The organism is Citrobacter sp. Igbk 14 (assembly GCF_028069825.1).
Lineage (GTDB): Bacteria > Pseudomonadota > Gammaproteobacteria > Enterobacterales > Enterobacteriaceae > Citrobacter.
The window spans coordinates 1-46,765 of record NZ_JANEWM010000035.1; the positions used below are offsets into that span (position 1 = coordinate 1).

A 46,765-nucleotide genomic window follows, 5' to 3' on the forward strand; every position below is an offset into this window, starting at 1 on the left:
GTTATTTATATATCATGCGACTGAAGCCGGTTTTCTGAATGACGATCGCGCAGCGTTGAATAAATAAAGGTGATGACAAACAGCAGGGAAAATAAAACGACAATCGTCGGCGCGGGGGCACTGTCGATGAAAAATGACAGGTATACACCCAGAAATGACGTTGCAACCGATATGGCGGTAGCCAGTAATAATGCCTGGGCGAACCTGCGTGTCATTAAAATCGCAATCGCACCGGGGGCAATTAACAAGGAGATCGACAAAATAATACCTACCGACTTTAGCGTCGCGACGATAGTCAGGGCGATCATACACAGCAGACCATAATGCAGCAGTGTGGTGTTAAGACCGCTGGCCTTTGCCTGGTGCGGATCGAATGCATGCAGTAGCAGATCTTTCCATTTGAGCCCGATGATAAGCGCTATCCCCAAAGCGATAACCGCAGTCTGCGCAATATCGCCCAGCGAAACGCCCAGCATGTCACCGAACAAAATATGGTCCAGATGAATTTCAGACTGGATTGACACATACAGCACCAGCCCGGCGCCAAACATACCGGAAAAGACGATCCCCATCAGGGTATCGCGCTTGATACGGCTGTTATCGTCAAGATACCCGGTGGCGACCGCGCAGAACAATCCGGCGACAAAAGCGCCAATCGCCAGCGGAATACCTGCAATCCAGGCCAGTACAATCCCCGGAAAGACCGCATGGCTCATGGCATCCCCCATCAGCGCCCAACCTTTCAATACCAAAAAGACCGACAGCAGTGCGCAGGGTACGGCGACGATAACTGAGATGGTCAGCGCATTGACCATAAAGCTGAACTGAAAGGGTTCCAGTAATGTGGTTAAGAACATGAGGACTCCTTGTTCACCCGTCGGGCGCGGCGGCGGTTTGCCAGCAGGCCGTGTTTGGGTGCAAACACGAACGCCAGCAGGAATAACAGCGTTTGCAGAACCACAATAATTCCTCCGGTTGCACCGTCCAGCCAGTAGCTTAGCCAGGCACCAAAAAAGCTGGTCAGGCTACCGATAGCGACTGCGATAGTGAGCAGGCGTGGAAAACGATCCGTCAGCAACCAGGCGGTCGCGCCAGGCGTGACCACCAGGCAAATGACCAGAAATGCGCCGACGGTTTGCAGTGCGGCAACGGTGGAAACGGAGAGCAGCGTAAAAAATAGCAGCTTCAGCCGACCTGGATTCAGACCGATAGAGCGTGCATGGTTTTCATCGAAAAAGACCACCATCAGGTCTTTCCACTTCAGCAGCAGGATGGTCAGTGAGATAACGCCGATGATCGCCAGTTGCAAAATATCTTCCGGCGCAATCGCCAGCACGTTGCCGAGAATAATGGTCTGGATGTTCACCGACATCGGATTGAGTGACACCATAAACAGCCCGATACCGAAGAAAGAGGAAAATATCAGCCCGATGATGGCATCTTCTTTCAGACGTGATCGCTGATTGAGAAACAGCATACTGCCCGCAGCCAGTCCCCCGGAAAGAAATGCCCCCAGCGCGAAGGGAAGCCCTAACATATAGGCCCCGGCAACACCGGGCACGATGGAATGCGATAGTGCATCGCCAATAAGCGACCAGCCTTTGAGCATCAGGTAGCACGAGAGGAACGCGCACAGGCCGCCGACCATCGCCGAAACCCACATGGCGTTGAGCATGTACTGGTAACCAAAAGGTTCTGTCAGCCAGTTCATGATTATTCCCCCTCGCGTGCCGCGCGACGCGAAATAAACGGGCGCTCATCATCGGTAATCACATGCTGCTCACCCCCGCTCAATGCGACATGACGCAGAACGCCGCTAAATGCCTGTTCAAGGTTCTCAGTGGTAAAGGTGGTATCAGTTGGGCCGCTTGCCAGCACGGTGCCTTTAATCATTACCGTGTAATCACAAAACTCGGTGACCGAGCCCAGGTTATGGGTGGAGACCAGCATGGTTCGGCCCTCATCGCGCAATTCGCGCAGCAGACCGATGATACGGGCCTCGGTTTTTACATCTACGCCGGTGAAGGGTTCATCCAGCAAAATGACCTGCCCATCTTGTGCAATGGCCCTTGCCAGGAAAACGCGTTTTTTCTGCCCACCGGAAAGTTCACCAATCTGGCGATGGCGGTATTCCAGCATATCGACCCGCGCCAGAGCAGCATCCACGCAGGCGTGATCGTGCGCCTTTGGCCGGCGCAGCCAGCCCATATGGCCAAAACGTCCCATCATGACCACATCTTCGACCAGCACCGGAAATGACCAGTCCACCTCTTCAGACTGGGGCACATACGCAATCAGATTCTGTTTTAGCGCCTTGCTGACCGGCTGTTGCAGGATAGAGATTTCCCCCTGTGCCAGCCGGACAAACCCCATCAACGCCTTAAACAGTGTTGATTTCCCGGAACCATTTACACCAACCAGCGCGGCAATCGAGCCGCCCGGAACCTGAAACGTGGCATCCCGCAGTGCGGTGTGGCCGTTGCGATACGTCACCGTAACCTGATTCACGGTAATCGCAGATTGACTCATGGTTGACTCCCAAGGCCGTTGTTGATGCCGTTAACAATAGTTTGTGTGGTGACGCGCAGTAGATCCAAATAGGTCGGGACCGGGCCGTCGGCAGCGCTGAGTGAATCGACGTACAGCACGCCGCCGTAATGTGCGCCAGACTCTCGGGCCACCTGACGCGCGGGTTTGTCGGACACGGTACTTTCGCTAAATACCGTGGGGATCTGATGCGCTCGTAGGGTATCGATCACCTTGCGTACCTGTTTCGGCGTACCTTGTTGATCGGCGTTGATCGGCCATAAGTACAGTTCTTTCAGATCGTTATCGCGTGCCAGATAAGAGAACGCCCCTTCGCTAGTGACCAGCCAGCGTTTATCGGCAGGAATTTTGGCAAGTTCAGCTTGTAGCGGCGCGAGCGTTTGCTTAATTTCCGCTTTATAGCGCTCGGCATTCTTCTGGTAGGTCGCCGCGTTTTCCGGGTTATATTTCATTAATGCATCGCGAATGTTATCCACGTAAATCAGTGCGTTGTCTGCTGACATCCAGGCATGTGGATTGGGTTTTCCATTGTATGGCCCTTCGCTGATGCCCATCGGTTGTACGCCGTTTGAGACCATCACTTCCGGTACGCCGGACAGATGTTGGTAGAAGCGGGCGAACCAGAGTTCCAGATTGAGACCATTTGAGAGAATTAACTGCGCACCCTGCGCCCGCTTAATGTCGCCTGGTGTGGGCTGGTATTCGTGAATTTCTGCTCCGGGCTTGGTAATTGAACTGACGTCCGCCGCATCGCCTGCCACATTGCTTGCCATATCAGCAATGATCGTAAACGTCGTGATGACCTTAAACTTTTCTTTCGCCCAGGCAGGTGACAGCGTAAGTGCCGTCAACAGGCTGGCAAGGAGAACTGATTTCAGACGAGGCAGATGCGGCATAGTATCCCTCACAATAAAGTGGTTAATTAATCATCGAATATAGCCTTTGCTATGTTATATAGCACATGGCATAAGTAAATGAAAATAATTCTTATTTGCGTAGGGTGCTAAGGATGTATCACCTTCAGGTAATAGTGCTGCGTATTTTTAAGGTGTATTATTTATGCAACTTAATTGTGGAGGTCTCATGTCCGGCAAACGTATTGCTCGTGAAAAAATGACGATCCAAAAAATGATCTCGCTGTACGAAAGCCAGTGTCCGGAAGCTTCAGATGAGCAGGGGCATTACGATGCGTTGTTTGCTTATGCGCAAAAGCGCCTGGATAAGTGCGTGTTTGGCGAGGAAAAACCGGCCTGCAAACAGTGCCCGGTACACTGCTATCAGCCAGCCAAACGGGAAGAGATGAGGCAAATTATGCGTTGGGCCGGGCCGAGAATGCTCTGGCGTCACCCGATTCTGACCATTCGCCATCTGATTGATGACAAGCGTCCAGTCCCGGAATTACCTGAGAAATATCAGCGCAAGAAGTAATCTGGTTATTTTGTGCCGGATGGCGGCGATGCCTTATCCGGCCTACAAGAGCAAGTGCACCGTCGCGTAGGCCCGATGAGCGTAGCGCCATCGGGCAATTTAACTATCCGGTACCGGATAGCGGTTACGCTTTGGTGGCAATAAGAATGGCCGAGGCTTTGATCAGCGCGATGACCCGGCTTCCCTGGCTCAGTTTCATCTCTTGCTGACTTTCGTTCGTCACGACCGCGACAATGTCAAAACCGGCATCAGTTTTGATGTGTACGGTGGCGTTAACGGCGCCTTCAGTTACCTGTGAAACGCTACCGGCAAATTGGTTGCGGGCAGAGAACTTCAGACCGCAGTCTTCAGTCGCCAGCGTCACCCACGGCGCTTTGATCAGCGCAATGGCTTCTTTTCCTTTCGCCAGACCCAGTGCCTGCTGACTGCTATGAGTCACAATCGCGACCAGTTTTGCGCCGCCAGCCAGCGTCAGTTCAACTTCATCATTCACTGCGCCAGTGGCAACTGCACTGACTGTACCGGTTAATTGATTACGTGCTGATACCGCCATACTGCCTCCTTTCGTTGAGTTATCACCCAGTATAGCCACAATGGCTAAACCAGCGCATCCTTATCAATACCTAATCGCTTCATCCGCGACAACAACGTGGTTCGTTTTAGCCCCAGTCGCTGCGCAGCACCTTTAGGACCGGCGACAACGCCATTGGTCTCTTTCAGTACCCGCATAATCAACTGGTATTCATCTTCGCCATCCTGTGCGACTTCAGTTGCGACCGGAGGCGGGGGCGTCTGCGTGGTGATATCCGGTAGGGATAATTGCAGCACGTTGCCTCGGGTCAGCAGAACGGCGCGTTCCACTACGTTTTCCAGTTCGCGGACGTTACCCGGCCACTCCATGCTGCTCAAGGTACGAAGCGCTTCGGCAGGAATACTGTCGATATTGCGCCCCATCCGGCGAGCGATTTTAAAGGTGAAGGCTTTCACCAGCAGTGGGATGTCTTCCGGGCGCTCGCGCAGCGGAGGTAAATGGATCGGGAAAACGTTCAACCGGTAATACAGATCGTTACGGAATTCTCGATCGGCAACCATCTTTTTCAGATCGCGGTTGGTGGCGGCGATCAACCGAACGTCGGTTTGGATCAGTTTGTTGCTGCCCAGGCGTTCAAATTCCTGCTCCTGAAGTACACGCAGTAACTTCGGCTGGAGTTCCAGCGGCATGTCACCGACTTCGTCGAGGAACAGGGAGCTTTTATCCGCCAGTTCGAAACGCCCAATTCGCTGTGTGCTGGCCCCGGTAAAGGCACCGCGCTCGTGACCAAACAGGTCGCTTTCCAGCAATCCGGCAGGCATTGCTGCGCAGTTCATCTTCACCATCCGACGGGCATTACGTCCACTCAGATTATGAATTGCTCTGGCGATCAGCTCTTTACCCGTACCTGTCTCACCCAGAATCAATACGGTACTGTCGCTTTGCGCCACCATTTCGACCTGTTTGAGTACGCTGTACATGGCTTCGCTGCGACCGATAATTTCGCCGAACTCACTGTCCACATTGTTCAGTTGCTCGGTCAACGCCAGGTTTTCATCGACCAGACGTTCTTTCAGGCGGTGTATCTCCTGATAGGCAAGCGCGTTATCTACCGCAATGGCTACGCGTTCGGCAATCTGGCGCAACAGTTTCAGGTTGGCGGTGGTGAAAACTTTTTCTTCACACTGCGCCAGTTTGAGCACGCCAAGCATCGTATTGCCGGACATCAGCGGCAGCAGGCACAGCGTTTGTAACTGGTTACCCCAGGTTTCGAACAGCATGCGTTCATACGGCGCAAGGGTATCGCGTTCGCTCAGGTTAATCAGCAGCATCTCTTTGCTGCGGAACACCCGCTCGGAAAGCGTGCCAGCTTCATCCACTTCACTTTGTTCGTGAGCTGGATGATTCTCATCCAGATAGTGGGTGGAGTAGATACTCAACTTATTTTTGCGATCGCTGCGTAATACGATGCTGATGGCATCAATATCGAAATAGTGGTGGATCTCTTTGGCGACTTCGCTGACCAGCTCGTCAATGTCCAGTCGGGAGAGTACCGCATTGGTGATAGCGACGAGGATACGAAAGTTGTCACGTTCGCGACACAGCAAATCGTAATCGACATTGTTGCTGACCCTGCTCTGAATTTGTTCCGCAACGACGCCGACTATTTGGGTGAAGGTCTGTAGCCGGTTGTACTCTTTTTCACTCCACGGGCGATCCTCGTTGCGGATAAATTCGCAGCCGCCAAAGATGCGTCCGTCCGCCGCCAGCGGCAGCAAACAGTAGTGACCAAATTCAGAATACAATCCGCCAGAGGCCAACTGTGGCCAGGTTTCTGAAAATTCATGATAGTTACAGTGCAGCGCATCGGGGCGAGACAGAATACGACGTACCGGACCGTGTGCCAGTACCGTTTCGTCTTCATAGTCGATGGGTTTACCATTTTCACGCGTCGCAAAATAACGCGCACGCTGCGTCTGTGCCTGCCATAACACAATAGCCGCGCAGTCAGCCAGCGCTGAACGCTTGACCAGCTGCGAAAGCGCCTCACTAAGAGACTGAAGATCGGGCTGCTGTAATAATGTACGAGTAATATCGAACAGGCCTTGCTGTCCGAGGTCACTCATCGGTGTATACGACATATTGCTTTTCCAGGGAAAACACCGCAGAACGGTGCGAAAACGGTAAATGAATTATAGGTATAAGTCGTAAATTATTGCCGGATGGGTCGGGTATTCAAACCATAGGCCTGATAAGCAAAGCGCCATCAGGCAGTAATACAGTGTTAATGCCGGATAACGACCCAAACGTGGTTTATCCGGCCAGGAACAGATTGCCAACCGGCTGCTAGCATATACGAGGCAGTGGCTCGGCGTGTGGTAAATCGAGGGTCCGTTTCACGCCGTACAGTCCGGCAAGGCGTACGCCTTTACGTTCAACCACTTCACCAATCAGCGCGGCATCGCGTCCTAAAGGATGGGCGTGGAGTGCGGCGAGTACGGCTTCAGCAGCCTGACGTTCAACGGCAATCACCAGCTTGCCTTCGTTGGCAAAGTTGAGTGCGTCCAGACCCAGCAGTTCGCAAACGCCACGCACGGCAGGTTTCACCGGCAGTGCCGCTTCAGACAGCTCAATGCCAAATCCGCAAGAGGCCGCAAATTCATGTGTTACTGCATTTACGCCGCCGCGGGTGGCATCACGCAGCGCTTTCACGCCAGGAATATCGCGTAGCGTCTGGATAAGCGGCGTTAACACCGCACAGTCGCTGACCAGTTCGCCATCAAGCCCCAACTGTTCGCGCAGGTTGAGGATAGTCGCACCGTGATCGCCAAGTGTACCACTCACCAGCAGCACATCACCCACGCTCAGGGTTTGCGCCCCCCAGTGAATATTGGCGGGAATTGCGCCCATACCGGCGGTGTTGATGAACAGTTTGTCCGCAGCGCCGCGCTGCACAACTTTGGTATCGCCGGTTACGATAGCAATACCCGCTTCACGGGCGGTTGCTGCCATGCTGTTCACGACGGTTTTCAGCGTGTCCATTGGCAGACCCTCTTCGAGGATAAAACCGCAGGAGAGGTAGCGCGGTATCGCGCCGCTGACCGCGACATCGTTAGCCGTACCGCAGATTGCCAGCTTGCCAATGTTGCCGCCGGGGAAGAACAGTGGGTCGATAACGTAGCTGTCCGTTGAAAACGCCAGACGATCGCCTTCTGCGACCAGTTGTGCCAGTTCCAGGCGCGCCTGATCTTCCTGTTCTGCCAGCCACGGGTTAGCAAAAGCTTCCATAAACAGACTGTTGATCAACTGCTGCATAGCCTGACCGCCGCTACCGTGGGCGAGTTGTACGCTGTTCATGCTTCACACTCCTGCTGACGATACTGATACCAGGCGGCACATGCGCCTTCGGAGGAGACCATCAGGGCACCAAATGCGGTCTCCGGGTTACAGGTTTTACCAAATAATGGGCACTGATGCGGTTTGCATCGGCCAGTCAGCACCTCCCCGCAACGTGCGCGCGGATCGTCATAGACCTGCTGCGGCGCTGGCTGGAAATGTGCTTCGGCGTCAAAGCGCTGATAGTCAGGCGTCAGGTGAACGCCGGATGATTCAATCACGCCCAGCCCCCGCCATTCGCTGTCACCGTTAACACTGAACACGTCGGCGATAGCCTGCTGGGCTAACGCGTTACCGGCATCCGGTACCACGCGACGATACTGGTTTTCGACCTGGCTTTGGGCCGCTATTTTCTGCTCAATCAGCATCACGACGCCTTGCAGCAGATCAAGCGGCTCGAAGCCGGCGACCACCAGCGGGCGATGGAAATCTGAGGCAATGAAATTATAGGCGTCAGTGCCAATCACCATACTGACGTGACCCGGTGCCAAAAAGGCGTCGATACCGTTGTCCGGCTGTTCCAGCAGGCTGCGCAGCGTTGGGATCAAGGTGATGTGCTGGCAGAAAAAGTAAAAGTTCTGCACATCGCGCTGTTTGGCCTGCTGCAGAGTTATGGCGGTTGTCGGCATGGTGGTTTCAAAACCCAGGCCAAAGAACACCACTTTGCGCGTTGGGTTTTCCTCGGCCAGTTTCAGTGCATCCATCGGGGAATAGACGATACGGACATCCGCGCCGCGTGCTTTGGCCTGTAGCAGTGAGCCCTGTTTTCCAGGGACGCGCATCGCGTCGCCAAAGGTGCAGAAAATCACTTCCGGGTGGCTGGCGATTTCGACACAGCTGTCAATTCTGCCCATCGGCAGAACGCACACCGGGCAGCCTGGACCGTGAATAAACTCCACATTTGCGGGCAGAAGCTGATCGAGGCCGAATTTAAAGATAGCGTGGGTATGACCACCACAAACTTCCATAATGCGCAGCGGGCGTTCAGCGGTGTAGGAGAGGTGAGCGGCACGCTCGCACAGATGCTCTATCAACTGCATCACCTGTTCTGGTGCGCGATATTCGTCAACAAAACGCATTTATTTTTCCTCGCCATACAGCAACGCGCCGACATCCGGCTCAACGTCAAACATGTTTTGCAGCGCGTCGAGCGTGTCGCGCGCTTCTGCTTCATTAATGATGCTCATGGCGAAACCGACGTGAACCAGTACCCACTGGCCCAGACGTGGCTCACCCTTTTCATCACAGCTCCCGACCAGCGTCAGATCGACGTCGCGCTGAATACCGCAAACATCGACCTTAGCCTGGTTGCCATCAATGGTGCGGATTTGACCCGGAACACCTATGCACATCGCTGATTCTCCAGCCATGACAGCCATTGATCCATCCCTTCGCCGCTGGTGGCGGAAATCAGGATGATTTCAATGTCCGGGTTCACTTCCCGGGCGCTGGCGATGCACTTCTCAACATCAAAATTAAGGTAAGGCAGCAGATCCACTTTGTTGAGCAGCATCAGTGATGCAGCAGCAAACATGTGCGGGTACTTCAGCGGCTTATCTTCGCCTTCGGTAACAGAGAGCACGGCGACTTTATGACGCTCGCCGAGGTCAAAGCTGGCTGGGCAGACCAGGTTACCAACGTTCTCAATGAACAGAATGCCATTGTCATCAAGCGGCAGACGTGGCGCAGCATCGGCAATCATTTGCGCATCAAGGTGGCAACCTTTACCGGTGTTGACCTGGATTGCGGGTGTGCCGGTGGCGCGAATACGAGCGGCATCGTTAACCGTCTGCTGGTCGCCTTCAATGACGGCACATGGCACACTGTCTTTCAGCTTCATCAGCGTTTCGGTCAGCAGCGTCGTTTTACCGGAGCCTGGGCTTGAGACAAGGTTCAGTACCAGATGCTGACGGGCAGCGAATCGGGCGCGGTTGCGCTCGGCCAGACGATTGTTTTTGTCCAGCACGTCTATTTCGACTTCCAGCATGCGGCGCTGGCTCATACCTGGCGCGTGAGTGCCTGCTTCACCGTGACCATAGTGCAGATCGCCTTCAGCGGTCTGGCTCGGTGCGAAACTGGAGGTTTTCACACCGGTAATATTCAGTGCCGGGCGAGCCGCCGGGGCAAATGGCGCGCTGCGGAACGCCGAGTGGGGGTTATGTTCATCACCCTCTATATATAGGTTGCCTTCAGCGCAACCACATGTCGTACACATCGCTCACTCCTGATCTTTATCTTGCGGTATATCTGTTGCCGGATGGCAGTTTTGCCTTATCCGGCCTACCAGAGGTGTCACCGGAATTAGTCTTCGGCGTCGCCTATTTCAATTCTTCGAATCTGTAAGCCGTCGTCGGCCACAATTCTCAGCATATCGCTATTGCATTGCGGACACCGACGCACGCGCTGCGTCAGCAACGTGACGTATTGCTGACAAGATTCGCACCAACATTCGGCTTCTTGTTCTTCGAGGTGGAGTTTACAACCTTCTGCAAGGGTGCCACGGCATACCAGATCAAAACAAAAGGCGAGAGCGCTGGTTTCTACGCAAGAAAATGCGCCAATTTTGAGCCAGACCCCAGTTACCCGCTTTGCGCCATGTTGGGTGGCCTGTTGTTCAATCAATTCCAGTGCCCGTTGGCAGAGGGTTATTTCGTGCATATCGCCTCCTAAGATGTTGCCGTTTTAAAAGCAATAAACATGCCAGGTTGAATTTTCACGTTCGTGACAATGTCGACGATGACGAAATGACATGTCGTCATCGCGTCATAAATTCATAACAGCATGAAAACAAACAAAATTAATTTTGGCATGAAATGTGCTTAAGGCTGTTCATCTCTGCTAAACGGGTAACCTGACATGACTATTTGGGAAATAAGCGAAAAAGCCGATTACATCGCTGAACGGCATCGTCGCCTACAGGACCAGTGGCGTATCTACTGCAACTCGCTGGTTCAGGGGATCACCCTGTCAAAAGCGCGTTTGCATCATGCGATGAGCTGCGCGCCGGACAAGGATTTGTGCTTTGTCCTTTTTGAACACTTCACTATCTACGTCACGCTGGCGGACGGCTTTAACAGCCACACCATCGAGTACTACGTTGAAACGAAAGACGGTGATGATAAGCAACTGATTGCACAGGCAGAGTTGACCCTCGACGGGCAGATCGATGAGCGCATCAGCAACCGCGATCGCGAGCAAGTGCTGGAGCACTATCTCGAAAAAATCGCCAGTGTCTACGACAGCTTGTACACCGCGGTTGAAAACAATATGCCGGTGAATTTAAGCCAGCTGGTTGAAGGACATAACCCGGCTTAAGCCTCGGGTGTTGCCCACTTGAGTCATGATGCGGTTTGCTCTGCATCACGACGGTTTAGGGAATGGGCATGTCGAAAAATGTCGAAATGACATTTGCCAGACATGTTTTCGTCAAAAATGACTATCACCTGAGGAATGCCTGGTGAATCGTTTTGTAATTGCTGACTCCACTCTTTGCATTGGCTGCCACACCTGTGAGGCCGCCTGCTCAGAGACACATCGCCAGCATGGCCTGCAGTCAATGCCGCGCCTGAAAGTGATGTTAAATGAAAAAGAATCTGCACCGCAGCTTTGCCACCAGTGTGAAGATGCGCCTTGTGCCACAGTTTGCCCGGTTAATGCCATTAACCGTGTCGATGGCGCCGTACAGCTGAATGAAAGTCTGTGCGTCAGCTGCAAATTGTGCGGGATCGCCTGTCCGTTCGGCGCGATTGAGTTTTCCGGCAGCCGTCCGCTGCACATCCCGGCGAACGCCAATACGCCAAAAGCGCCCCCGGCTCCGCCGGCTCCTGCGCGTGTGAGCACGCTGCTGGACTGGGTACCGGGCGTTCGTGCCATCGCGGTGAAATGCGATCTGTGTAGTTTTGACGAGCAAGGTCCGGCCTGCGTACGCATGTGCCCGACCAAAGCCCTGCACCTGGTGAGTAACATCGATATCGCACGCGCCAGTAAACGTAAGCGTGAGCTGACTTTCAATACCGATTTCGGCGATCTCACCTTGTTTCAGCAGGCTCAGAGTGGAGATGCAAAATGAGCGCAATTTCACTGATTAACAGCGGCGTGGCCTGGTTTACGGCGGCTGCGGTTTTGGCATTTCTGTTTTCGTTTCATAAATCGCTGAGCGGCTGGATTGCTGGGGTTGGCGGTGCGGTAGGCAGCCTGTGTACCGCAGCCGCCGGTTTTACCGTTCTGACCAATGCGCTGGCGGTGACTGGCGTGATGCCGTTTATCGGTCACAGTCTGCAAGTGACGCCGCTGAATGCTATCTGGCTGATTACGCTGGGCCTGTGCGGCCTGTTTGTCAGCCTGTACAACATTGACTGGCATCGTCATCCGCAGGTGAAGGCTAACGGCCTGCTGGTGAATCTGCTGATGGCCGCGGCAGTGTGCGCAGTGGTTGCCAGCAACCTCGGTACGCTGGTGGTGATGGCAGAAATCATGGCGCTGTGCGCGGTGTTCCTGACTGGCTGCAGCAAAGAAGGCAAGCTGTGGTTTGCGCTGGGGCGTATCGGTACGCTGCTGCTGGCGCTCGCGTGTTATCTGGTGTGGCAACGCTACGGCACCCTGGAGCTGCGTCTGCTTGACCTGCGTACCCAGGAGCTGCCGCTCGGCTCCGATATCTGGCTGCTGGGCGTGGCGGGCTTTGGCTTGTTGGCAGGGATTATCCCGCTGCACGGTTGGGTGCCTCAGGCACATGCTAACGCCAGCGCGCCGGCGGCGGCATTGTTCTCTACCGTGGTTATGAAAGTCGGTTTGCTGGGCATTCTCTCCCTGTCGCTGCTGGGCGGTAACGCGCCGCTGTGGTGGGGCGTTACGCTGCTGGTGTTAGGCATGATCACCGCGTTTGTCGGTGGGTTGTATGCGCTGATGGAACATAACATCCAGCGTCTGCTGGCGTACCACACGCTGGAAAACATCGGCATTATTCTGCTGGGGCTGGGTGCTGGCGTGACCGGGATTTCCCTCAATCAACCGGCACTGATTGCGCTGGGTCTGACCGGCGGTCTGTATCATCTGGTTAACCACAGTTTGTTCAAAAGCGTCCTGTTCCTGGGCGCGGGCAGCATCTGGTTCCGTACCGGTCATCGTGATATCGAAAAACTGGGCGGGATCGGTAAACGCATGCCGGTGATTTCTCTGGCGATGCTGGTTGGTCTGATGGCGATGGCAGCACTGCCGCCGCTGAACGGTTTTGCCGGTGAGTGGGTTATCTATCAATCCTTCTTTAAGCTCGGCAACAGTGGCGCTTTTGTCGGCAGTTTGTTAGGGCCGTTGCTGGCGGTCGGGCTGGCGATTACCGGCGCACTGGCGGTGATGTGTATGGCGAAAGTCTATGGCGTTACGTTCCTTGGCGCACCGCGCACGAAGGAAGCTGAAAACGCCTGCTGCGCGCCAATCCTGATGGGCGTGAGCGTGGTTGCGCTGGCTATCTGCTGCGTGATTGGCGGTGTGGCTGCACCGTGGCTGCTGCCGATGATTTCCTCTGCTGTTCCGCTGCCGCTGGAAACCGCGAACACCACCGTTTCTCAGCCAATGATCACGCTGCTGCTGATTGCGTGTCCGCTGCTGCCGTTCATCATCATGGCTATTTTCAAAGGCAACCGTCTGCCGTCGCGTTCACGTGGTGCGGCATGGGTGTGTGGTTACGATCACGAGCAGTCAATGGTCATTACCGCACATGGCTTTGCCATGCCGGTGAAAGAAGCCTTTGCCCCGGTACTCAAACTGCGTAAATGGCTGAACCCGGTATCACTGGTTCCGGGCTGGCAGAATGCAGCTGCACCCGTGCTGTTCCGTCGCCTGGCGCTGATTGAGCTGGCGGTGCTGGTGGTGATTGTGGTTTCACGAGGAGCCTGAGAATGAGTGTTTTGTATCCGTTAATTCAGGCGCTGGTGCTGTTTGCCGTTGCGCCGCTGCTGTCCGGTATTACCCGCGTGGCGCGTGCGCGTTTGCACAACCGTCGCGGTCCAGGCGTGTTGCAGGAATACCGCGACATTATCAAACTGCTGGGCCGCCAGAGCATTGCGCCTGCGGATTCCAGCTGGGTTTTCCGCCTGACGCCGTTTGTGATGGTGGGCGTGATGCTGACTATCGCCACCGCGCTGCCGGTGGTGACCGTGGGTTCTCCGCTGCCGCAGCTGGGTGATTTGATAACCTTAATCTACCTGTTCGCGATTGCCCGTTTCTTCTTTTCTATCGCCGGTCTGGATACCGGTAGCCCGTTCACCGCAATCGGCGCCAGCCGTGAAGCGATGCTCGGCGTACTGGTTGAACCTATCCTGCTGCTGGGTCTGTGGGTCGCGGCGCAGGTTGCAGGCTCAACGCATATCAGCAATATCGCCGATACCGTTTATCACTGGCCTGCGGCGCGCAGTATCCCGCTGATTCTGGCGCTGTGCGCCTGTGCCTTCGCCACCTTTATCGAAATGGGCAAACTGCCGTTTGACCTGGCGGAAGCAGAACAGGAACTGCAGGAAGGTCCACTGACCGAATACAGCGGCAGCGGTTTTGCGGTGCTGAAATGGGGCATTAGCCTCAAACAGTTGGTGGTTCTGCAAATGTTCGTCGGCGTATTCCTGCCGTGGGGACAGATGGAAACCTTCACCGCGGGTGGGTTGCTGCTGGCGCTGGTGATTGCCATCGTCAAGTTGGTCCTCGGCGTGCTGGTCATCGCCCTGTTCGAAAACAGCATGGCGCGTCTGCGTTTTTGCGCCACTTCACGCGTGACCTGGGCCGGTTTTGGGTTTGCGTTTTTAGCGTTCGTCTCCTTGCTGGTGGCGTGATTTAAGAGAGTTTGAGCATGTCTGAAGAAAAATTAGGTCAACACTATCTCGCCGCACTGCACCAGGCCTTTCCGGGTGTGGTGTTGGATGAAGCCTGGCAGACCAAAGATCAGCTGACAATTACCGTCAAAGTGAACTATCTGCCGGAAGTGGTGGAGTTCCTGTACTACAAACAGGGCGGTTGGTTGTCCGTACTGTTTGGTAACGACGAACGCCAGTTGTGCGGTCATTACGCCGTTTACTACGTGATGTCGATGGAGCAGGGTACCAAGTGCTGGATAACCGTCCGCGTTGAAGTTGATGCCAATAAACTGGAGTTCCCGTCCGTCACGCCGCGCGTTCCAGCAGCGGTCTGGGGCGAGCGTGAAGTGCGCGACATGTACGGTTTGATCCCGGTTGGTTTACCGGATGAGCGCCGTCTGGTGTTACCGGATGACTGGCCGGACGAACTCTATCCGCTGCGTAAAGACAGCATGGATTATCGTCAGCGCCCGGCGCCGACTACCGATGCTGAAACCTACGAGTTCATCAACGAACTGGGCGACAAGAAAAATAACGTGGTGCCGATTGGCCCGTTGCACGTCACCTCCGATGAACCCGGTCACTTCCGCCTGTTTGTTGACGGCGAGAACATTATCGACGCCGATTACCGTCTGTTCTATGTCCACCGCGGCATGGAGAAACTGGCGGAAACCCGTATGGGTTATAACGAAGTGACATTCCTGTCGGACCGTGTTTGCGGCATCTGTGGTTTTGCCCACAGTACTGCGTATACCACGTCCGTTGAGAATGCGATGGGCATCGTGGTGCCGGAACGTGCACAGATGATCCGCGCCATTCTGCTGGAAGTTGAACGTCTGCACTCGCACCTGCTGAACCTCGGTCTTGCCTGTCACTTTACCGGCTTCGATTCGGGCTTCATGCAATTCTTCCGTGTACGTGAAACGTCCATGAAAATGGCGGAAATTCTCACCGGGGCGCGTAAAACGTACGGTCTGAACCTGATAGGCGGGATCCGTCGTGACCTGCTGAAAGAAGACATGATCCAGACCCGTCAACTGGCGCAGCAAATGCGTCGTGATGTTCAGGAACTGGTCGACATGCTGCTCAGCACGCCGAACATGGAACAGCGTACCGTTGGCATTGGTCGTCTGGACCCGGAAATTGCCCGTGACTTCAGTAACGTTGGCCCAATGGTTCGCGCCAGCGGTCACGCGCGTGATACCCGCGCAGACCACCCGTTCGTAGGCTACGGTCTGCTGCCGATGGAAGTCCACAGCGAGCAAGGTTGTGACGTCATTTCTCGTCTGAAAGTCCGTATCAATGAAGTCTATACCGCACTGAACATGATCGACTTTGGTTTGGATAACCTGCCAGGCGGCCCGCTGGCGGTGGAAGGCTTTACCTATATTCCTCACCGCTTCGCGCTGGGCTTTGCCGAAGCGCCACGTGGGGATGATATCCACTGGAGCATGACTGGCGACAACCAGAAACTGTACCGCTGGCGCTGCCGTGCAGCCACTTATGCTAACTGGCCGACGCTGCGTTACATGCTGCGTGGTAACACCGTTTCCGATGCTCCGCTGATTATCGGTAGCCTCGATCCTTGCTATTCCTGTACTGACCGTATGACCGTGGTCGATGTGCGTAAGAAGAAGAGCAAAGTCGTACCGTACAAAGAACTTGAGCGCTACAGCATCGAGCGTAAAAACTCGCCGCTGAAATAAGGAATCGCCATGTTTACCTTTATCAAAAAAGTCATCAAAACTGGGGCGCCGACGTCGTCGTATCCACTGGAGCCGATTGCGGTCGATAAAAACTTCCGTGGTAAGCCGGAACACAATCCGCAGCAGTGCGTTGGCTGCGCAGCCTGCGTTAATGCCTGTCCGTCCAATGCGCTGACGGTTGAAACCGATTTGGCCACCAATGAGTTGGCGTGGCAGTTCAACCTCGGTCGTTGCATCTTCTGCGCCCGCTGCGAAGAAGTTTGCCCGACGGCGGCGATCAAGCTGTCGCAGGAATATGAGCTGGCGGTGTGGAAGAAAGAAGATTTCCTGCAGCAGTCTCGCTTTTCGCTGTGTAATTGCCGCGTCTGTAACCGCCCGTTTGCGGTACAAAAAGAGATTGATTACGCCATTGCGCTGCTCAAGCACAACGGTGACAGCCGTGCGGAAAACCACCGCGAAAGCTTTGAGACCTGCCCGGATTGTAAGCGCCAGAAATGTCTGGTGCCGTCTGACCGTATTGAACTGACTCGCCATATGAAAGAGGCCAGCTGATGAGCAATTTATTAGGCCCACGTGACGCCAACGGTATTCCGGTACCGATGACGGTGGATGAATCCATTGCCAGCATGAAAGCATCGCTGCTGAAAAGCATCAAGCGTTCAGCGTATGTTTATCGTGTGGACTGCGGCGGCTGCAACGGCTGCGAAATAGAAATTTTCGCCACGCTCTCTCCGCTGTTTGATGCCGAACGCTTTGGTATCAAAGTAGTACCGTCACCGCGTCATGCGGATATTCTGCTGTTTACTGGCGCGGTAACCCGTGCGATGCGCTCTCCGGCACTGCGTGCCTGGCAGTCTGCGCCGGATCCAAAAATTTGTATCTCTTACGGCGCCTGCGGTAACAGCGGTGGTATTTTCCACGACTTATACTGCGTATGGGGTGGCACCGACAAAATTGTACCGGTGGATGTGTATATTCCGGGCTGTCCTCCGACGCCAGCGGCAACGCTGTACGGTTTTGCGATGGCGCTGGGTCTGCTGGAACAGAAAATTCATGCACGTGCGCCGGGCGAACTGGACGAACAACCTGCTGAAATTCTGCATCCGGATATGGTTCAACCGCTGCGCGTGAAGGTGGATCGCGAAGCGCGTCGTCTGGCAGGTTATCGCTATGGCCGCCAGATTGCTGATGACTATATGACGCAGTTAGGTCAGGGTGAGCAGCAGGTGGCGCGCTGGCTGGAGACGGAAAACGATCCGCGTCTGACCGAAATCGTCACCCATCTTAACCATGTAGTCGAAGAGGCGCGTATCCGATGAGTGAAACGGTGGTGTTCAGTCAACTGAGCCGTAAGTTTATTGATGAGAACGATGCAACGCCCGCCGAGGCGCAGCAGGTTGTCTATTACAGCCTGGCGATTGGTCACCACCTGGGGGTCATCGATTGCCTGGAGGCGGCGTTAACCTGTCCATGGGATGAGTATCTGGCGTGGATTGCCACACTAGCCGAAGGCAGCGAAGCCCGACGTAAAATGGAAGGTGTGCCGAAGTACGGTGAAATCGTCATCGATTTTAACCATGTGCAAATGCTGGCGCGCGCGTTTGACGATGCACGCGCCGTGCAGACGCCGCAGCAACAGGAATGGAGCAAGCTGATGCTGAGTATGCTTCATGACATTCACCAGGAAAGCGCTATCTATCTGATGGTGAGGAGACACCGTGACTGACGTTTTATTATGTGTGGGTAACAGCATGATGGGCGATGACGGCGCGGGTCCGCTGTTGGCGGAAATGTGTGCCGAAAATCCTCAGGGCAACTGGGTTGTCATTGATGGCGGCAGCGCGCCGGAAAACGATATTGTCGCGATCCGTGAACTGCGCCCTGAGCGTCTGTTGATTGTAGATGCCACCGATATGGGGTTAAACCCCGGCGAGATCCGTATTATCGATCCTGATGATATTGCCGAAATGTTCATGATGACCACGCACAACATGCCGCTGAACTACCTGGTCGATCAGCTGAAAGATGATGTTGGTGAGGTGATTTTCCTCGGTATTCAGCCGGATATCGTCGGCTTTTACTACCCTATGACACAGCCAATCAAAGAGGCGGTTGAAACCGTGTATCAGCGATTAGCCGGGTGGAAAGGCCACGGTGGATTCTCTGAGTTAGAAGCCCCGGAAGACTAAACTGTGCCAGTGCCGGATGCATTGTGCGTCCGGCCTGTTTTACTTCTCGTACCCTCTGCTATTCCGTTGCTTGTTCAATAATTAATCTTCCCTGCATCACTGACACCTTCACTGCCGTACCGGTAGGAAACCCGGCCTGTTCCAGCCAGTCGCCATTCAGCGTTAACGAGGCGTGTCGGCTGATGCGTAGCGTGAAACCTGTCTTGCGATCTTCATGGCGTTTCCTGACATACCCCACAGTTAAACGGCGTACGGGCTTGGTGATTACCCCGGTTGTGTTGCCATTTTTATCCGACATGAACGCTTCCTTGTGCTGAATGGTTAAGACGAAAAACTACTGAATAAAATGCCAGTAAAAAAGTATGGGGGCAAACCTGAAACTGGAAGGGGGATTCCACATTGAGAATGCAATTAATGAAATGAAAGTATTTTGCGGGTAGATTTCATGGGCGATTTGCGTCGCCAAAAAGTTTCACCGGCGAGTTGATTGATCGCGACGCCATTGCTCCGTCAGTTTCACGTTGACCGCCGTCATTAGTCATCGTCACTAGTGACGATGACACCCCATACAGCACCAGCATAAAATAAAAATCCTTAAATAACAGTTAATTAAATTCTGGCACGATTTGTGTATGTTTCGGCAGATAATCTGTCATTGCTGGAGAATTTGATGAACCGTTTCATCATTGCAGACGCCAATAAATGCATTGGTTGCCGTACCTGTGAAGTGGCCTGCGTGGTATCCCATCAGGATAACCAGGACTGCGCATCGCTGACCCCTGAAACCTTTTTACCCCGCATTCACGTGATCAAAGGTGTTAATGTTTCCACGGCGACGCTGTGTCGTCAGTGTGAAGATGCGCCGTGCGCTAACGTCTGTCCGAATGGTGCAATCAGCCGTGATAAAGGCTTTGTCCACGTGATGCAGGAACGCTGCATTGGTTGTAAAACCTGCGTTGTGGCTTGCCCTTACGGTGCGATGGAAGTGGTTGTACGTCCGGTTGTGCGTAACAGCGGTGCGGGTCTAAATGTCCGTGCAGAAAAAGCCGAAGCCAATAAATGCGACCTGTGCCACCACCGCGAAGCGGGACCTGCCTGCATGGAAGTGTGCCCAACTCACGCGCTGATTTATGTGGATCGCAATAAACTCGAGCAACTGAGCGCCGAAAAACGTCGCCGTGCCGCGCTGGACTCTACCGCATCTTTGCTGTTCTGATATCTGAAAATCCGCGTAAAATACGTGCCTGATGGCGCGCAGCTTATCAGGCCTACAAGGGCGTCATGTAGGCCGGATAAGGCGAAGCCGCCATCCGGCAAACGGACATTTCAGGGATACAATACCGCGGGAATTCATCATGACAATAAACCACCACTCCGGCGTACAACTGCGTATTCGCGGCAAGGTTCAGGGCGTCGGATTTCGCCCCTTTGTCTGGCAACTGGCGCAGCGCCTGAACCTACACGGCGACGTGTGTAACGACGGTGATGGTGTGGTTGTGCGATTGCTGGAAGATCCCGCGGCGTTTATTACCCAGTTGCATCAGCACTGCCCACCGCTGGCACGTATCGATAGCGTCGAAAGTGAGCCATTCGCCTGGACGAAGCAGCCTGCTGATTTCTCGATTCGACAGAGCGCGGGCGGAACGATGAATACGCAAATTGTCCCCGATGCCGCGACCTGTCCTGAATGCCTTGTTGAAATGAACACGCCCGGCGAACGTCGCTATCGCTATCCCTTTATCAACTGCACCCACTGTGGCCCACGTTTTACGATTATCCGCGCGATGCCGTATGACCGTCCGTTGACCGTCATGGCGTCTTTCCCGCTCTGTCCGCAGTGCGACAAAGAGTATCGCGATCCGTATGACCGTCGCTTCCACGCCCAGCCCGTTGCTTGCCCGGCATGCGGCCCGCATCTGGAATGGATCAGTACTGACGTGCGGGCTGAAAAAGAAGACGCACTGCAGGCGGCGGTGGTACAGCTGAAAGCGGGTGGTATTGTGGCGGTGAAAGGCATTGGTGGGTTTCATCTGGTGTGCGATGCGCGAAATGATAACGCCGTGGCCCGACTCAGGCAGCGCAAACACCGTCCGGCTAAGCCTCTGGCGGTGATGTTGCCCGATGATAACGGATTGCCAGAGGCCGCTCGTCGTCTGCTGACAACCCCCGCCGCGCCGATCGTGTTGGTGAATAAACACGATGTGGTTGCGCTCAGTGAGGAGATTGCGCCCGGGCTGACGGAAGTGGGGGTAATGCTACCTGCTAATCCATTACAGCACCTGCTGTTACAGGCACTGAACTGCCCACTGGTGATGACCTCCGGCAATCTCAGCGGCAGGCCACCGGCCATTACCAATGCGCAAGCTCTGGATGATTTGCGTGAGATTGCAGATGGGGTCCTGCTACACAACCGTGAAATTGTGCAGCGTATGGATGACTCCGTGGTACGTCAAAGCGGGGAAATGCTACGCCGCTCCCGGGGCTACGTGCCGGATGCGGTTGCGCTACCGCAGGGCTTTCGCGATGTGCCGCCGATGTTGTGTTTAGGCGCAGATTTAAAAAATACTTTCTGTCTGGTGCGTGGTGAGCAGGCGGTTATCAGCCAGCATTTGGGCGATCTTAGCGACGATGGTATTCAACATCAGTGGCGTGACGCGTTGCGCCTGATCCAGAATATTTATGACTTTACGCCGCAGCGTATCGTCCATGACGCGCACCCTGGTTATGTTTCCAGTCAGTGGGCCAGCGAGATGAATCTGCCGACTGAAACGGTGCTGCATCATCATGCCCATGCTGCTGCGTGCCTGGCCGAGCACGGCTGGCCGCTGGACGGTGGCGATGTGATTGCCCTGACGCTGGACGGCATTGGCATGGGCGAAAACGGGGTGCTGTGGGGCGGCGAGTGTTTGCGGGTCAATTATCGTGAATGCGAACACCTCGGTGGCTTACCTGCCGTGGCACTGGCCGGCGGCGATCTGGCGGCAAAACAGCCGTGGCGCAATCTGTTGGCGCAGTGCCTGCGTTTTGTTCCTGACTGGCAGCGTTACCCGGAAACGTCAGCGCTGCAACAGCAAAACTGGCCAGTTTTGGCTCGCGCCATCGAGCGAGGAATCAATACTCCGCAGGCCTCATCGTGCGGACGGTTGTTTGATGCCGTTGCAGCCGCACTCCAGTGCGCGCCGGAATCGCTGAGTTACGAGGGCGAAGCGGCCTGTGCCCTGGAGTCGATGGCATCGCAATGTGCTGGCGTTGATCATCCTGTCACGGTGCCGCTTGATGGTAATCATCTGGACTTAGCGGCTTTTTGGCACCAATGGCTGAACTGGCAGGCCAAATCGACAGAAAGAGCGTGGGCGTTTCATGATGCGCTGGCGCGTGGGTTTGCCACTCTGATGCGGGAACAAGCTGAAGCGCGCAGGATTAAGACGTTAGTATTCAGCGGTGGTGTAATGCATAACCGTTTATTGTCAACCCGACTGGCATTTTACCTGGCCGATTTTACGTTATTGTTCCCGCAGCGTTTACCGGCGGGCGACGGTGGATTGTCATTGGGACAGGGTGTGATTGCCGCCGCGCGAGCGTTGGGGCAAAAATAAAAAAAGCCCCGGGACTGGCGGGGCAAGAAAAACATGTCGGGGCATACCGACAAGTGGCAACGCACATCCATGTGCGTGAGGTTAATAAATCAGTAGCCGCGTTGCTGGATAAGGTTGTAGGTCGGATAAGGCGTAGCCGCCATCCGGCATCACAGATTTACACGGGCAACGTTTTCAGCAGCGCGAAGGCTTCTTTCATCCGGTCTTCACTGACGACGAAGGCACACAATTGACCTTCGTCGTTCATCCCTCGGGCGACCATCCCTTGCGCTTCGGCGGCAATATGCCAGTTCAGATCGCGACGCTGGGTTTCCCCTGCCAGGTGTAACGGCAGTTCCGGCGTTTTGACTTTTACCAGCATGGCGGGCAGTTTCAATGGCGCGCTACCACCGAGCAGGTTTTTCGCCAGATACATGGCGCTTAACTGAATCGGCTGCAGGAACGGCAGTACCTGACCGTTAATTTCCGCGCAGTCGCCGAGCGCGTAAATGTCCGGATGACTGGTTTGCAGGTAGCTGTCGACGCAAACCCCCCGATTGATGGCTAATCCGGCGCGGCGCGCCAGTGCGGTTTCCGGGCGCAGACCGGTTGCGGCGATTACCGCATCAACGTCGACACTACGATGACGATCGAGCGTGGCGCGGATACCGGTGCTGGTTTTCTCCAGACCCTGCAGTTGTGATTTCAACAGCAGATGCACACCCATATCGGTCAGACGATGCTGCAAACGGCTGCTGACTTCCGGCGGCATTAACGAGGCCAGAATGCTGGCGGCGTTATCGATAAGCGTCACCGCTTTGCCGGCACGACAGAAATCCATCGCCAGTTCACTGCCAATCAGACCGCCACCGACAATCAGTACCCGCTGGGCATCACGCAGCTGTGTTTCACAGGCGCGATACTCTTGTTGGCTGTTCAAAGTGAGCATTAACTCACGCCCGGTAACCGGCGGCACAAAAGCCGATGCGCCCGTTGCCAGTACCAGTTTGTCGTACTCCCACTGCTGCTCCTGGCTTTTCACCACGTGAGCATCCGCGTCGATATTAGTAACCCAGGTATGCGGAAACAGGCGTAAGTTAAACTGTTCGGCAAACTCCCCCGCCGACTGGCGGGTGAGGTCGTCTGCGCGCTGTGCCTGACTGATCACGTGGCTGAGATCGGGCTTGTTGTACTCATCCATGCTGTCAGCGGCAATCAGGGTCAACGGAACCGTTGCATCCTGTTTACGGATATTTTTGACTAACTGGCGGGCGGCAAAGCCCGAACCAATAATGACAATTCCGCGGCTCATTTTGCCTCCGTTGCCAGTACGTCGAAGACGTCTTTACCTAATGAACATTCCGGGCACAGGAAGTTGTCCGGCACGTCGCTCCATGGTGTACCCGGTGCGACATCCTGCAGCGGCTCACCTTTTGCTGGATCGTAGATCCACTGGCAAACGCTGCACTGCATGCTCGGGCCGAGGTCCGCGGCAGCCGCAGCGGCACAGGCGCAGGCTTCTTCCTGGGCGACGGCTTTCACCTGGGTTTCCGGCAGCGGAGCAAGTGCCCACTGACGTGCAATTTCTCGACCGTGCTGGCGGCACAGTTCCAGCGCATCCAGATCAGGACGCCATTTTGCTTTCAGGCTCAGTGACATTTCAAAACCTGCATCCTGCAGGCGAGTGGACAAACGGTCTACCGCACCGCCACTCCAGCCATGTGAACCGAAGGCGCTGGCGCGTTTGTTACGAAAACGCAGGCCGGTCATTTCTTCCACCAGACCCGCGATTTTCGGCATCATCACGTTATTCATGGTCGAAGTCCCTACCAGCACGCCTTTAGAGCGGAAGACGTTAGTCAGTACTTCGTTTTTATCGCTGCGGGCAACGTTGAAGATTTTCACCGCGACGTTCGGGTCCACTTCGTTGATGCCCTGGGCAATCGCATCGGCCATCATGCGGGTGTTGTTCGACATGGTGTCGTAGAAAATGGTGATGCGGTCTTCCTGGTAATCCGCCGCCCATTTCAGGTACATCTCTACGATTTGTGTTGGGTTGTCGCGCCATACCACACCGTGGGAAGTGGCAATCATGTCGACCGGCAAGTTGAAGCCGAGGATCTCCGTGATTTTCGGTGTGACCAGGCGGCTGAACGGGGTCAGGATATTGGCGTAGTAGCGCTGACACTGTTCGAATAACTCCGTCTGATCCACTTCGTCGTTGAATAAGCGTTCATCACAATAGTGCTGGCCAAAGGCGTCGTTACTGAACAGTACCGCATCACCGGTCATGTAGGTCATCATGCTGTCCGGCCAGTGCAGCATCGGTGTTTCCACGAAGATCAGCTGTTTGCCGTTACCAATGTCCAGCGAGTCACCGGTTTTCACCACGTTAAAGTTCCATTCCGGGTGATGGTGGTGACCGTTGATGGAGTCAATGGCGTTGGCTGTGCAGTAAATCGGGGTATCCGGGATGCAGGACATCAGCTCGGTCAGCGCCCCGGCGTGGTCTTCTTCCGCATGGTTAATGATGATGTAATCGATATCTGCCAGGTCGATTTCACTGCGCAGGTTCTGCACGAATTCACGGCTAAACTTGTGGTCTACTGTATCGATCAGGACATTTTTTTCTTCACGGATAAGATAGCTGTTGTAGCTGCTGCCGCGCAGCGTTTTGTATTCGGTTCCGTGGAAATCACGAACTTCCCAGTCACGTTGGCCAACCCAATGAATGTTATTTTTAACCAGAATAGACATAGCAACCTCAGTAATTAATTTCGCGTTTTTCTAAAAAAGATGTTTTGCTTATTGCAGGTTGCGTGCCAACTTTTTATTTATTTGATTTATAACGATTTAATATTTATTGCCTACAAAGTGGTAGTCAAAATGACTATTCATTTCATTGTCAATATGACAATATGGATTGTCAAAATGACAATGAGGTGGTCATGAGCTTTTCTGTAGACGTGCTGGCGGGCATCGCCATTGAATTACAAAGCGGTATTGGGCATCAGGACCGTTTTCAACGCCTGATCACGACGTTACGTCAGGTGCTGGAGTGCGATGCGTCGGCATTGTTGCGCTATGAATCCCGACAATTTATTCCGCTGGCGATCGATGGACTGACGCAGGATGTTCTCGGCAGGCGCTTTACGCTGGAGGGGCACCCGCGACTGGAGGCGATTGCCCGAGCCGGGGATGTGGTGCGTTTCCCCGCCGACAGCGATTTGCCCGATCCTTATGATGGGTTGATCCCCGGTCAGGAGAGCCTGAAGGTGCATGCCTGTATCGGATTGCCGCTGTTTGCCGGACAAAGTCTGATCGGGGCGCTCACGCTGGATGGCATGGAACCCGATCAGTTCGATGTGTTCAGTGATGAAGAGCTTAGGCTGATTGCTGCGCTGGCGGCGGGCGCGCTCAGTAATGCGCTGCTGATTGAGCAACTGGAAAGCCAGAACATGCTGCCAGGCTCGTCAACGGCCTTCGAGCAGGTGAAAGAAACGCAAATGATTGGCCTGTCGCCCAATATGATGCAACTGAAAAAAGAGATCGAGATTGTTGCGGGCTCCGATCTCAATGTTTTGATCAGCGGTGAGACGGGAACCGGGAAAGAGCTGGTGGCGAAGGCCATCCACGAAGGTTCGCCGCGTGCGGTAAATCCACTGGTGTATCTGAACTGCGCAGCGTTGCCGGAAAGCGTGGCAGAAAGCGAGCTGTTTGGTCACGTCAAAGGGGCGTTTACCGGGGCTATCAGCAACCGTAGCGGGAAATTTGAAATGGCGGACAACGGTACGCTGTTTCTGGATGAGATAGGTGAATTGTCGCTGGCGCTACAGGCCAAGTTGCTGCGCGTATTGCAGTACGGGGATATTCAGCGCGTGGGGGACGATCGCAGTCTGCGCGTTGACGTACGCGTGCTGGCAGCAACCAACCGCGATTTGCGTGAAGAGGTGCTGGCCGGGAATTTCCGCGCGGATTTGTTTCATCGCCTGAGCGTCTTTCCTCTTTCTGTGCCACCACTGCGCGAACGCGGTGAGGACGTTGTTTTGCTGGCGGGATATTTTTGCGAGCAATGTCGGCTGCGACTGGGACTTTCCCGCGTGGTGTTAAGTGGCGGTGCGCGTAGCCATTTGTTGAACTACGGCTGGCCGGGAAACGTGCGTGAACTGGAACATGCCATTCACCGGGCGGTGGTGCTGGCAAGGGCGACAAGGGCAGGGGATGAAGTGGTTCTGGAAGCGCAGCATTTTGCTTTACAGGATGACAGTTCCGTCCCGCCGCCGGAGGTTCTTCCCGAGGTTCCGCTGCATCATAACCTGCGTGAGGCAACAGAATCTTTCCAACGGGAGATGATTCGCCGGGCACTGGCGCAGAATAATCACAGTTGGGCGGCAAGTGCGCGGGCGCTGGAAACAGACGTCGCCAACCTGCACCGGCTGGCGAAGCGTCTTGGACTTAAGGATTAAATAATCCCTGCCTGATAGAAATCCTGCAGGTTGATAGCGCCGGTGAGTTTACCGTTTTCATCCACCACCGGCGCCGCGGTGATTTTGCGCTTCATCAGAACTTCTTTGGCATCAATCGCTCGGCTCTGCGCCTGCAGCGTGACGCCATTATGGGTCATCGCTTCGCTTACCTGAGTCGTAAGTGCGCCACCGCCAACCAGCCAGCGGCGCAGGTCGCCGTCGGTAAAGACACCTTTCACCAGCGATTGATCGTCGCAGACCGCTACCAGACCCAGACCTGTACGACTCAGTTCCAGCATGGCATCCATGACGCTGGTAGTGAGCGTTACCTGTGGTACAGCATCGTCACGGCGCATCAGGTGATGCACTTTATTTAACAGACGTGCGCCCAGCGCACCGGCCGGATGGGAACGGGCAAAATCTTCTTCGTTAAACCCACGAGCCTGCATCACGGCTATCGCCAGCGCATCGCCCATCATCAGCGTGTTGACGGTGCTGGAGGTTGGCGCCAGGCGCATCGGGCAGGCTTCACGCTCTACTGAAATATCCAACACCGCTTTGGCTGCCAGGCCCAGTGGCGAAGTTGGTTTTCCGGTCATTGCCAGCAGGGTGACGGATTTGTCTTCCAGGCGTGGAATGATGAGATCCAGCTCCTTAGCCCCGCCAGAGTAGGAGATAAACAGCATGACATCGCGACTTTCAATCATTCCTAAGTCGCCGTGCAGCGCTTCTGCCGGATGCACAAAAAAGGCGGGCGTGCCGGTACTGGCGAGGGTTGCCGCGATTTTTTTGCCAATATGGCCTGACTTGCCAATCCCGGAAACAATCACTTTGCCTTCACAGTGGATGATAGTATTGGCAGCCCGAACAAAATCATCGCCCAGTCGCTCTGGCAGTCGACTGGCTTCCTGTAATTCCAGCATTAACGTCTGACGGCCCGCGTTCAGTAGTGCATCACTCATTGGTCTCTCCGGTTATAATCACTTCAATCCCTTTTGCTTCCAGCGCCTGACGAAACGCAGGGTTAATACCCGCATCGGTAATCAATTTGTCGACGCTTTCCAGACTGCACACAACATTGGGACTTTTGCGCCCAAATTTTGACGAGTCAGCCATCAGAATGACTTCGCGAGCGGCATTGCACATCGCTTTACTGACGCTAAACACCTCATTAAATGTGGTTACGCCGGCATTGAGATCGATGCCGTCGGTGCCCATGAAGAGTTTATCAAAGCTGAACTGCTCAAAGGCATTTTCTGCCAGCTGTCCGTGAAATGACGCAGATTTTTTACGGAATGTCCCGCCGGGCATCAGGATGGTTTGCTCGTTGTCCAGCTCCGAAAGCGCATTAACAATGTGCAGGCTGTTGGTCATGACGGTGATGTTGCTAAAGCGGCTGAGCATCGGCACCATCTGCAGCACCGTACTGCCTGCATCCAGAATAATGGAGTCGCCATCGTGAATAAAGCGAACGGCGGCTTCGGCAATTTGCTCTTTTTTATGCGTGTTGATCAGCGTCTTGTGATCGATTGGCGGGTCAGATTCGTCTTTATTCAATACTACGCCGCCATAGGTGCGAATGACGGTTCCGGCATTTTCCAGAGTGACCAGATCCTTACGAATGGTCGTACCGGTGGTGTCAAAGTAGTGGGCCAGTTCTTCAACCGAGCATTTTCCCTGCTTTTGCAAGTGCTCCAGTATGGCAGCCTGACGCTGACGAGGTTTCATAGGCGTGATTACCCTGACTTAATAAGTTGCAAAATGATAATTTCGCAAGCTATTAGCATTCACAACGAAATTACCCATGTTTCAGTTTAAGCGCCAATGATAGTGCATTCTGCGAAAGCGGATCATGGGGAAAGATCACATCAGGCTGTAATTCATCAAGATGTTTGCCCATAATTGTGGCAATTTTGCCAGGTCTTGCAAAAACGGTAAGACCTTTCATAAATAACGTATCAGCAACCCGCTGTTGCTCATCCAGTGCGATAGCGACCACAACACGGGGTTTAAAACGCCCACCGGAGCGACCCACGCCGACCCGACCCCGCTGGCAGAGCTTATCGAAAGCCCGATTAAAACGGGATATTTGCCAGCCTCCCAATGCGAGTTGCAGACACCACGCAATGGCGGCGACGGTAATCAGTGCGGAAACCATAATGTGCTCCTTTGATTTTGCCGGATGGCGGCTGCGCCTTATCCGGCCTACTGCGTGTAGGCCCGGTAAGCGCAGCGCCACCGGGCAATCATGTCTCTTAAAACATCACCTGACCGCCGGTCACGTTGATGGACTGCCCGGTGCAGTAAGAGGCTTTTGGACTGGCGTAAAACAGCAGCATATTCAGTACGTCCTGATAATCGCAGCCGCGCTTGAGTGGCACTTTATCAATGTAGTACTGCTCCACTTGGTCCGGCTTGAGGCCAAGTTTAGTGGCATATTGCGGTAACAATGACTGGAACATTGGGGATTTCAGCAGGTTACCCAGCATCAATGAGTGCACGGTAATGCCGTATTCCGCCAGGTCCAGTGCCAGCGATTGCGTTAAGCCCACGCCGCCAAATTTCGCCGCGCTGTAACCCGAGTTATGCTTGCTACCCACTTTCCCCGATTTGGAGTTGATTTGGATAATGCGGCCCTGCACGCCATCACGGATCATCAGGCGCGAGAATTCACGTGCACAGAGGAAATAGCCGACCAGATTCACCTGAAGTGAACGGTCGAAATCCCCCAACTGAAAGTCGCTGATAAATGCTGCTTTGGCAATGCCCGCGCTGTAAACCAGTAGGTCAACACGACCGAATATTTCATCGACTCCGCGAGACAGCGCCAGCACGCTCTGTTCGCTGGTGGCATCTGCACCAAAACCGTAAGCGGTACCTTCACCGAACTCGGCGTTAATTTCCTGTGCCACATTCGCCGCTTTATCGCTTTGAATATCGACGACCGCAACGCGGTATCCTTCTGTCGCAAGCCCACGGCAAAGGAATGCTCCCAGGGTCTGGCCTCCACCAATGACAACGGCTACCTGATTCATTTTTTTCTCCTTCAATCTTAAGCAACAAACTTCAAAATACAGCCCGGTGCGATATCGTCCGGTACGGGCCCCGCTATGTGCACGGTGCCGGGAAATTCCGCTTCGCTTAGTCCGTCGAAGCGCAGAGTGATATGTCCGAGTTCACGTAAGTTTTGTTCTGCCACGCTGCCGACAGCCGTAACCGGGTAGTGATGCTGGCCCAGTTCGAAACGGATACCAGCTTGCAGAGAACCGTTCAGCACGCCATGGCAATGAATGAAGCAAAACTCTTCGATATCCGCAGGGGCGCCTTCACGAAAGGTAATCAGCATCTGGTCGCAAAGTGCATCTGCTGCGCTTTGGCCGATACGGGTGATGGTGGTCTGATAAATCACGGTCATTTCTGAGTGCCTCTTATTGGTAAATAAAGCCGGAAACAAACCAGGCGATGAGAACGGTAGGTGCACCGGTGAGGAAGCGGCTTACCAGAACAGATGGCACACCGACGCGCACGGTGTCCTGACGGGCTTCGGCCAGCGACAGGCCTACCGGGATAAAATCGCACGCTGCCTGGGCGTTAATGGCAAACAGGGCAGGTAGTGCCAGATGTGGCGGGATATTTCCCAGACCAATCTGTACACCGATCAGTACGCCGATAACTTGTGCAATTACCGCGCCAGGGCCGAGGAAAGGCGATAGCAATGGGAATGAGCAAATTAGTGCCAGGGTCACCAATCCCAGAGGATGGCTGGCCAGCGGCGCAAGACCATGGGCTATCCAGTCACCTAAACCGGAAGCCATGATGATGCCAATCAGTGCCGAGACGAACGCCATAAACGGCAGAATGGTTTTCAGCACGGTATCAATCGTGTCGCGTCCGGACTGGAACAGCACCGCAACGGCGGAACCCATGCCCATACCGACTTTTGCCAGCAGGCCATCACTTTGTTCGGTAATCTTTTTGCTGGTGTCGTAATCGCGACCAATAGTGCTGCTTGCAGGCTGCGGCGTAGCAGATGTTTCACCGACAACGGTGATATTTTCTTCTTTCACGCCAGAGACATAGATATCTTCAACAATGTATTGTGCCAGTGGGCCGGATTTCCCGGTCGCGTGAATATTTACCGTCGGTATACGACGTTTCGGATAGATCCCGCAGCGCAACGTGCCGCCGCAGTCGATGATTGCAACACCGATTTCATTCTCGGGTGGTTCACCTTCTTTGAAGCCATCAACGGCCTGCCAGCCGGTCAAACTGGCCAGTTTGTCGACAATTGCAGGGCGTGTCCCGGCAGTGATATAGACAATTTTCTTTCCTGAAATGGCGTCCAGTTCGAGTGGGCCACCCCAGCCGCCTGTGCCTTTTTCAATACGAATACGTGTCATGATGTTGCTCCCGCCAGATGCACTTTCTGCTCAAGTTGAATGCCCATTTTTTTCTCAAAAATGGCGGTAGTGAAATCGGTCACCCAGCCACGGAAGAAGTTGGTGACCAGACCGACCAGTAAATAGCTTATGGCGAGCGGGCCAAGCGGGAGGCCCAGCGTCGTCAAGCCGCTGGCGATCCCCAGATAGACAAACAACTCTCCGGGGTTAATGTGTGGGAACAAGCCGTTCATTGAGTGGCAGCTATAGGACGCTGCTGCGTAATAGCTGGGCTTATATTTCTCTGGCATAAAACGGCCCAGGCTCAGGGTCATGGGGTTACAAAAAACGAATGTGCCGATGCACGGCAGCAGCAGATAGCGGGACAATGGGTTCCCGGCACAACGCTGGGCAAAACGTTCAATACGCTGCTGGCCAATAAAGTTAATCAGCGCATTCATGATGACCAGCAGGCTAATTAGCAGTGGAAGAATACCGGTCACCATGCCGGTAAACACTTCTCCGCCTTTCTGGAACAGCCCGATAAACCACTCAGCACCGAGTGTGATGGTGTCGATCATTATTCTCTCCTGTAGGGATTTTAGTTACCTTGCCAAACGGTAATTAATTTTAATCAGATCGAAAGGTTTAAAAGTGTTATTTTGATCTCAAAATGAAAGATAAATATTTTAATTTGAAAGTTATTGCGTGAGTGCTCGCAAATGTGCGGGTCGGAGATGAAAGGGGATGTAAATTCTGTGAAGGAGAGCGACTACCGCTTCCTTGTATGACGGAGGATGCTTTACCATACTTCCCCCAGGCTGAATTTGTTTAATGGATGTCTCATGTTCAAGCGTCGTTATGTAGCGTTACTCCCCCTTTTCGTACTGCTCGCTGCCTGTAGCAGCAAACCCAAACCTTCAGAGACTCAAACGACTACGGGTGCGCCATCCGGCGGCTTCCTGCTTGAGCCACAGCACAACGTCATGCAAACAAGCGGTGATTTCGCCAATAATCCGAATGCACAGCAGTTCATCGAGAAAATGGTGAATAAGCATGGTTTTGACCGTCAGCAATTGCAGGAAATCCTGTCGCAGGCTAAGCGGCTGGACTCAGTATTGCGTCTGATGGACCGCCAGGCACCCACAACGCAGCCGCCAGCCGGACCTAATGGCGCATGGCTGCGCTATCGCAAGCAGTTCATCACCCCGGACAACGTGCAAAATGGTGTGGCGTTCTGGAATCAATATGAAGATGCGCTGAACCGCGCGTGGCAGGTATACGGAGTACCACCAGAAATTATCGTCGGCATTATCGGCGTTGAAACGCGCTGGGGCCGCGTGATGGGCAAAACGCGTATTCTGGATGCGCTGGCGACGCTTTCCTTCAACTATCCGCGCCGTGCGGAATATTTCTCTGGCGAGCTGGAAACCTTCCTGCTGATGGCGCGAGATGAAAGTGATGATCCGCTCGATCTAAAAGGTTCCTTTGCTGGTGCGATGGGTTACGGCCAGTTTATGCCATCCTCCTATAAACAATATGCCGTTGATTTCAATGGTGATGGGCACATTAACCTGTGGGACCCCGTCGATGCTATCGGCAGTGTGGCAAACTATTTCAAAGGGCACGGCTGGGTGAAAGGCGATACCGTGGCAGTACCTGCAAATGGACAGGCACCGGGTCTTGCGAATGGCTTTAAAACCCAATACAGCATTTCTCAGCTTGCCGCTGCTGGCCTGACACCGCAGCAGTCGTTGGGGAATCATCAGCAGGCTAGCCTGCTGCGTCTGGATGTTGGCACCGGCTACCAGTACTGGTATGGACTGCCGAACTTCTACACCATCACCCGCTATAACCACAGCACGCATTACGCGATGGCGGTTTGGCAGTTGGGGCAGGCGGTAGCGCTGGCTCGCGTGCAGTAATCGCGTGTTACCGGCCTACAGGAAGATTTCGCTTGTAGGCCGGATAAGATGCGCTGGCATCGCTACCCGGCAGGTCTTATTTAGGTAACGGATCAATTTTTGGAATCCCCCTCGTAAAACGTTCTCCTCATCCCCATCTTGATTGTGAAAGTGCTATCTTGTCCGGCATATTTTTTTAACTGACAGAGGCTGAAATGACCGACAGTGAACTGATGCAGTTAAGTGAGCAGGTGGGGCTGGCGTTAAAAGCACGCGGAGCAACGGTGACAACAGCGGAATCCTGCACCGGCGGTTGGGTGGCAAAAGCCATTACCGATATTGCCGGTAGCTCAGCCTGGTTTGAGCGCGGGTTTGTCACTTACAGCAACCAAGCCAAAGCGCAGATGATCGGCGTGCGCGAAGAAACGCTGGCGCAGCATGGGGCGGTGAGTGAACCGGTGGTCGTTGAAATGGCGATTGGCGCGCTAAAAGCCGCCCGTGCAGACTTCGCCGTCTCAATTAGCGGTATCGCAGGACCCGATGGCGGTAGTGAAGACAAACCCGTGGGTACGGTGTGGTTTGCCTTTGCCAGCGTCAGCGGTGAGGGGATTACCCGGCGAGAATGCTTCAGCGGCGACCGTGAGTCGGTACGTCGTCAGGCGACCGCGTATGCGTTACAAACCCTGTGGCAACAATTTCTACAAAATACTTGATACTGTATGAGCATACAGTATAATTGCCTCAACAGAACATTATCTTTCACGTTTCACGGTTTAATCCGAAAGCGGCATGACAGGAGTAATTAATGGCTATCGACGAAAACAAACAGAAAGCGTTGGCGGCAGCGCTGGGTCAGATCGAAAAGCAATTCGGTAAAGGCTCCATCATGCGCCTGGGTGAAGACCGTTCCATGGACGTGGAAACCATCTCCACCGGTTCGCTTTCTCTGGATATCGCATTGGGTGCGGGCGGTTTGCCGATGGGACGCATCGTCGAAATTTATGGGCCTGAATCCTCCGGTAAAACAACGCTGACGCTGCAAGTTATTGCTGCTGCACAGCGCGAAGGTAAAACCTGTGCATTCATCGATGCAGAACACGCGTTGGATCCTGTCTATGCGCGTAAGCTTGGCGTTGATATCGATAACCTGCTGTGTTCTCAGCCGGATACGGGTGAACAAGCTCTGGAAATCTGCGACGCGCTGGCGCGTTCTGGCGCAGTCGACGTTATCGTGGTTGACTCCGTTGCAGCACTGACGCCGAAGGCTGAAATCGAAGGTGAGATCGGTGACTCTCATATGGGCCTTGCGGCACGTATGATGAGCCAGGCAATGCGTAAGCTGGCGGGTAACCTGAAGCAGTCCAACACATTGCTGATTTTCATCAACCAGATCCGTATGAAAATTGGCGTTATGTTCGGTAACCCGGAAACGACTACCGGTGGTAACGCCCTGAAATTTTACGCCTCTGTCCGTCTGGATATCCGTCGTATTGGCGCGGTGAAAGAGGGCGATAACGTGGTCGGTAGCGAAACCCGCGTTAAGGTCGTGAAAAACAAAATTGCAGCGCCGTTTAAACAGGCTGAATTCCAGATTCTTTACGGCGAAGGTATCAACTTCTACGGCGAACTGGTTGACCTGGGCGTGAAAGAGAAGCTGATTGAAAAAGCGGGCGCATGGTATAGCTACAACGGTGACAAAATTGGTCAGGGTAAAGCGAATGCAACCAACTGGCTGAAAGAAAACCCGGTTGCCGCGAAAGAAATTGAGAAAAAATTACGCGAGTTACTGCTCAATAACCAGGATTCAACGCCAGATTTCTCCGTTGATGACAGTGGTCAAGATGTAGCAGAAACCAACGAAGATTTCTGATAGTCTGACGTAATCGCATATAAAAGGGCTGCATATCATGCAGCCCTTTTCCATTTCTGAAGGCTCAATATGACAGATTCAACTTCCCGCCGCTCTGCTTACTCCCGATTACTTGACCGCGCGGTGCGAATACTGGCGATGCGCGACCACAGTGAGCAGGAACTGCGGCGTAAACTGGCTGCTCCGGTGATGGGGAAAAATGGACCAGAAGAAATTGATGCCACGCCGGAGGATTACGACAAGGTTATCGCCTGGTGTATTGAGAGTCGTTATCTTGATGATGACCGATTTGTTCAGCAATTCATCGCCAGCCGTAGCCGTAAAGGTTATGGGCCAGCGCGTGTGCGCCAGGAATTAGGTCAGAAAGGGATCGCGCGTGAGGCCATTGAGTGGGCAATGCGGGAATGTGAAATTGACTGGGCGCTGCTTGCGCGGGAGCAGGCAATCAGAAAATATGGCGACCCCTTACCTGTCGATTTTTCAGAAAAGGTTAAGGTCCAGCGTTTTTTGCTCTATCGCGGCTATCTGATGGAAGATATTCAGGCAATATGGCGAAATTTTGACGATTGAGCGCATACGGGATTTTACTTCCCAGTAAAGAAAACTTATCTTATTCCCACTTTTCGATTGCCAGAGGCGCAGTTTGCATGCCGATGCTGGTAATGACATTTCGTTAGCTTGATTTCTTCAGGATAATTATGAGCAAGAGCACCGCTGAGATCCGTCAGGCGTTTCTCGATTTTTTCCATAGTAAAGGACATCAGGTAGTTGCCAGCAGCTCCCTGGTACCCAACAATGACCCTACTTTGTTGTTTACCAACGCCGGGATGAACCAGTTCAAGGATGTATTCCTTGGCCTCGACAAGCGTAATTATTCCCGCGCAACCACTTCGCAGCGTTGCGTACGCGCGGGCGGTAAGCACAACGATCTGGAAAACGTCGGTTACACTGCACGTCACCACACCTTCTTCGAAATGCTGGGCAACTTCAGCTTCGGCGACTACTTCAAACACGATGCCATTCAATACGCATGGGAACTGCTGACCGGTGAAAACTGGTTTGCTCTGCCGAAAGAGCGTCTGTGGGTCACCGTCTATGAATCTGACGATGAAGCCTATGAAATCTGGGAAAAAGAAGTCGGTATTCCGCGCGAACGTATCATCCGTATTGGTGATAACAAAGGCGCTGCGTATGCATCCGACAACTTCTGGCAGATGGGTGATACCGGTCCTTGCGGTCCGTGCACCGAGATTTTCTACGATCACGGTGACCACATTTGGGGTGGCCCTCCGGGAAGTGCAGAAGAAGATGGCGATCGCTACATTGAGATCTGGAACATCGTCTTCATGCAGTTCAACCGTCAAGCCGACGGTACCATGGAACCGCTGCCGAAGCCGTCCGTAGACACCGGTATGGGTCTGGAGCGTATTGCGGCCGTGCTGCAACACGTTAACTCCAACTACGAAATCGACCTGTTCCGCTCACTGATCGAAGCCGTGGCGAAAGTGACCGGTGCGACCGATCTGAGTAATAAATCACTGCGCGTTATCGCCGACCATATTCGTTCCTGCGCATTCCTGATTGCCGATGGCGTTGTCCCGTCGAATGAAAACCGTGGCTATGTGCTGCGCCGTATCATTCGTCGCGCGGTACGTCATGGCAACATGCTGGGCGCAAAAGATACCTTCTTCTACAAGCTGGTTGGTCCGCTGGTGGAGGTCATGGGCTCTGCGGGTGAAGAACTGAAGCGTCAACAAACCATGGTTGAGCAGGTTCTGAAAACCGAAGAAGAGCAGTTTGCGCGTACGCTGGAACGTGGGCTGGCACTGCTGGATGAAGAGCTGGCGAAACTGTCTGGCGATACGTTGGATGGCGAAACAGCATTCCGCCTGTATGACACTTACGGTTTCCCGGTTGACCTGACGGCAGACGTTTGCCGCGAGCGCAACATCAAGGTTGATGAAGCTGGCTTTGAGGCCGCAATGGAAGAACAGCGCCGCCGTGCGCGTGAAGCCAGCGGTTTTGGCGCAGACTACAATGCGATGATTCGTGTTGATGGTGCCTCTGAATTTAAAGGCTACGAGAATCTGGAACTGAACGGCAAAGTGACCGCGCTATTTGTTGATGGTAAAGCGGTAGATGCCATTAGCGCCGGTCAGGACGCTGTCGTTGTTCTGGACCAGACGCCGTTCTATGCCGAATCCGGTGGCCAGGTTGGCGATAAAGGTGAACTGAAAGGCGCAGGTTTTGCCTTTGCCGTGAACGACACGCAAAAATATGGTCAGGCAATTGGTCATATTGGCAAGCTGTCTACGGGGTCTCTGAAAGTGGGCGATGCGGTACAGGCTGATGTGGATGAAGCGCGTCGTGCGCGGATCCGTCTCAATCACTCCGCAACTCACCTGATGCACGCGGCGTTGCGTCAGGTTCTGGGCACGCATGTGGCGCAGAAAGGTTCACTGGTAAACGATAAAGTGCTGCGTTTCGACTTCTCGCATACCGAAGCGATGAAGCCTGCTGAAATTCGTGCTGTTGAAGATCTGGTGAATGCGCAAATTCGTCGCAACCTACCGATTGAAACGAACATCATGGATCTCGAGGCAGCGAAAGCCAAAGGTGCAATGGCGCTGTTTGGTGAGAAATACGATGACCACGTGCGTGTTCTGAGCATGGGTGATTTCTCTACCGAACTGTGTGGTGGTACTCATGCCAGCCGTACGGGCGATATCGGTCTGTTCCGTATTATCTCCGAATCTGGTACCGCTGCGGGCGTTCGTCGTATCGAAGCCGTGACCGGTGAAGGTGCTCTGAATACCGTGCATGCTGAGAGCGATCGCTTAAGCGATATTGCGCAGCTGCTGAAAGGCGATAGCCAGAATATCGGTGATAAAGTTCGTTCCGTACTGGAACGTACGCGTCAGCTCGAAAAAGAATTGCAGCAATTGAAGGAACAGGCCGCAGCGCAGGAAAGTGCGAACCTTTCCAGCAAAGCAGTTGATATCAACGGCGTGAAGCTGTTGGTCAGCGAGCTTGCGGACGTTGAACCGAAAATGCTGCGTACCATGGTTGATGATCTGAAAAATCAGCTGGGTTCTACTGTTGTCGTACTGGCAACAGTTGCTGAAGGTAAGGTTTCTCTGATTGCGGGCGTGTCTAAGGATGTGACAGACCGCGTGAAAGCAGGGGAACTGATTGGGATGGTCGCTCAGCAGGTAGGCGGCAAGGGTGGTGGTCGTCCGGACATGGCGCAAGCCGGTGGTACGGATGCTGCGGCTCTGCCGGCAGCGTTAGCCAGTGTGAAAGGCTGGGTTAGCGCAAAACTGTAAAAATTATAAGCGTAAGTCGACGCTGCGGACTTCAATCCGCAGCGTTTGCCTCAACGCTATCGACAACGATAAAGTCAGGTTGAAGTTGTGTATATCGGCTAAACTTAGGTTTAACAGAATGTGATGCCGTGACTGCTTACACTTAGGTGTTTGTCATCGCTTACTTTTTGGCGTTATATGATGGATAATGCCGGGATACAGAGAGACCCGACTCTTTTAATCTTTCAAGGAGCAAAGAATGCTGATTCTGACTCGTCGAGTTGGTGAGACCCTCATGATAGGCGATGAGGTCACCGTGACAGTTTTAGGGGTGAAGGGCAACCAGGTGCGCATTGGCGTCAACGCCCCGAAAGAAGTTTCTGTCCATCGTGAAGAGATCTACCAGCGTATCCAGGCTGAAAAATCCCAGCAGTCCAGTTACTAAGGTTTCCGCGTCTCACCTTCCTGGTGAGGCGCAACCTGATTGAGTGTCTTCTTTTCTTACTTTTCACTTCCTCATTGCTCTCTTATCTCTTTCTATACTGCTCTGACTTCTCTCTGATTCTTGTTTTTCCACGTCGTTTTCTCTGCTGTGATGCTGTTATTGTCTTCCCCGGTGATTTTTCTGTTCGTACATCGTCTCCGTATAACGCCGATTTATCTGTTGATAAAACACTCTTTTTGCCGTTTTTGCAGACTAATTGCGCGTGAAATGTGCAAACGATAAAAGCTCTGGAAAAATTGTTTGACTTATAAGTCCCAGAAAGTAATATGTGCGCCACGCAGCGACGATGAGCAGAAACAAGTTCTTCGAAGCACTCGCAAGAGGCGTGTTGGTGAGGTGGCCGAGAGGCTGAAGGCGCTCCCCTGCTAAGGGAGTATGCGGTCAAAAGCTGCATCCGGGGTTCGAATCCCCGCCTCACCGCCATTTGCATCCGTAGCTCAGCTGGATAGAGTACTCGGCTACGAACCGAGCGGTCGGAGGTTCGAATCCTCCCGGATGCACCATATTACTTGATAGCGCTTTAGCAGCGACATCAAATCTGCAGTAAAGTAAGTTTCCCTGATGCATCCGTAGCTCAGCTGGATAGAGTACTCGGCTACGAACCGAGCGGTCGGAGGTTCGAATCCTCCCGGATGCACCATCTTCTCCGAGATAACAGCAAAACTGTTGTTTCATGGTATGCGAGATAATCGCGAGTACCAGGGAGGATAACGTTGCTTCAGCAACGGCCCGCAGGGCGAGGCGCAGCCGAGTAATCCTCCCGGATGCACCATCTCTTACTTGATATCGTTTATTACGATATCAATATCGGCAGTAAAGCAAGTTTTCCGATGCATCCGTAGCTCAGCTGGATAGAGTACTCGGCTACGAACCGAGCGGTCGGAGGTTCGAATCCTCCCGGATGCACCATCTTCTCCGAGATAACAGCTAAACTGTTGTTTCATGGTCTGCGAGATAATCGCCAGCACCAGGGAGGATAACGTTGCTTCAGCAACGGCCCGCAGGGTGAGGCGCAGCCGAGTAATCCTCCCGGATGCACCATCTCTTGTTTTCTCCAATCTAGTTTCACCGATGCATCCGTAGCTCAGCTGGATAGAGTACTCGGCTACGAACCGAGCGGTCGGAGGTTCGAATCCTCCCGGATGCACCATCTTCTCCTGAATTGTTTTCTTACCTCTCCCTGAATTATTTCCTTATCTTCCCTGAACAATCCTCAATTCGCTGTCAGCGACAAAATCAATCAATTACGATAAAATAACGTCTGGTTAATCGGCTTGTGAGAAGACGATGTACGAACGTTATGCAGGTTTAATTTTTGATATGGATGGTACCATCCTGGATACCGAACCTACGCACCGTAAAGCGTGGCATGAGGTATTAGGACGTTATGGGCTACGTTTTGATGAGCAGGCTATGGTCGCTCTCAACGGTTCCCCAACGTGGCGTATTGCCCAATCGGTGATTGAACTGAACCATGCCGATCTTGATCCCCATGCACTGGCGCGTGAAAAAACCGATAAGGTTAAAAGCATGCTGCTGGATAGCGTCCAGCCTTTACCGTTGGTCGATGTTGTGAAAGCCTGGTATGGTCGCCGTCCTATGTCAGTTGGCACTGGGAGCGAAAGTGCCATTGCAGAAGCTCTGCTCACTCACCTTGGGCTGCGTCGTTATTTTGATGCAGTGGTGGCGGCCGATCACGTACAACGCCATAAACCGGCTCCAGATACCTTCTTGTTATGTGCTGAGCGTATGGGCGTCGTTCCGGCTCGCTGCGTTGTGTTTGAAGATGCCGATTTTGGGTTGCAGGCAGCGCGTGCGGCAGGAATGGATGTTGTGGATGTTCGGTTACTGTGAGTGATGGACTGTCGCTCCTCTCACTGTTTGCCAGCAGCTTTCTCAGCGCCACGCTATTACCTGGAAATTCTGAAGTTGTTTTAGTTGCCTTACTGGTTTCTGGAGCGAGTCATCCCTGGGTCTTAGTTTTAACAGCAACAATGGGTAATAGCCTTGGAGGGTTAACTAACGTTATCCTTGGGCGTTTCTTTCCGTTGCGTAAAACATCGCGCTGGCAAGAGAAAGCCACTGGCTGGCTGAAGCGCTATGGCGCAGTCACACTATTATTAAGCTGGATGCCGGTTGTGGGTGATTTACTGTGCTTGTTAGCGGGATGGATGCGCATCTCGTGGGGCCCGGTGATCTTTTTTTTATGTCTTGGCAAAGCGCTGCGCTATGTTGTGGTCGCGGCGGTTACGACGCAAGGCATTATGTGGTGGCACTAATTGTGTTGTGGAATAACCTTCAGGGTGACCAATACCATTATGCTAATTAAAACGATTTTGACAGGCGGGAGGTCAATTTGATCCCGGACGTATCACAGGCGCTGGCCTGGCTGGAAAAACATCCTCATGCGTTAGAGGGGATTCAACGCGGGCTCGAGCGCGAAACGCTGCGTGTTAATGCTGATGGTTCATTGGCAACGACAGGCCATCCTGAAGTGTTAGGCTCGGCGCTAACGCATAAATGGATAACCACCGACTTTGCCGAAACGCTGCTGGAGTTTATTACTCCACCGGGCGATGACATTCACAAAATGCTCACGTTCATGCGCGATCTGCATCGCTATACCGCCAGGAATCTTGGCGATGAGCGTATGTGGCCACTGAGCATGCCTTGCTATATTGCTGAAGGTCAGGATATCGAGCTGGCGCAGTACGGTACTTCGAATATCGGTCGTCTGAAAACCCTTTACCGTGAAGGCCTCAAAAACCGTTACGGCGCGTTGATGCAGACTATCTCCGGCGTACACTACAACTTCTCGCTGCCGATGGCTTTCTGGCAGGCGAAATGTGGCGTAACAGATAGTGATGAAGACGTTAAAGAAAAAGTGTCAGCAGGGTATTTCCGTCTGATCCGCAACTACTACCGTTTCGGTTGGGTGATCCCGTATCTGTTTGGTGCCTCACCCGCAATTTGTTCCTCCTTCCTGCAAGGAAAGCCGACAACGCTGCCGTTTGAAAAAACCGATTGTGGTATGTATTACCTGCCTTATGCCACGTCGCTGCGTCTGAGTGACCTGGGTTATACCAATAAGTCGCAAAGCAATCTCGGAATTACGTTTAACGATTTGCATGAGTATGTGGCAGGATTGAAGCGCGCGATTAAAACGCCTTCAGAAGAATACGCGGCGATCGGTCTCGAGAAAGACGGTAAGCGCCTGCAAATCAACAGCAACGTTTTGCAAATCGAAAATGAACTGTATGCGCCAATTCGTCCGAAACGCGTGACTCGCAGCGGTGAAACGCCATCTGATGCACTTCTACGCGGCGGCATTGAGTACATCGAAGTGCGTTCACTCGATATCAACCCATTCTCGCCAATCGGCGTAGATGAACAGCAGGTGCGCTTCCTCGATTTGTTCATGGTTTGGTGTGTTCTGGCAGATGCGCCGGAAATGAGTAGCGACGAGCTGCTGTGTACGCGTACTAACTGGAATCGCGTTATTCTGGAAGGGCGCAAGCCAGGTCTGACGTTAGGAATTGGTTGTGAAACGGCTCAATTCCCGCTGCCTAAAGTGGGTAAAGATCTGTTCCGTGATCTGAAACGTGTGGCACAAACGCTGGACGGCATTCACGGGGGAGAGGAATATCAAAAAGTCTGTGACGAACTGGTTGCCTGCTTTGATAATCCTGAGCTGACATTCTCAGCGCGGATCCTGCGGTCTATGATTGATACAGGTATTGGCGGCACGGGTAAAGCGTTGGGTGAAGCGTACCGTAACCTGTTGCGCGAAGAGCCATTGGAACTGCTGCAGGAAGAAGAATTTATTGCTGAAAGTGCGGCTTCCAAGCGCCGTCAGCAGGAGATTGAAGCGGCAGATACTGAGCCGTTTGGTGTGTGGCTGGAAAAGCACGCCTGATACAAAAGAAAAAGGCCACTCGGGAGTGGCCAAAATTTCATCTCTGAAAACAGGGATGATGATAACAAATGCGCGTCTTTCATATACTCAGACTCGCCCCGGAACAAAGAGTTCAGAATATTTTTAAAAAATTTATCGGAGGTGGCTAAATGCCGTTGTTAGATAGTTTTACTGTCGATCACACCCGGATGGAAGCTCCTGCAGTCCGGGTTGCAAAAACGATGAACACCCCGCATGGCGACGCTATCACCGTGTTTGATCTGCGTTTCTGCATTCCGAACAAAGAAGTGATGCCTGAGAAAGGTATTCATACGCTGGAACACCTGTTTGCTGGTTTTATGCGTAACCACCTGAATGGTAACGGTGTCGAGATTATTGATATTTCGCCAATGGGTTGTCGTACCGGTTTCTACATGAGCCTGATTGGAACGCCGGACGAACAACGCGTAGCTGATGCCTGGAAAGCGGCAATGGCAGACGTGTTGAAAGTGCAGGATCAGAATCAGATCCCGGAACTGAACGTCTACCAGTGCGGTACGTATCAGATGCACTCGCTCAGTGAAGCGCAGGACATTGCCCGTCATATTCTGGAACGTGATGTCCGCGTTAACAGTAATGAAGAGCTGGCACTGCCGAAAGAAAAATTGCAGGAACTGCATATCTAGTCTGGGCGGGCCTGCTAAGCATTGTGCTATCAGGTCACCAAATGTCAGGCATAAAAAAGCCAGTTCATCTGAACTGGCTTTTTTTATTAGTGTGCGCCGCCGCCGCCACTGCCTGCACCGAATGGCGGTTTGGCAAACCACACCAGGCCGAGTAGCACGAGGAAAATCCCTGCAGACATCCAGAAGATTTCGTTAGCAGAAATAATCAGCCCCTGGTTGGTGATTTGCTGCGCCAGCCAGCCGGATGCCTGTTCTTTGGTCATCCCTAATCCCTGCAGCTGGTTATACATAGCCTGCGCATTAGGGTTATAAGGGTTTACTGACTCCGTCAGTTGCGCATGGTGCAGCGACTCACGGCTAGTCCACATCGTCGTGGTGATCGATGTACCAATAGAACCCGCCAGTGTTCGCGTAAAGTTAGACAGGCTCGATGCTGCCGCCATACGTTCAGGCGGTAAACCCGATAGCGTGATGGTGGTCAGTGGCATAAAGAAGCAAGCCACCGCGAACCCCTGAATAAACTGCGGCCAGGCCGATGCACCAAAATCCATACCGGGTTCGAACGTCCACGCACGCCAGTAGAAACAGACGGCATACATGATGAAGCTGAACGTGACCAGCCGACGCATATCCAGCTTGTGTGCGAAACGGCCGATAATCGGCGACAGAATCACTGGAATCACCCCAACCGGTGCAGACGCCAGACCTGCCCAGGTTGCCGTATATCCGTACACCTCCTGCAATAACTGCGGCAACAGGACGATTGCGCCGAAGTAGAGCATATAGGCCAGACTGATACACAGACAGCCGATGGTAAAGTTACGCGACTTAAACAGCGAGAGATCGACAATGGGGTGCTCGTCGGTAAGCTCCCAGACGATGAGGAAGCTGATTGCCACCACGGCGACAACCGTCAGGATGATAATTTCCTGTGAGGCGAACCAGTCCAATTCTTTGCCGCGGTCGAGCATAATCTGCAAACTACCGATACCAATGACCAGCAGCGCCAGACCAATGGCGTCGATACGCCGCTGCTCGGTTTTGGTTTCCCGACCGCGCAGCGTTTGCAGCGTCATCAATACCACTACAGCACCGATTGGCACGTTGATGAAAAATATCCAGCCCCAGTGATAGTTGTCGCTGATATAGCCCCCAAGAATGGGGCCACAGATCGGGGCAACAATCACCGTCATCGACCAGAGCGCGAGGGCAATGGAGCGTTTGGCGGGAGGATAGTTATTCAGTAACAGGCTTTGCGATAGCGGGATTAACGGACCGGCGACAATACCCTGAATGACGCGGAAGAAAATCAGCATATTCAGGCTGGTGGACATCCCACATGCCCATGACGCAATGACGAAGGCGATAGTTGACCACATGAATAGTCGTACTTCGCCAACGCGTTTTGCCAGCCAGCCGGTGATCGGAATAGAGATAGCATTCGCCACCCCGAATGAGGTGATCACCCAGGTTCCCTGGCTCAGTGAAGAGCCGAGGTTCCCGGCGATAGTGGGGATCGCCACGTTAGCAATGGTGGAGTCCAGCACCTGCATGAATGTCGCCAGGGACAGCGCAATCGTCATAATGACGAGCTGCGCGCCTTCCAGCGGTTTTTGCTGTTGCATCACACGCACCTTTGAATTAGCCCGCGTTGGCCTGCACGATCTCTTCGATCATCTTATTGACCGGATCAAGGTTGATTTCACGTGCATTACTTTCTGATACTGGCGTCGTGCGGACCTGGCTTGCCAGGATCTGCCCGTCACGATTAGCGGTATCTACCGTAACCAGTGTCGACAAACCAATACGCAGTGGATGTTGTGCCAGCTGCTGCGCATCCAGTTCGATACGTACCGGCAAACGCTGGACGACTTTGATCCAGTTACCGGTCGCGTTTTGCGCCGGCAGCAGGGAGAAGGCGCTGCCCGTACCCATATCCAGGCCGACGACTTTCCCGGTGTATTTCACATCATCGCCGTAAATATCACTGATGACGGTCGCCGGTTGGCCAATACGCATGTGCGCCAGCTGTGTTTCTTTGAAGTTGGCATCCACCCACAGGTTAGTGGCCGGAACAACCGCCATCAGCGGCGTAGTCGGGCTAATTTGCGCGCCAGGCTGCACGGCACGACGGGAAACATAGCCGGTCATCGGGCTGACAATTTTAGTACGTTCCAGCGCCAGCCAGGCATTACGCACTTCGGTGGCAGCCTGTTGTACAGCAGGTTGATCTTCCAGCTTGCTACCCAGAATCATTGCCTGGTTTGCATTATATTGTTGGATTGCGACATCAAGCTGAGCCTGAGCGCTGGCGACAGCATCGCGGGCATGTTGCAGTTCTTCGCGGCCAATCAGGTTGGCGTTACCCAGTGGGACACGGCGATTAAAATCGCTTTGTGCCTGGGCCAGCGCGGTTCTCTGCACTTCAATGCTTGCCTGCAGTTGCTTGCTGTTGATCATCAACTGGTGCGTCTGGCGCACGCTGGACGCCAGCGCAGTTTTGGCTTTTTCAAATGCCTGTTTGGCATCTGTCTGATCGAGAGTGACCAGGACATCGCCCTGTTTTACAAAGTCAGTGTTATCAGCCCAGACTTTCGTCACGCTGCCTGATACCTGCGCCATAATTTGAACCTGGTTCCCTGCCACGTACGCATCGTCTGTCTCTTCGATATGACGCAGTACTAAAAACCAATAAATCCCATATGCCACGGCAATGATAATAAAGAGCAAGGTCAGAAGCAGCAGCATACTTTTACGTTTGCCATTCTTCTTGACCGGTTGCTGCGGGGTTTGAGTCTCCGCATTTGCGCTCATGTTGTTCTCCACGATCTTATTTTTTTCACATCGGCTGGAGCCGACCTGTTTATCAGAAAGGCCAGCACTGTGCGTGCTGGCCTGTCGGTTTTTCATTTATAAATCTGGATTTCTGAGCGAGTCAGCGCGTTAGCGCAGCGCTTCTAATACCGCGCCATCCTGCTCCATCTGATCAAGACGGGTCAGAAGTTTACGGGTGATGTGCTCAAGTTGATCTTTTTCGGTGGTGCTGAGAGATGACCAAAGCTGATGAAGGCAGTTGTGCTGAGGCGGTAATACCTCCTGCAAAAAAGCATGGCCTTTTTCGGTCAATTGCAGATGCAGACAGCGACGATCGTTATCGCTTTCGCGACGCTCGATCCAGCCACGTTTTTCTAACTCATCCGCGATGCGGGTGGCGTTAGTCCGTGACGAGCCAAGTGCGCAGCTCAGTTCAGAAGGCTGAATACTGTGGTTTTCCTGAGACTCCAGCGTAATCAACGCCATAAACAACGTCTCGTTAATCCCTTGAGCTTTCAGCATCTTATTGCGGTTTTCCAGCAGCTTGCCCTGCATATGCATGCAAAGACGAGTCAGAAGCACTTCCTGATAAGGGAACTCTTCGTAGCGGCTGGCGCGAAATTTTAGCATTTGTTCAATGGGCGTAAACGAACTATCCATTTGGGTATAACCTCATTAATTTCAGCCGATATAGTAACGACAGTGACAAATAAAGTAAATGTATTATTT

At 53.5% G+C, this 46,765-nt stretch carries 47 protein-coding genes and 5 tRNA genes; 28 read left to right on the top strand and 24 right to left on the bottom strand.

Annotation, left to right across the window (positions count from 1 at the left end; translation table 11 throughout):
• Nucleotides 1-5 precede the first annotated feature (5 nt).
• From sitD to NNN64_RS14435, 4 genes are read right to left on the bottom strand one after another with little or no spacing between them, the layout of a single operon-like run.
• Nucleotides 6-857 carry an iron/manganese ABC transporter permease subunit SitD gene (sitD, locus tag NNN64_RS14420; protein ID WP_271441801.1) on the bottom strand — a complete coding sequence of 284 codons (852 nt, stop codon included), beginning with the start codon at nucleotides 855-857 and terminating at the stop codon, nucleotides 6-8.
• The gene (gene sitC / locus NNN64_RS14425; protein WP_202037915.1) at nucleotides 848-1,711 is read right to left on the bottom strand and encodes an iron/manganese ABC transporter permease subunit SitC; all 864 of its coding nucleotides are present in this window, start codon (nucleotides 1,709-1,711) and stop codon (nucleotides 848-850) included. The genes sitD and sitC overlap by 10 nt, the downstream gene beginning before the upstream one ends.
• 2 nt (nucleotides 1,712-1,713) lie before the next feature.
• Nucleotides 1,714-2,529 (bottom strand): iron/manganese ABC transporter ATP-binding protein SitB, encoded by an 816-nt coding sequence (gene sitB, locus NNN64_RS14430; protein ID WP_271441802.1) that lies wholly within the window; start codon nucleotides 2,527-2,529, stop codon nucleotides 1,714-1,716.
• Entirely contained in the window at nucleotides 2,526-3,443 is a 918-nt protein-coding gene (locus NNN64_RS14435; protein ID WP_271441803.1) for a metal ABC transporter substrate-binding protein, read from the bottom strand. The genes sitB and NNN64_RS14435 overlap by 4 nt, the downstream gene beginning before the upstream one ends.
• A gap of 187 nt (nucleotides 3,444-3,630) precedes the next feature.
• Between NNN64_RS14435 and NNN64_RS14440 the strand changes: the two genes are divergently transcribed.
• The gene (locus NNN64_RS14440) at nucleotides 3,631-3,975 is read left to right on the top strand and encodes a nitrous oxide-stimulated promoter family protein (protein ID WP_271441804.1); all 345 of its coding nucleotides are present in this window, start codon (nucleotides 3,631-3,633) and stop codon (nucleotides 3,973-3,975) included.
• Between the two features lie 124 nt (nucleotides 3,976-4,099).
• On the opposite strand, the gene NNN64_RS14445 is transcribed toward NNN64_RS14440, so the two are convergent.
• From NNN64_RS14445 to hypA, 7 genes are all read right to left on the bottom strand, one after another.
• A complete protein-coding gene (locus NNN64_RS14445; RefSeq protein ID WP_003037421.1) occupies nucleotides 4,100-4,528 on the bottom strand; it encodes a TOBE domain-containing protein in 429 nt (142 codons plus the stop codon).
• A gap of 44 nt (nucleotides 4,529-4,572) precedes the next feature.
• On the bottom strand, nucleotides 4,573-6,648 hold the full coding sequence (gene flhA, locus NNN64_RS14450; protein ID WP_137382770.1) for a formate hydrogenlyase transcriptional activator FlhA: 2,076 nt from the start codon (nucleotides 6,646-6,648) through the stop codon (nucleotides 4,573-4,575).
• Between the two features lie 205 nt (nucleotides 6,649-6,853).
• Nucleotides 6,854-7,864 (bottom strand): hydrogenase maturation carbamoyl dehydratase HypE, encoded by a 1,011-nt coding sequence (gene hypE, locus NNN64_RS14455; RefSeq protein ID WP_061068461.1) that lies wholly within the window; start codon nucleotides 7,862-7,864, stop codon nucleotides 6,854-6,856.
• A complete protein-coding gene (hypD, locus tag NNN64_RS14460) occupies nucleotides 7,861-8,982 on the bottom strand; it encodes a hydrogenase formation protein HypD (RefSeq protein WP_137382771.1) in 1,122 nt (373 codons plus the stop codon). The genes hypE and hypD overlap by 4 nt, the downstream gene beginning before the upstream one ends.
• Nucleotides 8,983-9,255 (bottom strand): hydrogenase 3 maturation protein HypC, encoded by a 273-nt coding sequence (gene hypC, locus NNN64_RS14465; protein WP_061068460.1) that lies wholly within the window; start codon nucleotides 9,253-9,255, stop codon nucleotides 8,983-8,985. It abuts the gene before it with no gap.
• The gene (gene hypB / locus NNN64_RS14470; protein ID WP_124020831.1) at nucleotides 9,246-10,118 is read right to left on the bottom strand and encodes a hydrogenase nickel incorporation protein HypB; all 873 of its coding nucleotides are present in this window, start codon (nucleotides 10,116-10,118) and stop codon (nucleotides 9,246-9,248) included. The genes hypC and hypB overlap by 10 nt, the downstream gene beginning before the upstream one ends.
• An 86-nt stretch (nucleotides 10,119-10,204) precedes the next feature.
• A complete protein-coding gene (hypA, locus tag NNN64_RS14475; RefSeq protein WP_101741655.1) occupies nucleotides 10,205-10,561 on the bottom strand; it encodes a hydrogenase maturation nickel metallochaperone HypA in 357 nt (118 codons plus the stop codon).
• Between the two features lie 198 nt (nucleotides 10,562-10,759).
• Between hypA and hycA the strand changes: the two genes are divergently transcribed.
• From hycA to hycI, 9 genes are all read left to right on the top strand, one after another.
• Nucleotides 10,760-11,218 carry a formate hydrogenlyase regulator HycA gene (gene hycA, locus NNN64_RS14480; RefSeq protein WP_271441805.1) on the top strand — a complete coding sequence of 153 codons (459 nt, stop codon included), beginning with the start codon at nucleotides 10,760-10,762 and terminating at the stop codon, nucleotides 11,216-11,218.
• Between the two features lie 142 nt (nucleotides 11,219-11,360).
• Nucleotides 11,361-11,972: a formate hydrogenlyase subunit HycB gene (hycB, locus tag NNN64_RS14485; RefSeq protein WP_271441806.1), complete on the top strand. Its 612-nt coding sequence runs from the start codon at nucleotides 11,361-11,363 to the stop codon at nucleotides 11,970-11,972.
• Nucleotides 11,969-13,795, top strand: a complete 1,827-nt coding sequence (gene hycC / locus NNN64_RS14490) for a formate hydrogenlyase subunit 3 (RefSeq protein WP_137382774.1) — start codon at nucleotides 11,969-11,971, stop codon at nucleotides 13,793-13,795. Before hycB ends, hycC begins: the two co-directional genes overlap by 4 nt.
• 2 nt (nucleotides 13,796-13,797) lie before the next feature.
• Nucleotides 13,798-14,721, top strand: a complete 924-nt coding sequence (locus tag NNN64_RS14495; RefSeq protein WP_271441807.1) for a respiratory chain complex I subunit 1 family protein — start codon at nucleotides 13,798-13,800, stop codon at nucleotides 14,719-14,721.
• A gap of 17 nt (nucleotides 14,722-14,738) precedes the next feature.
• A complete protein-coding gene (gene hycE / locus NNN64_RS14500) occupies nucleotides 14,739-16,448 on the top strand; it encodes a formate hydrogenlyase subunit HycE (RefSeq protein ID WP_202037928.1) in 1,710 nt (569 codons plus the stop codon).
• Nucleotides 16,449-16,457: 9 nt separating this feature from the next.
• On the top strand, nucleotides 16,458-17,000 hold the full coding sequence (gene hycF / locus NNN64_RS14505) for a formate hydrogenlyase subunit HycF (protein ID WP_271441808.1): 543 nt from the start codon (nucleotides 16,458-16,460) through the stop codon (nucleotides 16,998-17,000).
• Nucleotides 17,000-17,767, top strand: a complete 768-nt coding sequence (gene hycG, locus NNN64_RS14510; protein WP_271441809.1) for a formate hydrogenlyase subunit HycG — start codon at nucleotides 17,000-17,002, stop codon at nucleotides 17,765-17,767. Before hycF ends, hycG begins: the two co-directional genes overlap by 1 nt.
• Nucleotides 17,764-18,174 (top strand): formate hydrogenlyase maturation HycH family protein, encoded by a 411-nt coding sequence (locus tag NNN64_RS14515; RefSeq protein WP_069324564.1) that lies wholly within the window; start codon nucleotides 17,764-17,766, stop codon nucleotides 18,172-18,174. The genes hycG and NNN64_RS14515 overlap by 4 nt, the downstream gene beginning before the upstream one ends.
• Entirely contained in the window at nucleotides 18,167-18,637 is a 471-nt protein-coding gene (gene hycI, locus NNN64_RS14520; RefSeq protein ID WP_271441810.1) for a hydrogenase maturation peptidase HycI, read from the top strand. Before NNN64_RS14515 ends, hycI begins: the two co-directional genes overlap by 8 nt.
• Before the next feature lie 58 nt (nucleotides 18,638-18,695).
• On the opposite strand, the gene NNN64_RS14525 is transcribed toward hycI, so the two are convergent.
• Entirely contained in the window at nucleotides 18,696-18,935 is a 240-nt protein-coding gene (locus NNN64_RS14525) for a SymE family type I addiction module toxin (protein ID WP_271441811.1), read from the bottom strand.
• 372 nt (nucleotides 18,936-19,307) lie between these two features.
• Between NNN64_RS14525 and hydN the strand changes: the two genes are divergently transcribed.
• Nucleotides 19,308-19,853 carry an electron transport protein HydN gene (gene hydN / locus NNN64_RS14530; protein WP_003037366.1) on the top strand — a complete coding sequence of 182 codons (546 nt, stop codon included), beginning with the start codon at nucleotides 19,308-19,310 and terminating at the stop codon, nucleotides 19,851-19,853.
• A 139-nt stretch (nucleotides 19,854-19,992) separates the two neighbouring features.
• The gene (gene hypF / locus NNN64_RS14535; RefSeq protein WP_271441812.1) at nucleotides 19,993-22,233 is read left to right on the top strand and encodes a carbamoyltransferase HypF; all 2,241 of its coding nucleotides are present in this window, start codon (nucleotides 19,993-19,995) and stop codon (nucleotides 22,231-22,233) included.
• Between the two features lie 157 nt (nucleotides 22,234-22,390).
• On the opposite strand, the gene norW is transcribed toward hypF, so the two are convergent.
• Entirely contained in the window at nucleotides 22,391-23,524 is a 1,134-nt protein-coding gene (gene norW, locus NNN64_RS14540) for an NADH:flavorubredoxin reductase NorW (protein WP_271441813.1), read from the bottom strand.
• Nucleotides 23,521-24,969, bottom strand: a complete 1,449-nt coding sequence (gene norV / locus NNN64_RS14545) for an anaerobic nitric oxide reductase flavorubredoxin (RefSeq protein WP_271441814.1) — start codon at nucleotides 24,967-24,969, stop codon at nucleotides 23,521-23,523. The genes norW and norV overlap by 4 nt, the downstream gene beginning before the upstream one ends.
• A 191-nt stretch (nucleotides 24,970-25,160) precedes the next feature.
• Here norV and norR point away from each other — a divergent pair, with 191 nt between their 5' ends.
• Nucleotides 25,161-26,678 carry a nitric oxide reductase transcriptional regulator NorR gene (norR, locus tag NNN64_RS14550; protein WP_271441815.1) on the top strand — a complete coding sequence of 506 codons (1,518 nt, stop codon included), beginning with the start codon at nucleotides 25,161-25,163 and terminating at the stop codon, nucleotides 26,676-26,678.
• Here the strand turns inward: norR and gutQ are convergent.
• The 7 genes from gutQ to srlA all read right to left on the bottom strand — a co-directional run bounded on the left by gutQ (nucleotide 26,675) and on the right by srlA (nucleotide 31,638).
• Nucleotides 26,675-27,640, bottom strand: a complete 966-nt coding sequence (gutQ, locus tag NNN64_RS14555) for an arabinose-5-phosphate isomerase GutQ (protein WP_137382783.1) — start codon at nucleotides 27,638-27,640, stop codon at nucleotides 26,675-26,677. The genes norR and gutQ overlap by 4 nt on opposite strands.
• A complete protein-coding gene (gene srlR, locus NNN64_RS14560) occupies nucleotides 27,633-28,406 on the bottom strand; it encodes a glucitol operon DNA-binding transcriptional repressor SrlR (RefSeq protein WP_137382784.1) in 774 nt (257 codons plus the stop codon). Before srlR ends, gutQ begins: the two co-directional genes overlap by 8 nt.
• A 70-nt stretch (nucleotides 28,407-28,476) precedes the next feature.
• Nucleotides 28,477-28,836, bottom strand: coding sequence for a transcriptional regulator GutM (gene gutM, locus NNN64_RS14565; RefSeq protein ID WP_137382785.1), 360 nt, complete (start codon nucleotides 28,834-28,836; stop codon nucleotides 28,477-28,479).
• A 97-nt stretch (nucleotides 28,837-28,933) separates the two neighbouring features.
• Nucleotides 28,934-29,713 (bottom strand): sorbitol-6-phosphate dehydrogenase, encoded by a 780-nt coding sequence (gene srlD, locus NNN64_RS14570; protein WP_103848299.1) that lies wholly within the window; start codon nucleotides 29,711-29,713, stop codon nucleotides 28,934-28,936.
• Between the two features lie 17 nt (nucleotides 29,714-29,730).
• A complete protein-coding gene (gene srlB, locus NNN64_RS14575; RefSeq protein WP_271441816.1) occupies nucleotides 29,731-30,093 on the bottom strand; it encodes a PTS glucitol/sorbitol transporter subunit IIA in 363 nt (120 codons plus the stop codon).
• 13 nt (nucleotides 30,094-30,106) lie between these two features.
• Nucleotides 30,107-31,078 (bottom strand): PTS glucitol/sorbitol transporter subunit IIB, encoded by a 972-nt coding sequence (gene srlE, locus NNN64_RS14580; RefSeq protein ID WP_271441817.1) that lies wholly within the window; start codon nucleotides 31,076-31,078, stop codon nucleotides 30,107-30,109.
• Nucleotides 31,075-31,638, bottom strand: a complete 564-nt coding sequence (srlA, locus tag NNN64_RS14585) for a PTS glucitol/sorbitol transporter subunit IIC (protein WP_271441818.1) — start codon at nucleotides 31,636-31,638, stop codon at nucleotides 31,075-31,077. Before srlA ends, srlE begins: the two co-directional genes overlap by 4 nt.
• A 264-nt stretch (nucleotides 31,639-31,902) precedes the next feature.
• On the opposite strand from srlA, the gene mltB reads away from it, so the two are divergent.
• The 15 genes from mltB (at nucleotide 31,903) to luxS (ending at nucleotide 43,222) form a co-directional block, all read left to right on the top strand.
• A complete protein-coding gene (gene mltB, locus NNN64_RS14590; protein ID WP_271441819.1) occupies nucleotides 31,903-32,982 on the top strand; it encodes a lytic murein transglycosylase B in 1,080 nt (359 codons plus the stop codon).
• Nucleotides 32,983-33,176: 194 nt separating this feature from the next.
• Entirely contained in the window at nucleotides 33,177-33,674 is a 498-nt protein-coding gene (pncC, locus tag NNN64_RS14595) for a nicotinamide-nucleotide amidase (RefSeq protein ID WP_202037939.1), read from the top strand.
• A 92-nt stretch (nucleotides 33,675-33,766) separates the two neighbouring features.
• Nucleotides 33,767-34,831 carry a recombinase RecA gene (recA, locus tag NNN64_RS14600; RefSeq protein ID WP_271441820.1) on the top strand — a complete coding sequence of 355 codons (1,065 nt, stop codon included), beginning with the start codon at nucleotides 33,767-33,769 and terminating at the stop codon, nucleotides 34,829-34,831.
• A gap of 69 nt (nucleotides 34,832-34,900) precedes the next feature.
• On the top strand, nucleotides 34,901-35,401 hold the full coding sequence (gene recX, locus NNN64_RS14605; RefSeq protein ID WP_271441821.1) for a recombination regulator RecX: 501 nt from the start codon (nucleotides 34,901-34,903) through the stop codon (nucleotides 35,399-35,401).
• 128 nt (nucleotides 35,402-35,529) lie between these two features.
• Nucleotides 35,530-38,157, top strand: coding sequence for an alanine--tRNA ligase (gene alaS, locus NNN64_RS14610; protein ID WP_271441822.1), 2,628 nt, complete (start codon nucleotides 35,530-35,532; stop codon nucleotides 38,155-38,157).
• A 238-nt stretch (nucleotides 38,158-38,395) separates the two neighbouring features.
• Nucleotides 38,396-38,581: a carbon storage regulator CsrA gene (gene csrA, locus NNN64_RS14615; protein WP_000906486.1), complete on the top strand. Its 186-nt coding sequence runs from the start codon at nucleotides 38,396-38,398 to the stop codon at nucleotides 38,579-38,581.
• A gap of 390 nt (nucleotides 38,582-38,971) precedes the next feature.
• A tRNA-Ser gene (locus NNN64_RS14620) sits at nucleotides 38,972-39,064 on the top strand.
• Between the two features lie 3 nt (nucleotides 39,065-39,067).
• A tRNA-Arg gene (locus NNN64_RS14625) sits at nucleotides 39,068-39,144 on the top strand.
• Between the two features lie 60 nt (nucleotides 39,145-39,204).
• Nucleotides 39,205-39,281 (top strand) — tRNA-Arg (locus tag NNN64_RS14630).
• Between the two features lie 192 nt (nucleotides 39,282-39,473).
• A tRNA-Arg gene (locus tag NNN64_RS14635) sits at nucleotides 39,474-39,550 on the top strand.
• Nucleotides 39,551-39,714: 164 nt separating this feature from the next.
• Nucleotides 39,715-39,791, top strand: a tRNA-Arg gene (locus NNN64_RS14640).
• Between the two features lie 137 nt (nucleotides 39,792-39,928).
• The gene (gene yqaB, locus NNN64_RS14645; protein WP_271441823.1) at nucleotides 39,929-40,495 is read left to right on the top strand and encodes a fructose-1-phosphate/6-phosphogluconate phosphatase; all 567 of its coding nucleotides are present in this window, start codon (nucleotides 39,929-39,931) and stop codon (nucleotides 40,493-40,495) included.
• Nucleotides 40,492-40,920 (top strand): YqaA family protein, encoded by a 429-nt coding sequence (locus tag NNN64_RS14650; RefSeq protein ID WP_271441824.1) that lies wholly within the window; start codon nucleotides 40,492-40,494, stop codon nucleotides 40,918-40,920. Before yqaB ends, NNN64_RS14650 begins: the two co-directional genes overlap by 4 nt.
• A 77-nt stretch (nucleotides 40,921-40,997) precedes the next feature.
• Nucleotides 40,998-42,557 (top strand): glutamate--cysteine ligase, encoded by a 1,560-nt coding sequence (gene gshA, locus NNN64_RS14655; protein WP_271441825.1) that lies wholly within the window; start codon nucleotides 40,998-41,000, stop codon nucleotides 42,555-42,557.
• A 149-nt stretch (nucleotides 42,558-42,706) separates the two neighbouring features.
• Nucleotides 42,707-43,222: an S-ribosylhomocysteine lyase gene (gene luxS / locus NNN64_RS14660; RefSeq protein ID WP_003037312.1), complete on the top strand. Its 516-nt coding sequence runs from the start codon at nucleotides 42,707-42,709 to the stop codon at nucleotides 43,220-43,222.
• An 86-nt stretch (nucleotides 43,223-43,308) separates the two neighbouring features.
• Here luxS and emrB read toward each other — a convergent pair whose 3' ends face one another.
• From emrB to mprA, 3 genes are all read right to left on the bottom strand, one after another.
• Complete coding sequence (gene emrB / locus NNN64_RS14665; protein ID WP_061068443.1) at nucleotides 43,309-44,847, bottom strand: multidrug efflux MFS transporter permease subunit EmrB; 1,539 nt, start codon at nucleotides 44,845-44,847, stop codon at nucleotides 43,309-43,311.
• A gap of 16 nt (nucleotides 44,848-44,863) precedes the next feature.
• On the bottom strand, nucleotides 44,864-46,036 hold the full coding sequence (emrA, locus tag NNN64_RS14670; protein WP_048213008.1) for a multidrug efflux MFS transporter periplasmic adaptor subunit EmrA: 1,173 nt from the start codon (nucleotides 46,034-46,036) through the stop codon (nucleotides 44,864-44,866).
• 129 nt (nucleotides 46,037-46,165) lie between these two features.
• Complete coding sequence (mprA, locus tag NNN64_RS14675; RefSeq protein ID WP_005122929.1) at nucleotides 46,166-46,696, bottom strand: transcriptional repressor MprA; 531 nt, start codon at nucleotides 46,694-46,696, stop codon at nucleotides 46,166-46,168.
• Nucleotides 46,697-46,765 lie beyond the last annotated feature (69 nt).

What these genes read in the sequence shown, in the direction of transcription:
- flhA (WP_137382770.1), bottom strand. Translation starts at nt 6,648, where the DNA reads ATGTCGTATACACCGATGAGTGACCTCGGACAGCAAGGCCTGTTCGAT.
- NNN64_RS14435 (WP_271441803.1), bottom strand. Translation starts at nt 3,443, where the DNA reads ATGCCGCATCTGCCTCGTCTGAAATCAGTTCTCCTTGCCAGCCTGTTG.
- NNN64_RS14525 (WP_271441811.1), bottom strand. Translation starts at nt 18,935, where the DNA reads ATGTCGGATAAAAATGGCAACACAACCGGGGTAATCACCAAGCCCGTA.
- alaS (WP_271441822.1), top strand. Translation starts at nt 35,530, where the DNA reads ATGAGCAAGAGCACCGCTGAGATCCGTCAGGCGTTTCTCGATTTTTTC.
- emrB (WP_061068443.1), bottom strand. Translation starts at nt 44,847, where the DNA reads ATGCAACAGCAAAAACCGCTGGAAGGCGCGCAGCTCGTCATTATGACG.
- gutM (WP_137382785.1), bottom strand. Translation starts at nt 28,836, where the DNA reads ATGGTTTCCGCACTGATTACCGTCGCCGCCATTGCGTGGTGTCTGCAA.
- hypC (WP_061068460.1), bottom strand. Translation starts at nt 9,255, where the DNA reads ATGTGCATAGGTGTTCCGGGTCAAATCCGCACCATTGATGGCAACCAG.
- hydN (WP_003037366.1), top strand. Translation starts at nt 19,308, where the DNA reads ATGAACCGTTTCATCATTGCAGACGCCAATAAATGCATTGGTTGCCGT.
- luxS (WP_003037312.1), top strand. Translation starts at nt 42,707, where the DNA reads ATGCCGTTGTTAGATAGTTTTACTGTCGATCACACCCGGATGGAAGCT.
- gutQ (WP_137382783.1), bottom strand. Translation starts at nt 27,640, where the DNA reads ATGAGTGATGCACTACTGAACGCGGGCCGTCAGACGTTAATGCTGGAA.
- mltB (WP_271441819.1), top strand. Translation starts at nt 31,903, where the DNA reads ATGTTCAAGCGTCGTTATGTAGCGTTACTCCCCCTTTTCGTACTGCTC.
- srlR (WP_137382784.1), bottom strand. Translation starts at nt 28,406, where the DNA reads ATGAAACCTCGTCAGCGTCAGGCTGCCATACTGGAGCACTTGCAAAAG.
- srlA (WP_271441818.1), bottom strand. Translation starts at nt 31,638, where the DNA reads ATGATCGACACCATCACACTCGGTGCTGAGTGGTTTATCGGGCTGTTC.
- srlB (WP_271441816.1), bottom strand. Translation starts at nt 30,093, where the DNA reads ATGACCGTGATTTATCAGACCACCATCACCCGTATCGGCCAAAGCGCA.
- NNN64_RS14440 (WP_271441804.1), top strand. Translation starts at nt 3,631, where the DNA reads ATGTCCGGCAAACGTATTGCTCGTGAAAAAATGACGATCCAAAAAATG.
- srlD (WP_103848299.1), bottom strand. Translation starts at nt 29,713, where the DNA reads ATGAATCAGGTAGCCGTTGTCATTGGTGGAGGCCAGACCCTGGGAGCA.
- csrA (WP_000906486.1), top strand. Translation starts at nt 38,396, where the DNA reads ATGCTGATTCTGACTCGTCGAGTTGGTGAGACCCTCATGATAGGCGAT.
- hypE (WP_061068461.1), bottom strand. Translation starts at nt 7,864, where the DNA reads ATGAACAGCGTACAACTCGCCCACGGTAGCGGCGGTCAGGCTATGCAG.
- norW (WP_271441813.1), bottom strand. Translation starts at nt 23,524, where the DNA reads ATGAGCCGCGGAATTGTCATTATTGGTTCGGGCTTTGCCGCCCGCCAG.
- hycF (WP_271441808.1), top strand. Translation starts at nt 16,458, where the DNA reads ATGTTTACCTTTATCAAAAAAGTCATCAAAACTGGGGCGCCGACGTCG.
- pncC (WP_202037939.1), top strand. Translation starts at nt 33,177, where the DNA reads ATGACCGACAGTGAACTGATGCAGTTAAGTGAGCAGGTGGGGCTGGCG.
- norV (WP_271441814.1), bottom strand. Translation starts at nt 24,969, where the DNA reads ATGTCTATTCTGGTTAAAAATAACATTCATTGGGTTGGCCAACGTGAC.
- hycG (WP_271441809.1), top strand. Translation starts at nt 17,000, where the DNA reads ATGAGCAATTTATTAGGCCCACGTGACGCCAACGGTATTCCGGTACCG.
- emrA (WP_048213008.1), bottom strand. Translation starts at nt 46,036, where the DNA reads ATGAGCGCAAATGCGGAGACTCAAACCCCGCAGCAACCGGTCAAGAAG.
- hypB (WP_124020831.1), bottom strand. Translation starts at nt 10,118, where the DNA reads ATGTGTACGACATGTGGTTGCGCTGAAGGCAACCTATATATAGAGGGT.
- sitD (WP_271441801.1), bottom strand. Translation starts at nt 857, where the DNA reads ATGTTCTTAACCACATTACTGGAACCCTTTCAGTTCAGCTTTATGGTC.
- sitC (WP_202037915.1), bottom strand. Translation starts at nt 1,711, where the DNA reads ATGAACTGGCTGACAGAACCTTTTGGTTACCAGTACATGCTCAACGCC.
- srlE (WP_271441817.1), bottom strand. Translation starts at nt 31,078, where the DNA reads ATGACACGTATTCGTATTGAAAAAGGCACAGGCGGCTGGGGTGGCCCA.
- hycC (WP_137382774.1), top strand. Translation starts at nt 11,969, where the DNA reads ATGAGCGCAATTTCACTGATTAACAGCGGCGTGGCCTGGTTTACGGCG.
- hycE (WP_202037928.1), top strand. Translation starts at nt 14,739, where the DNA reads ATGTCTGAAGAAAAATTAGGTCAACACTATCTCGCCGCACTGCACCAG.
- NNN64_RS14515 (WP_069324564.1), top strand. Translation starts at nt 17,764, where the DNA reads ATGAGTGAAACGGTGGTGTTCAGTCAACTGAGCCGTAAGTTTATTGAT.
- NNN64_RS14495 (WP_271441807.1), top strand. Translation starts at nt 13,798, where the DNA reads ATGAGTGTTTTGTATCCGTTAATTCAGGCGCTGGTGCTGTTTGCCGTT.
- hypD (WP_137382771.1), bottom strand. Translation starts at nt 8,982, where the DNA reads ATGCGTTTTGTTGACGAATATCGCGCACCAGAACAGGTGATGCAGTTG.
- mprA (WP_005122929.1), bottom strand. Translation starts at nt 46,696, where the DNA reads ATGGATAGTTCGTTTACGCCCATTGAACAAATGCTAAAATTTCGCGCC.
- NNN64_RS14445 (WP_003037421.1), bottom strand. Translation starts at nt 4,528, where the DNA reads ATGGCGGTATCAGCACGTAATCAATTAACCGGTACAGTCAGTGCAGTT.
- recX (WP_271441821.1), top strand. Translation starts at nt 34,901, where the DNA reads ATGACAGATTCAACTTCCCGCCGCTCTGCTTACTCCCGATTACTTGAC.
- sitB (WP_271441802.1), bottom strand. Translation starts at nt 2,529, where the DNA reads ATGAGTCAATCTGCGATTACCGTGAATCAGGTTACGGTGACGTATCGC.
- hycA (WP_271441805.1), top strand. Translation starts at nt 10,760, where the DNA reads ATGACTATTTGGGAAATAAGCGAAAAAGCCGATTACATCGCTGAACGG.
- yqaB (WP_271441823.1), top strand. Translation starts at nt 39,929, where the DNA reads ATGTACGAACGTTATGCAGGTTTAATTTTTGATATGGATGGTACCATC.
- norR (WP_271441815.1), top strand. Translation starts at nt 25,161, where the DNA reads ATGAGCTTTTCTGTAGACGTGCTGGCGGGCATCGCCATTGAATTACAA.
- recA (WP_271441820.1), top strand. Translation starts at nt 33,767, where the DNA reads ATGGCTATCGACGAAAACAAACAGAAAGCGTTGGCGGCAGCGCTGGGT.
- hypF (WP_271441812.1), top strand. Translation starts at nt 19,993, where the DNA reads ATGACAATAAACCACCACTCCGGCGTACAACTGCGTATTCGCGGCAAG.
- hypA (WP_101741655.1), bottom strand. Translation starts at nt 10,561, where the DNA reads ATGCACGAAATAACCCTCTGCCAACGGGCACTGGAATTGATTGAACAA.